The following is a 57,671-nucleotide window of genomic DNA, read 5'->3' on the forward strand; positions in this document are numbered from 1 at the left end:
TAACTGTCAACCATCAGCCGAAACACTGTCGCCCATCAACCGAAGACGAAATGTCAAGCCTCAACCGCACTAATACATTATCCCTGCGCCCCCGGCAGGACTCGAACCTGCGGCCGACCGCTTAGAAGGCGGTTGCTCTATCCGCTGAGCTACGGGGGCAGCGCACTCACCCTAACGGAAAAGCCGCAAACCGATGGACCACCTCAACCCGCCTACCTGCTGGCAAGACAGCTAGTAAAGGGCTCTCGCGTGGACCGACGGCCGACTAGCGTGGTGGCGACAGCAGTCACAGCGAGGAGGTTGCGACGGCCCATGAGCGACGTGCCGGAACTCGATGCGGCGGGACTCCCCGAGGAACTCAGCCCGCTGGACCAGATCCTGCACCGTGGTGAGGCCAACCCACGCACCCGCTCCGGGATCATGACCGTCGAGATTCTCGACTGCGCTCCGGACTGGGATACGTTCCGCGCCAAGTTCGACACCGCCTCCCGCAAGGTGCTGCGGCTGCGGCAGAAGGTCGTGATGCCGACGCTGCCGACCGTGGCGCCGAGGTGGGTCGTCGACCCCGACTTCAACCTCGACTTCCACCTGCGGCGCGTTCGCGCCCCGGCACCGGGCACCTTCCGCCAGGTGCTCGACATCGCCGAGGTCGCTGCTCAGTCGCCGCTCGACATCTCCCGGCCGCTGTGGACGGCCACGCTCGTCGAGGGGCTCTCCGGCGACCGCGCCGCGCTCGTCGTTCACCTCAGCCATGCGGTCACCGACGGTGTCGGCGGTGTCGAGATGTTCGCCAATCTCTACGACCTCGAGCGTGACCCGCCGCCACAGCCGGTCCCGCCGCTTCCCATCCCGCAGGACCTGTCGCCCAACGACCTGATGCGCCAAGGGATCAACCGGCTGCCCGGCACCATCGCAGGCCGGATGCGCGGAGCGCTGTTCGGCGCCGCGCACGTCGCGGGGGAGGTGATCCGTGATCCGATCTCGCGGTTGGGCAGCGTCGTCGAGTACGCGATGTCGGGCGCGCGAGTGGTCGGTCCCGTCGCGGATCCCTCGCCGGTGCTGCGGCGGCGCAGCCTGTCGTCGCGCAGCGAGGCGATCGACATCGAGTTCGGCATCTTGCACCGGGCCGCCAAGGCGGCGGGTGGCTCGATCAACGACGCGTATCTGGCCGGCGTGTGCGGCGCGCTGCGGCTGTACCACGAAGCCAAGGGTGTGCCGATCGAAACGCTGCCGATGGCGGTGCCGGTCAACCTTCGGTCCGACGCCGATCCGGCCGGCGGAAACCGGTTCGCGGGCATCAATCTCGCTGCGCCGATCGGTCTCAGCGATCCCGAGGTGCGCATCCGGCACATCCGCTCGCAGATGACCACCAAGCGCGAGGAACGGGCCATCGACATGGTCGGCGCCATTGCCCCGTTGGTGGGCCTGCTGCCCGACTCGGTGCTCGAGTCGATGGCCGGTTCGTTCGTCAATTCCGATGTCCAGGCCAGCAATGTCCCGGTGTATGCGGGCGACACGTTCATCGCCGGCGCGAAAGTCCTGCGGCAGTACGGGCTCGGCCCGCTGCCGGGGGTGGCGATGATGGTGGTCCTGGTGTCACGCTCCGGCTACTGCACGATCACCAGCCGCTACGACCGCGCTGCAGTCACCGATCAGGACTTGTGGGCGCGCTGCCTGCTCGCGGGGTTCGATGAGGTCCTCGCCCTCGGTGGCGACGGCCGAGCCGAACCCGCCTCGTTCACCGTCGACGCGACGTCCGCAGTTTCCTCGTCACCCAATGGGAGTGCAGCGCAATGACTTCGCCAAACGGTCAGTCCTCGCGGCGCACCATGCGGCTGCCGGGCTCGGTGGCCGAGATCCAGGCCAGCCCGCAAGGGCCCGAGGTGGGGGCGTTCTTCGATCTCGACGGGACCCTGGTCGCCGGCTTCACCGGTGTCGTGATGACGCAGGACCGATTCCGCCGCCGTCAGATGTCGATGGGCGAGTTCATCGGCATGGTGCAGGCGGGTCTCAATCACCGGCTGGGTCGCTCGGAGTTCGAGGACCTGATCGGCAAGGGTGCGCGCATGCTGCGCGGCAATTCGCTCGCCGACGTCGACGAGCTCGCCGAGCGGCTGTTCGTTCAGAAGATCGTCAGCCGTATCTATCCGGAGATGCGGGAACTGGTGCGCGCGCACATGTCTCGCGGTCACACCGTCGTGCTCAGCTCATCGGCGCTGACGGTGCAGGTCGAACCCGTCGCGCGGTTTCTGGGCATCGAGAATGTGCTGAGCAACAAGTTCGAGATCGAGGAGAACGGGTTGCTCACCGGCGAGGTGAAGCGACCGATCATCTGGGGGCCGGGAAAGGCCAGGGCGGTGCAGAAATTCGCCGCCGAGCACGGCGTCGACCTGTCCAAGAGTTACTTCTACGCCGACGGCGACGAGGATGTCGCGCTGATGTACCTCGTCGGTAACCCCCGGCCGACGAACCCGGAGGGCAAGCTCGCCGCGGTTGCGGCCAAACGAGGATGGCCGGTGCTGCGCTTCACCAGTCGCAGTGGCGCAAGCCCGATTTCGCAACTGCGCACGGCTGCGGGAATCGCGGCGATGGGCCCGATCGCGGCCGGTGCGCTCGGCCTGGGGCTGCTGACCCGTAACAAGCGCACCGGCGTCAACTTCTTCACCGCGGCCTTCGGTCGGACGCTGATGAGCACGATCGGCATCAACGTCAACGTGCTCGGCAAGGAGAACTTGACCAAGCAGCGGCCGGCGGTGTTCCTGTTCAATCACCGCAACCAGGCCGACCCGTTGATCGCGGGCCACCTGGTGGATACCAACTTCACGTCGGTGGGAAAGAAGGAACTGGAGAAGGATCCGATTGTCGGCACCCTCGGCCGGATCATGGACGCCGCATTCATCGACCGCGAGGATCCACAGAAGGCGGTCGAGGGGCTGAAGAAGGTCGAGGAGTTGGCCCGCAAGGGGCTGTCCATCCTGATCGCCCCGGAAGGCACCCGGTTGGACACCACCGAGGTCGGGCCCTTCAAGAAGGGTCCGTTCCGAATCGCGATGTCGGCCGGAATCCCGATCGTGCCCATCGTGATTCGCAACGCCGAGGTGATCGCCGCCCGCGATTCGAGCACCTTCAACCCCGGAACCGTCGACGTGGTGGTCTACCCGCCGATACCTGTCGACGACTGGACGCACGACAACCTCGCCGAACGCATCGACGAGGTCCGTCAGCTCTACCTCGACACGCTGCGAGACTGGCCGCACGACGAGTTGCCCACCCCGGAGCTGTACACCCGCGGGGTTTCGACGACGAAGAAAGCGGCCGGCAAGAAGCCCGCGCCGAAGAAAGCCGCGAAGAAGACGGCTGCCAAGTCTGCGGCGACAAAGTCTGCGGCCAAGAAGACGGCGGCCAAGTCTGCGGCCACCAAGACGGCGGCCAAGAAGCCGGCAACGAAGTCGGCAACGAAGTCTGCGGGGAAGGGCCGTCCGTGAAGCCCTCCGCCGACCAGTACGCACCGTTCACGCCCACCGGTGATGCGTTGGTGCTGGCGTCGGCTTCCTCTGCGGCCGAACGGGATCTGCTCGACGACTGGCTCGATCGGCAGCGGCGCGAGAACCCCGGCTCCAAGATCGACGTGCTGCTGTTGCCCGACGATGATCCACCGCCCGGCGTGCTCGCCCAGCTCGTGGGTGAGCTCGAAGCCGGCGATGACCGCTCCGTCGTGCCGGTGCGCGTGTTCTGGGTGCCGGGCGGACTGCCCACCCGCTCCAAGGTGGTCGCGCTGATCTCCGGCCGGGACACCTACCGCCCGCCCGAGATCCTGCAGCGCCGCATTCTGCGCCGCGACCCGTCTCGAGCCCGCGTCGTCGCCGGTGAACCCGCGAAGGTCTCCGAGCTGCGCCAGCAGTGGGCCGACACCACCGTCGCCGAAAACCCCCGCGAATTCGCGCGTTTCGTCATCCGCCGGGCCATCCTCGCCATCGAACGCGTCGAACTGCGGCTGTTGGGCCCGGAGTACAAGTCACCGCGACTCATCAAACCGGAGTTGTTGGCGTCGGCCCGTTTTCGGGAGGGCCTGGAGCGCATTCCGGGCGCAAACCTGGAGACCGCGGGGGAGATGCTCGACGAGCTGTCGACCGGGTGGAGCCGGTTCTCGGTCGACCTGATCCCATCGCTCGGGCGCGCGATATTCAGCCGGGGCTTCGATCCGAACATCGACTACGACCGCGCCGAAGTCGAGGTGATGCGGCGCAACTTGGAGAACCATCCGGCCGTGCTGTTGTTCTCGCACCGGTCCTATCTCGACGGCGTGATCGTGCCGGTCGCCATGCAGGAGAACCGGTTACCGCCGGTGCACACGTTCGCGGGGATCAACCTCTCGTTCGGCTTCATGGGTCCGCTGATGCGCCATTCCGGTGTGATCTTCTTGCGCCGCAAACTCGACGATCCGCTCTACAAGTACGTGCTGCGCCAGTTCGTCGGCTACATCGTGGAGAAGCGGTTCAACCTGAGCTGGTCGATCGAAGGCACCCGATCGCGAACGGGAAAGATGTTGCCGCCCAAGCTCGGACTGCTCGCCTACGTGGCCGACGCCTACCTCGACGGGCGAAGCGAGGACATCCTGTTGCAGCCGGTGTCGATCAGCTTCGACCAGTTGCACGAGACAGCCGAATACGCCGCCTACGCCCGCGGCGGCGAGAAAACGCCCGAAAGCCTGTCGTGGATGTACAACTTCATCAAGGCGCAGGGCGAGCGCAACTACGGCAAGATTTACGTCCGCTTCCCCGAGGCCGTGTCGATGCGCGAGTATCTCGGCGCGCCCCACGGTCCGATGACCACCGACGCCGACGCCAAACGCCTTGCGCTGCAGAAGATGGCGTTCGAGGTGTCGTGGCGGATTCTGCGCGCCACGCCGGTGAACGCCTCCGCGCTGGTCTCGGCGCTGTTGCTCACCACCCGCGGGGTCGCGCTGACGCTCGACCAGATTCACCACACGTTGCAGCCGTCGCTGGACTACCTGGAGCGCAAGCAGACCCCGATGACGAACAGCGCGTTGCGGTTACGCACACCGGAAGGTGTCCGGGCGGCGCTCGACGCGCTGTCCAACCGGCATCCCGTGACGTGTGTCGAAGGCGGTCGTGAGCCCGTCTGGCGGATCGCACCCGAGGACGAACACGAAGCGGCGTTCTACCGCAACACGCTCATCGACGCGTTTCTGGAGACCTCGCTCGTCGAGTTGGCGCTGGTACACGCTGGACGCGCGGAATCCGACCGGCTGGAGACGTTCTGGTCCCAGGTGATGCGGCTGCGTGACCTGCTGAAGTTCGACTTCTACTTCGCCGACTCGGCGGCGTTCCGTGAGCACGTCGCCGAAGAGTTGTCCTGGCATGACGGTTGGGAAGAACAGGTCTCGGCGGGCGAGCACCAGGTCGACGCGCTGCTGCGCACCAAACAACCCCTGTTGGCCGCCGCCATGCTGCGACCGTTCTTCGAGGCCTACGAGATCGTCGCCGACGTGCTGCGCGATGCGCCCGCCGAGATCGACGAGAAAGCCCTGACGAAAAAGGCACTCGGCTTGGGCAACCAGTACGTCGCGCAGAGCAGGGTGCGCAGCAACGAGTCGGTGTCGGCGCTGCTGTTCGCAACGGCCCGCCAGGTCGTCGCCGACCAGCATCTACTGGAACCCGCCGCCGATCTGGCCGAGCGGCGCACCGCGTTTCGCGATGAGCTCCGCGCGATCCTGCATGATATGGACAAGGTCGAGCAGATCGCCCGCGAGCAGTTCTACGCGCGCGAGGTCGAGCGTCGCGCCGCGCGCCGCGGGACGACCTGAGCCGCTTGAAGAAGCCTGGTCATACGCTGGTGGTATGACCACGGTGGCATCGGGTGTGCGCAGTCGCGCGGTATGGCCGGTGCTCATCGGGGTCGCGGCGTTGGCGGGCGCGGTCGCCGCGGGCATCGGCGCACTGTCGCTGGCTGACGCGTTGAGCGCGACCGGGTTGCCGGATCCCGGCCCGGTCACCACCTACGGGCTGCCGTTCGTGCGGGCCGCCGGCGAGATCGCGGCGGTGATCGCCATCGGATCGTTCCTGTTCGCCGCGTTCCTCACGCCGCCGCAGCCCAACGGTGTGCTCGACGCCGGCGGATACCGGGCGTTGCGCCTGGGCACCGGCGCGTCGGCGGTGTGGACGGTGTGCGCGGCGCTGATGGTCCCGCTGACGGTGTCCGACGTCTCCGGCCAACCGCTGCGCCAGAACCTCGACCCGCTGGCCGTCTGGTCGGCCGCGAGCCTCGTCGAAACCGCGGGCGCATGGCGGTGGAGCGCGTTCATCGCCGCGGCCGTCACCGTGGCCAGCCTCCCAGTGCTGCGTTGGTCGTGGACGCCGGTGCTGCTGGCCGGATCATTGACGACCCTCATTCCGCTCGGCCTGACCGGGCACTCCTCGACCGGCGGCGCCCACGACCTGGCGACCAACAGCCTGCTGTTGCACCTCGGCGCCGGGGCGCTGTGGGCGGGCGGACTGCTCGCCTTGCTGGCGCACGTCATGCGCGGTGGCCGGCATGCCGGTCTGGCTGCGCGCCGCTTCTCGGCCCTCGCGCTGTGGTGCTTCGTGGTGATGGCGATCAGCGGCGTGATCAACGCGCTGGTGCGCATCGAACCCGCCGACCTGCTGCGCACCGAGTACGGCTGGCTGGTCGTCGGCAAAGCGGCGGCGTTGATCCTGCTCGGCCTGTTCGGCTGGCGGCAGCGCCGCAGCGGCCTGGCCGCGCTGGCGGCCGAACCGGAATCGCGGGGCCCGTTGATCCGGCTGGCGCTGATCGAGGCGGTGCTGTTCGGGGCGACCTTCGGAATCGCCGTCGGACTGGGGCGCACGCCTCCACCGCCGCTGGCCGCACAACCGGGTCCGGTCGAGGTGGCGATCGGATACGACCTCGCCGGGCCGCCCACCTTCGAGCGGATACTCGTCGACTGGCGCTTCGATCTGATCTTCGGCACCGCCGCGATCGTCTTCGCGGTGGTATATCTGCTCGGGGTACGCCGGCTTCGCCGCCGGGGCGACGCCTGGCCGGTGGGCCGGACGCTGGCCTGGCTGTGCGGGTGCGCGGCGTTACTGTTCGCGACGTCCTCGGGGCTGGGCCGGTACATGCCCGCGATGTTCTCGATGCACATGATCGCGCACATGGTGCTGTCGATGCTGGTGCCGGTCCTGCTGGTGCTCGGCGCGCCAATGACCCTGGCGCTGCGGGCGCTGCCGGCCGCCGGCCGCGGAGATCCGCCGGGTGCCAGGGAGTGGCTGCTGGCGGCGCTGCATTCGCGGGTGTCGCGGTTCTTCACCAATCCGGCCGTGGCGACGGTGTTGTTCGTGGCGGGTTTCTACGGGCTGTACTTCGGTGGCCTGTTCGACGCCGCGGTCGACAAGCACGGCGCCCACGTGTTGATGAACCTGCACTTTCTGCTCAGCGGATACCTCTTCTATTGGGTCGTGATCGGCATCGATCCGGCGCCGCGGCAGATTCCCCAGCTGGGCAAGGTCGCGATGGTGTTCGCGTCCCTGCCGCTGCATGCGTTCTTCGGCGTGGTCCTGATGGGCATGAAGACGGTGCTGGGGGAGCCGTTCTACCGGTCGCTGCAACTGAGCTGGCACACCGATCTGCTCTCCGATCAACGCACCGGTGGTGGCATTGCGTGGGCGGCGGGCGAGATCCCCCTCGTGCTGGTGATGTTCGCGTTGCTGATCCAGTGGTCCCGCAGCGATCGACGTACCGCCCAGCGGATAGACCGGGCCGCCGACCGTGACGACGACGCGGAGCTCGCCGCCTATAACGCGATGCTCGCCGAACTCGCGCGGCGCGACGGTTCTTCGCGCTGAGCCGGCTCATCGTGCGCCGAAACCGACGCTTTGGCTGGTTTCCGGCCGTCGAATCGACCATTGCGTCGGTTTCGACAACAGTGGGAGCCCGACTCGCGGCCGACTGCGTCCAAGCAGTGTGGAGATTCCGTTCATCGGCAGTGACGCCATAGCCGCCGGCCACCTCACGAGAGCCCGCCTGTGCAGTCAGTATCGGCCGCTGTACCGCGGCATCTACGTGCCGCGACGCTACGACGTCTCGCTGCGCGAGAGGATCGTCGGCGTGGCTCTCGCCGCGCCTGACGCGGTGATCGCGGGCGTGGCCGCATCCTCGCTTCACGGGGCGAAGTGGATCGATGATGACGTTCCGATCGAAGTGGTCAAAGCGATCCGACGCCAGCGCGGGTTGATCGTCCGCGACGAGACGCTGGACGAGGGCGAGGTCACCACGGTCGCGGGCATTCGCGTGACCACCCCGGCCCGAACCGCGTTCGACCTTGCCCGCCACCTCCCGCGCGACAAGGCGGTCGAACGATTGGACGCGTTGATGAGCGCGCGTCCGTTCGCTCCGGAGGATGTGGTGCTGCTGGCGAAACGTCATCGCGGTGCGCGTGGTCTGCGGCGGCTGCGGGTGGCGTTGCCGCTCGTCGACGGCGGCGCCGAGTCGCCGAGAGAAACCTGGCTGCGGCTGCTCTTCATCGATGCCGGGCTACCCCGCCCCACAACGCAATTCGTGGTTCATGACGAATTCGGCCGCTACATCCGGCGCATTGACATGTGCTGGGAGGAGTTCAAAGTCGGCGCCGAGTACGACGGAGAACAACACCTCAACAGCCGGCGACAATATGTGTTGGACGTCCAGGTCAACCGCGCGCTGCAGCGGCTCCGCTGGCACGTCGTCCACGTCATCAAGGAGGACCGGGCGGCTGACATCGTCGAGCAGGCGCGCACCGCCTTGCTATCGCGGGGCTGGCGGCCGAGCAAATGAGTGCCGCGCTCGAAACCGACGCAATGGTCGATTCGGCGGCCGTAAACCAGCCAAAGCGTCGGTCTCGGCCCGTGACTATTGACCAGAATCGTTTTTTGGTCAACTATTGGACTCGTGAACGCGCGACGGGCACGGGCGGATCGGATCCTCGACACCGCCAAGGACTTGTTGCTGCGCTGGGGTTATCGGCGTATCCGCATTGACGAAGTCGCCAAGCGGTCCGGAGTCGGCAAGGGAACCGTCTACCTGCACTGGCGCACCCGCGAGCAGTTGTTGTCCGCGGTCGGCACGCGAGAAACCGCGGAAATGGTTGACGCCGTAGTGGCCGCGATCCGAGCCGATCCGCTTCAGGTGATGCCGCATCGACTGATGCGTCGGGTTTTCATGGAGGCGATGCACCGGCCCGTGTTGCGCGCGATCTACACCCAGGACACCGACACGATGGACGCGCTCGTCGCCGACAGCTCGCAGAAAGCGATGGGCGGTGCCAACTTCGCCGGCTGGCGCGAGTACTTGTCGATTCTCGATGAGCACGGCTTGCTTGGCGAGGGCCTGACGGCGCAGGACGTTCACTATCCCCTCACCGCCAGTGTTTTCGGCTTCTTCGCTGCCGAGCCGATGCTGCCCGACGAGTTGGGCCTGAGCCTGGACGAGAAGGCTGACCAGCTGGCGAACATGTTGCGCCGGGCTTTCGAACCGACGCGCCCGCCGGCAACCAAGCGCGTGCACGCTGCTGCCGACAAGGTCAGCGCCCTCTACGAACGACTCGCCGACGAATTCCGGACGCTCACCTATGGAGGAGATCACGATGACTCGAAGCGATGATGACAGTTGGGATCTGGCGACGAGCGTCGGCGCCACCGCGACCGTGGTCGCTGCCCAGCGCGCTGTCGCGGCGAAAACTTCGCTGATCGACGATCCGTACGCCGAGCCGCTGGTCCGGGCGGTGAACGCCGATTCCGTGACGCGTCTGCTCGACGGTGGCACCGGCGAAGTCGACGACGGGACCTTCACGGTGCAGCAGGCGGCCGAAGCGATGGCGGTACGCACGCGCTTCTACGACGACCTGTTCACGAGGGCCGCTGCGGCGGGGGTGCGACAGGCGGTCATCCTGGCCTGCGGGCTCGACACTCGCGCCTACCGTTTGCCATGGCCGGCCGGCATGGTCGTATACGAGCTCGATCAGCCGGCGGTGATCGAGTTCAAGTCCAAGACCCTGGCAGATCTCGGGGTACGCCCCACCGCTGAGCGCCGCGCCATCGGGATCGACCTCCGCGAGGACTGGCCGAATGCGCTGCTGGAAAACAGCTTTGACCGATCTGAGCCGGCGGCCTGGATCGCTGAAGGGCTGACGATTTACCTGCCTCCGGAGGCGCAGGACCAGCTGTTCGAGAACATCACCCGGCTCAGCGCGCCGGGCAGCCACCTGGCCACCGAATACGTCCCTGACGCCGCCGTGTTCGCCGACGGCCGGTCGGAACGGGTGTTGGAGGGCTTTCGGAGGTCCGGCCTGGACACCGAGTTGTCTGATCTTGTGTACTCGGGGCGCCGTAGCGACGTCCTCGAATTCCTGGCGGCGCGCGGTTGGGACGTGTCGTCGCAGACCCTCGAAGAGGCGTACGCCATCAACGGCTTCGAGCTACCCGACGAGGACATGTTCGCCGCGTTCGCCGAGGCGCGCATCGTCACGGGGACACTCACTTAGTCGGTCGATGAGCAACGCCGCGACGATCGTCGCAGCGTGCGACTTTGCGAACCATCCCCAACGCTCGATTCATCCACAGGGCCACCAAGCCGACTGAGCTTGTCGCGTCCCTGTGTCGGTGCCGTGGCGCTCAATGACGGTGTCACCGACGCGCCACCGGGCCGTCGGCAATCAAACAAGTCGAGGGAGATCATCATGTTCGAGACACCGTTCACCATCGTCGGCAACATCGTCACCGACCCGATCCATCGGCGGGTCGGCGATCAGGAGATGGTCCGGTTCCGTGTTGCGAGCAACTCGCGCCGCCGTACCGCCGAGGGAACATGGGAGCCGGGCAATTCGTTGTTCGTCACGGTGAACTGCTGGGGTCGCGTGGTCGCCGGTACCAGTGCAGCTCTGGTCAAGGGCGATCCCGTCATCGTCGTCGGACAGGTCTACACCAGCGAGTACGACGATCGTGACGGCAACCGACGCTCTTCGGTCGAAGTGCGCGCGACATCCGTCGGCCCCGACCTGGCACGTTGCACAGCACGTATCGATCGGATCAAGCAGCAGACCGACCAGCGGTCCACCGAAACAGACGACCACCCGGTGAATCCGGATGATGACGACGACGCGGAGCAGCCCGACACGGCGCTGCCCCTGACCGCGTAGCGCGGGTAGACGCCCGGCGCGGCCGCCTCGAGTAGCTCTCTCGGCTGCGCCGAGGCGGCCCCGCCTACGATGGTCCGCGAGCATCACCCGAGATTCGCGATTTTCGAAAGGCACATCACGGCATGGCCGAATTCATCTATTCGATGCGGAAGGTCCGCAAGGCGCACGGCGACAAGGTGATCTTGGACGACGTCAGCCTGAACTTTCTTCCGGGCGCGAAGATCGGCGTCGTCGGCCCCAACGGGGCGGGCAAGTCGAGTGTGTTGCGGATCATGGCCGGGCTGGACCAGCCCAACAACGGCGATGCACTACTGCAACCCGGCGCGACCGTGGGCATCCTGCAGCAGGAGCCGCCGCTCAACGAGGAGAAGACCGTTCGCGAGAACGTCGAAGAGGGCGTGGCGATCAAGGAGAAGCTCAACCGCTACAACGAGGTCGCCGAGCTGATGGCCACGGACTACTCCGATGAGCTGATGGAGGAGATGGGGCGGCTGCAGGAGGAACTCGACGCGGCCGACGCCTGGGACATCGACTCCCAGCTCGAGCAGGCGATGGACGCGCTGCGCTGTCCGCCGCCCGACGAACCGGTCACGCACCTGTCCGGTGGTGAGCGCCGCCGGGTCGCGCTGTGCAAGCTGCTGCTGTCCAAACCCGACTTGCTGCTGCTCGACGAGCCGACCAACCACCTGGACGCTGAGAGCGTGCAGTGGCTCGAACAGCACCTCGCGGAGTACAAGGGCGCGATCCTCGCGGTCACCCACGACCGGTACTTCCTGGACAACGTCGCCGAGTGGATCCTCGAACTCGACCGTGGACGCGCCTACCCGTATGAGGGCAACTACTCGACCTACCTCGAGAAGAAGGCCGAGCGCGTCGCGGTGCAGGGTCGCAAGGACGCCAAGCTGCAGAAGCGGCTCCAAGACGAGCTGGCGTGGGTGCGCTCGGGCGCCAAGGCCCGGCAGGCCAAGAGCAAGGCCCGGCTGCAGCGCTACGAGGAGATGGCCGCGGAGGCCGAGAAGAGCCGCAAGCTCGACTTCGAGGAGATCCAGATCCCGACGCCACCGCGTCTGGGCAACGTCGTCGTAGAGGTCGAGCACCTCGACAAGGGGTTCGGCGGCCGCACCCTCATCAAGGACCTGTCGTTCACGCTGCCGCGCAACGGCATCGTCGGCGTCATCGGCCCCAACGGCGTCGGCAAGACGACGCTGTTCAAGACCATCGTCGGCCTCGAGCAGCCCGACAGCGGCACGGTGAAGGTCGGCGAGACGGTCAAGCTGAGCTACGTCGACCAGAGCCGTGCGGGCATCGACCCGAAGAAGAACGTGTGGGAGGTCGTCTCCGACGGGCTGGACTACATCGAGGTGGGGCAGAACGAGATTCCGTCTCGCGCCTATGTGTCCGCGTTCGGTTTCAAGGGCCCCGATCAGCAGAAGCCCGCCGGGGTGCTCTCGGGCGGTGAACGCAACCGACTCAACCTGGCGCTGACGCTCAAAGAGGGCGGCAACCTGATCCTGCTCGACGAGCCGACCAACGACCTCGACGTGGAGACGCTGTCATCGCTGGAGAACGCACTCGAAAGCTTCCCCGGCTGCGCGGTCGTGATCTCCCACGACCGCTGGTTCCTCGATCGCACGTGCACGCACATCCTGGCGTGGGAGGGCGACGAGGACAACGAAGCCAAGTGGTTCTGGTTCGAGGGCAACTTCGGTGCCTACGAGGAGAACAAGGTGGAACGACTCGGTATCGAAGCCGCGCGTCCGCACAGGGTGACCCACCGAAAGCTCACGCGCGACTGATCCGGCGGGGTAAGAGCGAAGCGACTGGGGGAATACTAAGGTCATGTCGGTGACTCCGGGAGCCGACGGAAGTCCCGCCGGCGTGGCCGGGCCGGGACGTTCACCGGCATTGGACGACCAGACCACGGCGCGGCTCTCGCGTGCCTATCTCGAGACGTACCGCGGCCCGCACGCCGACGCGCCCTCGGCGGACGCCGCGGTGACGATGCCGATGACCGTGACGGTGCACGACATGGTTCCCCCCGGCCTCGTCAGCGCGCATCACCGGCTGGCCCGCAGCAGGCGGGCCGGCGACACCCGCGTCGAGGTCTACGCCGCCGACGACCCGGCCGGGTTCGGACCCGCGCTGCAGATCGTCACGGAATACACCGCGATGGTCCTCGACTCGGTCACGGTGCTGCTACACCGCTTCGGTGTCGCGTACACAGCGATCATGAATCCGGTCTTCCGGGTCCGCCGAGGACCGGACGGCGAGCTGATCGAGGTGGCGCCGATCGGCGAGGACGGCCGCGACACCCGCGGCGACGAGGTGTGGATCCACGTCAAGCTGGCGCCGACGGTGGACATGACGGCCGTCGCCCGCGTGGCGCAGCTACTGCCCAGCGTGCTGGCCGACGCCCGACAGGTCGCGCGCGACTCGGACGCGCTGTCGTCGACGATGCGCTGGCTTGCCCATGAACTCGACGCCGATTCGGGTAACCGGTTCGCCGGCTCGGATCGCGCCGATGTGGCGGCCCTCTTGCGCTGGCTGGCCGACGGACACTTCGTGGTGTTGGGCTACCAGCGCTGTCAGGTCCGCGACGGGCGGTCGGCGGTCGACCCGGCCAGTCGGCTGGGGGTGCTGCGGCTGCGCCACGACGCGCTACCGCAGCTGACGAGCACCGACGAGCTGCTGGTGCTGGCGCAGGCCACCATTCCGAGCTACTTGCGCTACGGCGCCTACCCGTACATCGTCGTCGTCCGCGAGAACCAGGGCGCCGCGGCGATCGAGCACCGTTTCGTCGGCTTGTTCACGGTCGCGGCGATGAACGCCAACGTCGTGGACATACCGCTGATCTCGCGTCGGGTGAACGAGGCGCTGGCACTGGCCCGGCGTGATCCGAGCCATCCGGGACAGTTGCTGCTCGACATCATGCAGACCATTCCGCGATCCGAGTTGTTCGCGCTGCCAGCCCAGAACCTGCTGGACATGGTGACGGCCGTCGTCGACCTGGGCTCGCGTCGGCGCACCCTGCTCTTCCTGCGCGCCGACTCGCTCGCCCATTTCGTGTCATGCCTGGTGTATCTGCCGCGTGACCGCTACACCACCGCGGTTCGCCTGGAGATGCAGGACATCCTGGTTCGCGAACTGGGCGGCGTCAGTATCGAATACACCGCGCGGGTCAGCGAATCGCCCTGGGCGGTAGTGCATTTCTCGGTCCGCATGCCGGACTCGACCAAGCCCCGCGACATCGACACGTCCGCCGACAACGAGACGCGGATCCAGAATCTGCTCACCGAGGCCGCCAGGACGTGGGGCGATCGGCTGATCGGCGCGGTCAAGACCGGCTCGATCGACCAGCGCAAGGCGGAGCACTATTCGACGGCGTTCGCCGAGTCGTACAAACAGTCGGTCTCACCGCTCGGAGCGATCGACGACATCGCGATCATCGAAGAGCTGCAGAACAATTCGATCAAACCGGTGCTCGTCGACACCGACGAAGAAGGCACCGCACAGCTCACCCTCTACCTCGGCGGCCACTCAGCATCGCTGTCCGATCTGCTGCCGATGCTGCAGTCGATGGGCGTGGTGGTGCTCGAAGAGCGGCCCTTCACCGTGGTGCGGCCCGACGGGTTGCCGGTGTGGATCTACCAGTTCAAGATCTCGCCGCACAAATCCATCCCCCGCATAGCGCCCGACGAGCGCGACCAGACCGCGGCGCGGTTCGCCGACGCGGTGACCGCGATCTGGCAGGGCCGCGTGGAGATCGACCGGTTCAACGAACTGGTGATGCGGGCAGGCCTGAACTGGCAGCAGGTGAGCGTGCTGCGCAGCTACGCAAAGTATCTGCGGCAGGCGGGTTTTCCCTACAGTCAGTCCCATATCGAGGCGGTCATCAACGACAACGCCAAGACCGCGAGGTCGTTGGTGGAGCTGTTCGAGGCGCTGTTCTTCCCCGCGGCCGACCCCGATGAGAGCACGCCGAAGCGCCGCGACGCCCAGGCCGCCGCGGCAGCGGTGTCGGCCGACATCGACGCGCTCGTCAGCCTGGACACCGACCGGGTGCTGCGCGCGTTCGCGTCGATGATCCAGGCCACGCTGCGCACCAACTACTTCGTCACCAACCCGCAGTCCGCGCGCGCACAGGACGTGCTCTCGTTCAAGCTCAATCCCGCATTGATCGACGAATTGCCGTTGCCGCGGCCCAAATTCGAGATCTTCGTGTACTCGCCGCGGGTGGAGGGCGTCCATCTGCGGTTCGGATACGTCGCCCGCGGCGGTCTGCGCTGGTCGGACCGACGCGAAGACTTCCGCACCGAGATCCTCGGCCTCGTCAAGGCGCAAGCCGTCAAGAACGCGGTGATCGTGCCCGTCGGCGCCAAGGGCGGCTTCGTCGTCAAACAGCCACCGACACCCACCGGCGACCCCGCCGCCGATCGCGACGCGCAGCGCAACGCGGGCGTCGCATGCTACAAGCTGTTCATCGCCGGCCTGCTCGACGTCACCGACAACGTCCACAAGGCCACCGGTGAGGTGGTGCCGCCGCCCGATGTGGTGCGCCGCGACGGTGACGACGCCTATCTCGTCGTCGCCGCCGACAAGGGCACCGCGACCTTCTCCGACATCGCCAACGAGGTCGCGAAGTCCTACGGCTTCTGGCTCGGCGACGCGTTCGCCTCCGGCGGTTCGGTGGGCTATGACCACAAGGCGATGGGCATCACCGCCAAGGGGGCGTGGGAATCGGTCAAGCGCCACTTCCGTGAGATGGGCGTGGACACCCAGTCCGAGGACTTCACCGTCGTCGGCGTCGGCGACATGAGCGGCGACGTGTTCGGCAACGGGATGTTGCTGTCCAAGCACATTCGCCTGCTGGCCGCATTCGACCACCGGCACATCTTCATCGATCCCGACCCGGACGCGGCGCGGTCGTGGGAGGAACGCAAGCGCCTGTTCGATCTGCCCCGGTCCAGTTGGGAGGACTACGACCCGTCGTTGATCAGCGAGGGCGGTGGCGTCTACAGCAGAGAGCACAAGTCCATTCGGATCAGCCCGCAGGCCCGCGACGCGCTCGGAATCGACGGTGGTGCCGAAGAGCTGACGCCGCCCAACCTGATCAAGGCGATCCTGAAGGCTCCCGCCGACCTGCTGTTCAACGGCGGCATCGGCACATACATCAAGGCCGAGACGGAGGCCGACGCCGACGTCGGTGACCGGGCCAACGATCCCGTCCGGGTGAACGGAAACCAGGTGCGCGCCAAAGTGATCGGCGAAGGCGGCAATCTCGGTGTCACGGCGCTGGGGCGCATCGAATTCGACCTCAATGGTGGGCGCATCAACACCGACGCGCTGGACAACTCCGCGGGTGTCGACTGCTCCGACCATGAGGTCAACATCAAGATCCTGATCGACTCGCTGGTCACCGCCGGCAAGGTCAGCGCCGAAGAGCGCACCGACCTGCTGCTGTCGATGACCGACGAGGTCGGCAGGCTGGTGCTCGAGGACAACGAGGACCAGAACGACCTGATGGGCACCAGCCGCGCCAACGCGGCCAGCCTGCTGCCCGTGCACTCGCGGATGATCAAGGAGTTCGTCGCCGACCGCGGGCTCAACCGTGAGCTCGAGGCGTTGCCGTCGGAAAAGGAGATCCGGCGCCGCACCGACATCGGAATCGGGCTCACCTCACCGGAACTCGCGACTCTGATGGCACATGTGAAATTGGCGCTCAAAGCCGATGTGCTGAGCAGCGAGCTGCCTGACCAGGAGGCGTTCGCGGCACGCCTGCCCTGGTACTTCCCCGCAAAACTGCGTGAGCAGTTCAGCAGCGAGATCCGCGCGCATCAACTGCGTCGGGAGATCGTCACCACCATGCTCGTCAACGATCTGGTCGACACCAGCGGCATCACGTACGCCTACCGCATCACCGAGGACGTGGGAGTGGGTCCGGTCGACGCGGTTCGCAGCTATGCCGCCGCCAACGCGATCTTCCGGATCAACGACATCTGGCGCCAGATCCGTGCCGCGAGCGCGACCGGGGTGCCCGTGGCGGTCTCGGACCGGATGACGCTGGATCTACGCCGGCTCGTCGACCGGGCCGGCCGCTGGCTGCTCAACTACCGTCCGCAGCCCTTGGCGGTGGGCGCCGAAACCAACCGGTTCGCCGCGAAGGTCGCCGCGTTGACGCCGCGGATGTCGGAATGGTTGCGCGGCGACGACGAGGCCATCGTCACCAAGGAAGCGGCCGACTTCGCCTCCCAGGGGGTGCCGGAGGATCTGGCGTACCTCATCGCGACGGGGCTCTACCAGTTCAGCCTGCTCGACATCATCGACATCGCCGACATCGCCGACCGGGAACCGGACGAGGTGGCCGACACTTACTTCGCGTTGATGGATAACCTCAACACCGATACCCTGCTCACCGCGGTTTCGCGGCTGCAGCGAGAAGACCGGTGGCATTCGTTGGCGCGGTTGGCGATTCGTGACGACATCTATGGCTCGCTGCGGGCGCTGTGCATCGATGTGCTCGCCGTCGGCGAGCCGGAGGAGACCGGTGAGGAGAAGATCGCCGAGTGGGAGGCGACGAACGGGTCACGGGTGAGCCGCGCGCGCCGCACGCTCACCGAGATCTACGAGAGCGGTGAGCACGACCTGGCGACGCTGTCGGTGGCGGCCCGCCAGATCCGTAGCATGACCCGCACCAGTGGAACGGGGACGTCTCGGTGACCAACGGTTTCGTCGCGCCGGTGCATGTCCGGTGGTCGGACATCGACATGTATCAGCACATCAACCACGCCACCATGGTGACGATCCTCGAGGAAGCCCGGATTCCGTTTCTACGTGAGCCGTTCGGCCCGGAGATCGAAACCATCGGGCTGCTCATCGCCGAGGTCAACATTTCGTACAAAGCTCAACTGCGACTGGTGGACTCACCGCTGCAGGTGACCATGTGGTCCAAACGGGTACGCGCAGTCGATTTCACCATCGGGTACGAAGTGCGCCCGGTTGGTGCAGCCGCCGATGCGAAGCCGGCGGTGATCGCCGACACTCAGTTGGCGGCCGTACACATCAAAGAGCAGCGGCTGCAGCGACTTTCCGAGCAACAACGGGAATACCTGCGGCGCTGGACCCGATGACGCGATCAGAGCGGGGTCTCTGGCTGACGGATACGCCGCACCGCGACGACCTGGCCGCTTTCGCCGAGCGCGCGATGCGCCTCGACGACGCGGCGGTGATCCGGCTGCGCCAACGGCCGGGCAGGCTTGTGGTCGCCTGGGTGGCAACGGGATTCGACGTGCTGGCCAGCCGGGTGGTCAGCGGTGAGGTCAACCCGCCAGATCTGACCGCCGGTGCCGACACGCTGGCCGCCGGGCTGCGCGCGATGGACCGCAGCGGGTATGTCGAACCGGGTTTCGCGCTGGACTCCGCGTGGCACGGCGCGCTACCGCCGGAGTCTGGCTTCGTCCACCTGGACGATGTGCCCGCCCGCGTCATGCTCGACCTCGCCGAGCGTGGTGGGGCGCTGGCCAAGCAACATTCCAGCAACCACGGACCGCCGGTGTCGCTGCTGGACCAGGAGGTGGTCGCGGTGAGTTCGGGCGCGGACAGCGTCGGAATCCCGATGCGATGTGTATTCGCGTTGACGGCAATGGGTTTCCTGCCACAAGCGGGGTCGGCGGTGTCTGCGGAGGAAATCGTGCGGGTGCGGGTACTCCCGACGTGGCTGCGCATCGACGCACGGTTCGGCTCGGTGTATCGCCGCCGCGGCGACCCCGCCGTCGTCCTGCGGTAGTTTCGCTGGCGCGAGTGTGCGAAAGAGAAGAGCTACACCAGCCAGGCGGCGGTGTCCGGCGGCAGCCCGTCGTCGACCAACGCTCCGCTGGCGAGCAAGATCTCGCCCTCCGGCAGCGGGATCGATCGGGTGCCCGCGTTGAGCACGCACACCAGCCCGCCGCCGCGGTGGAACACCAGGCTGTCGGCGGGGGAGTCGAGCCACTCGATGGTGGGCCCGTCGAATTCAGCGCGGCTACACCGCAATTGGAAGGCCCCACGAAAGAACGACAGCGTCGACTCCGGATCCTCGAGTTGGCGCGCCACGGTCAACTGCGTCCATTCCGGCGGAATCGGCAGCCAGGTCTCGGGGTACTCGGAGAACCCGAAGGGCGGAGCTTCGCCCTCCCACGGCATCGGGATCCGGCTGCCGTCGCGCCCGCGGCGGGTGTGTCCGGACCGCTCCCACACCGGATCCCGTAACGCTTCGTCGGGCAGGTCGACATTCGGCAAGCCGAGTTCCTCGCCGTTGTAGATGAACACCGCCCCGGGCAGTGCGAGCATCACCAGCGCCATCGCTCGTGCGCGCGCCAGCCCGACGTGTCCGCCGCCGTAACGGGTCGGCACGCGGTCGACGTCGTGATTGGCCAACGTCCACGTGGGCACCGCATCGGCCAATTCTGCTGCGGTGAGTGAGTTTTCGATCGCATGCCGAATGTCTGCGGCGTCGAATGCCGATCGCAGCAGACGGAAGTTGAAGCCGAGGTGCAACTCGTCGGGTCTCACATAGCGGGCGAACTGTTCGTTGTCGTAGACCCAGACTTCGCCGATCGCAACGGCTTGCGGGTAGTCGTCGAACACCCGGCGGATCCGGCGGTGGATCTCGTGCACGCCGTCATTGTTGAAGCGGGGGTCGTCGTCCATTTCGGCCAGCAGCATCTCGCCTTTGACCACCGCCATGTCCGGGAGCCCGGGCGGCTTGGCCATGCCGTGCGCGACGTCGATGCGGAAGCCGTCGATGCCGCGGTCGAGCCAGAACCGCAACGTCCGCTCGAGGTCGTCGAACACCTCGGGGTTCTCCCAGTTGAGGTCGGGCTGCGACGCGTCGAACAGGTGCAGGTACCACTGGCCGGGGTTGCCGTCCGCTTCGATCACCCGTGTCCAGGCCGGCCCGCCGAAGATCGACAACCAGTTGTTCGGCGGGTGCTCACCGTGCGGTCCGGTGCCGTCGCGGAAGATGTACCGCTCGCGCTGGTCGCTGCCGGGGCTCGCGGCGAGCGCCGCCTGAAACCACGGATGCGCCGAGCTGGTGTGGTTGGGCACCAGGTCCATCGTCACCTTCATGCCCAGGTCGTGGGCTGCGGCGGTGAGACGGTCCAGCGCCGCCATGCCGCCGAACAGCGGGTCGACGTCGCGCGGGTCGGCCACGTCGTAGCCGTTGTCGGCCATCGGCGAGACCATCACCGGGTTGAGCCAGATCGCATCGACTCCGAGCGCCTTGAGGTAGTCCAGCCGGGCGGTCACACCGTCGAGATCGCCAACGCCGTCGCCGTCGCTGTCCTGAAACGACCGCGGGTAGACCTGGTAAAACAGCGCGTGCGACCACCAGGGCGTCATCAGAACGGCGAGTTGACCATCGAATCGGCGGCCATCTCCAAGTAGGCCAACAGCTCTTTGCGATGCTCGTCGTCGAGCGTCTGAGAATCGATCTCGGCGATCGCACTGTGCATGCAGCGCAGCCACGCGTCGCGTTCGAGGTAGCCGATGCGGAACGGGGCGTGGCGCATCCGCAGCCGCGGATGCCCGCGCTGGTCGGAATATGTGCGCGGCCCGCCCCAGTACTGCTCCAGGAACATCCGCAGCCGCACCTCGGCGCCTTCCAAGTCCTCCTCGGGATACAGCGGACGCAGAATCTCGTCCTCGCGGACAAGCTCGTAGAACCGCCCCACGATCGCGCGGAACGTCTCGTGGCCACCGACTTCGTCGTAGAACGACTGCAGGGGCTGTGTCACGCCACCATTGTTCCCTGTTGCTGGATTGACCAGGTCAGCCGGTCGGGTCACTCGATGTTCACCGGACTGACCTGCGAACACGCAAAGAATTGTCGTGCGATTGTCCGCGATCCGTGGTGAACTGTCGGACGGAGGACGTATGGCGCATCGCAAGAAAGGCCCGTCCAGAAGGGCCGGCCAGCGGAGTCACGGTGCCGCGACCGCCCTAGCCGGGTCGGTGGTACCGGGCGCGCAAGCGCGCGTCCTACGCAGCGTCGACATCCATCCGCCAAGTACCACCGAGGCCTCGATCTGGGGCCGCCGCCGTGTCCTCCTGCTGAACTCCACCTACGAACCGTTGACCGCTCTGCCCATGCGGCGGGCGGTCATCATGCTGATGTGCGGCAAAGCCGACGTGGTTCACGACGACCCCAGCGGCCCGGTGATCCATTCGGCGACCCGCTCGATTGTGGTGCCGTCGGTGATCCGCCTGCGGTCGTACGTGCGGGTGCCGTACCGCGCGCGCATCCCGATGACCCGCGCGGCGCTGATGCACCGTGACCGGTTTCGCTGCGCATATTGCAGCGGCAAGGCCGACACCGTCGACCATGTGGTGCCGCGCAGCCGCGGCGGAGCCCACTCCTGGGAGAACTGCGTGGCCGCCTGTTCGACGTGCAACCACCGCAAAGCCGACCGGCTACTCGGCGAGCTGGGATGGACGCTGCGCACGGTTCCGATCCCGCCGAAGGGACAGCACTGGCGGCTGCTGTCGAGCCTGAAGGAACTCGACCCGGCGTGGGTGCGATATCTAGGCGAAGGCGCGGCGTAATCGCGGCTGGTATACGGTTTGCGACGTGAGCACCGCACTGACACATGCGCTATTGATATTGGTGCCGCTCGGGCTGACGGCCGTGCTTGCCGCGCTGATCTGGCGCCACAAGGGCCCGCACCCGGCGACCTACAAGATGTCCGAGCCCTGGAAGCACGCCCCGATCCTGTGGGCGTCCGACGAGCCGGCCGATCACGGGCACGGCCACGACACGCATGCGGCGACGATTGGAGGCGGCGCAAGTGGCAAGTGGTGATGTTGCGGTAACCGGCCATCGGGGCGCGGTCGAGCGCTCGGATCTCCCCCTGGGATGGGTGGTCACCTCCAGCGGCCGGATCTCCGGCGTCACCCAGCCGGGGGCGCTGTCGGTCGACTACCCGTTCCCGGTCAAAGACCTGGTGGTTCTCGACGACGCGCTCAAGTACGGCTCCCGTGCGGCCAAGGCGCGCTTCGCCGTCTACATCGGTGACCTCGGAGTCGACACCGCGGCGACTGCACGCGCGATCCTGGCTCAGGTGCCCACCCCCGACAACGCTGTGCTGCTGGCGGTCTCGCCGGACCAGCACGCGATCGAGGTGGTCTACGGCGCCGCCGTCAAGGGACGCGGCATCGAGGAGTCCGCTCCGTTGGGAGTCTCCGCTGCGGCGGCGTCCTTCAAGGACGGCAACCTGATGGACGGGCTGATCAGCGCGGTGCGGGTTATGAGCGCCGGCGTCACCCCGGCGTAATCAGGGTGCGCTGACTGTCAACGCGGCGCGAATCTGGACGTAGCGCTCGAGGAACCGGCGTTCGTCGAGGCGCTTGCGACGCAGCCAGCCGGTCACCTCGTCATTGCACTTGCTGGTGTTGCAGGAGGCGCAGGCGGGCACGACGTTGTCGATCGTGTAGCGGCCACCTCTGCTGATCGCCATCACGCAGTCGCGCTGCAGCGGCCGGTCGGTCACACCGCAATACGCGCAACCACTCCACGCGGCTTTGATGGCCTCCCACTGGGCTGCCGTGAGGTCATGGTCGACGGCGTCGAGCCGGCGCTTCCGTTTGCGGGCAGCCCTCGCGCGACGACTTCTGTTGACAGGCACCTGAAAAGCATGCCCCGCGAGCGACCACCAACTGCACACGAAATGCGGCGTGTCGCTGTACAGACTCGGTCGCTCGCGCGGTAGTGCGGTAGTTAGGACACGTCGAACGCGCGGGCGCGTAGCGCGCGCTCAACACCAGCGCGGCCCTCGATGACCAGCCGATGCAGCGGCGGCGGCACGTCGGGGTCTGCGAGGAACTTGTCGGCGGCGGCCAAGCCGGCCTCGCTGACATCCCACGACGGATACAACCCGATGACAACGGTCTGGGCGACCTCGCTGGACCGTCGTTGCCACACGCCGGAGATCGCCCCGAAGTACTTGGCACTGAACGGCTTCAGCATTTCCTGCTGGCCCGGCCGTACGAAGCCGCCGATGATCGACCGCGCGGTGATGTTCGGCAGCGCGTCGTCCTCGATCACCTGCTGCCAGGCCGCTTCTTTCACCGGTGCCTGAGGCCGGGCCGCCGATGCCGCCGCGGCGTGCCGCTGACCCGCGGCCGTCGGATCCCGTTTCGCCTCGGCGTCGATGAACGGCGTCTCCGGACTCTCGGCGTCGACAGCGCCGGCCGCCGCCAGCGCGGTGACGATGCGCCACCGCAGATCGGTGTCGACGACCAGCCCGGGCAGCCCCTTGGCCGCGGGATCCACCTCCAGCAGTTCCGTCAGCACTTCGATATGACGCCCGCTGAGCACCGAACTGCACAACGCGTTGACATAGGCCAGTTGATGATCCGAGCCCGGCTCTGCCTCGCGCCCCAATTCCAGGAGCCGGTCGGCGAATTCGGGCCAGCCCTGCTCCTGGGCCCACTGCGGATCGGCGTACGCGCTCAGCGCGGTCTGCGCCTGCAGCAGCAACCGTTGCAGCACCCCGACTTCGGTTTCGGCTTGTACGCCGCCGCACACCAGCGACACGAAGTCGCGGGCCTTCAACTCCGCCTCGCGCGTCATCTCCCAGGCCGCCGACCACGCCAACGTGCGCGGCAGCGGGTCAGCGATGTCGGCGATTCGCGTCAGCACCGTCTGCAGCGAGTCCTGGTCCAGCCGCAGCGAGCAGTACGTCAGATCGTCGTCGTTGACCAGGATCAGCTTGCCGCGCGGAACGCCGTGCAGCGCAGGAACATCGGTGCTCGAACCTTCGACATCGAGTTCCTCGCGGTGTACGCGCGTCAGCTTGCCGGAACCATCGTCGTCGTACACTCCGACCGCCAACCGGTGCACCCTGGTCTCCCCGGCGCCGGGGGCGGCGCCGCTCTGGGTGATCGCGAACCGGGTGAACCGCCCGTCGGCATCGAGATCGAAGTCGGGCCGCAGCGTGTTCAGGCCGGTCGTCTTGAGCCACTGCCTGCCCCAGCCCGACAGGTCGCGTCCAGACGCCTTCTCCAGCGCGCCGAGCAGATCACCGAACGTGGCATTGGCGAAGGCGTGGTCGCGGAAGTAGTCGCGCAGCCCCGACAGGAACTCCTCGAGCCCGACATACGCGACCAGTTGCTTGAGCACCGAAGCGCCCTTGGCGTAGGTGATTCCGTCGAAGTTCACCTCGACGGCCGCGAGGTCCGGGATGTCGGCGGCCACCGGGTGTGTCGAGGGTAGTTGGTCCTGCCGATACGCCCACGACTTCTCCACATTGGCGAACGTCGTCCACGCTTGGGTGTACTCGGTGGCCTCGGCCTGGCACAGCACCGAGGCGAACGTCGCGAAAGACTCGTTGAGCCACAGGTCATCCCACCACTGCATGGTGACCAGGTCGCCGAACCACATGTGCGCCATCTCGTGCAGCACGGTCTCGGCGCGGCGCTCGTAGGAGGCACGCGTGACCTTGCTGCGAAAGACGTAGTCCTCGAGGAACGTCACCGCGCCGGCGTTCTCCATCGCCCCGGCGTTGAACTCCGGAACGAACAGCTGGTCGTACTTGCCGAACGCGTAGGGGACACCGAAGTTGTTGTGGTAGAAGCCGAATCCCTGCTTCGTCTCGGCGAACAGCCGGTCGGCGTCCATGTGCTCGGCCAGCGACCTACGGCAGAACAGGCCCAACGGGATGTCGCCGTGCTCGTCGCTGTAGACGTCGTCCCAGCGCGCGTATGGGCCCGCGATCAGCGCCACCAGGTAGGTGCTCATCCTCGGGGTAGCGGCGAACGCGTGCCGGCGGGCCGGCCCGTCGTCGGTGACGTCGATCGTGGCGCCGTTGGACACCACCTCCCAATGCGACGGCGCGATCACCGTGACGTCGAAGGCCGCCTTGAGGTCGGGTTGGTCAAAGCACGCGAACATCCGCTTGGCGTCAGCGGTTTCGAACTGGGAGTACAGGTACACCTCGCCGTCGACCGGGTCGACGAACCGGTGCAGGCCCTCACCGGTGTTGGAGTAGCGGCAGTCGGCCTCGACGACCACGACGTTGTGCCCGGCCAGCCCGGTCAGCGGGACGCCGATGGATTCGTCATAGCCCGACACGTCGATGTCGCGCCCGTTGAGGGTGGCGCTGTGAATGGTGTCGGCCGCGATGTCGATATAGGTGTCGGCGCCGGCGAGCGCGTCGAACTCGACGGTCGTCGTCGACCGGAACGTGCGCTCGCCGGGCTTGCCGCCGCCTTCGGTGACGTCGAGAACAATGCGGTAAGAGTCGACGGTGACGAGGGCGGCGCGTTCAACGGCTTGGTCGCGGGTCAGGTTGGGAAGTGCCACGCGACCAACTTATCGCCCGCCGGGATTAGAAGCCCGGTATGGCCCGCGCAGCCGGGAGCCAGTCCAGCACCGTCCCGTTGCCGATCGACGAGATCGCCTGCGGGCAGTACATCGAGATCGCGATGCCGGTGAAGAAGGCGGCTATCTCGGGCGGGACGCCGTTGTCGGCCACCTGCGAGTACACTCGCGCGACGTTCTTGCCGGGTTCGACGAGCATCGGGCACACGGACCTGCCGAGGGCCACGGTGTCCGTCGGGTTGTCGAAGGCGACCCCCGCGTCGCTCAGCGCGGCGAGGAAGGAGTCGTCGATCGGTTCGGCCTGGGCCGGCGCGGCGACCGTCGTTGCGACCGCCGCCAAACCCACCACAAACGTCATAGCGCGGGCGTAGAGATCAAAGTGTTTGTTCACTTCGGTAACGATTCTTCACATTGGTCACAGGGGCAACACGGTTCGGTCACCGTTCGCACACTTAGGCGTTTCTTATTCGCGTCCGCCGCCGTGCATCGCTAACGGGACACACCATGAAGGGCGGCCGCCTTGAGCGGGGCCGCCATTCATGCCTTCCCTATGGCTTGCGGATCGGATCGCCGGTGCCGACCGTGAGGAGGTTCGGCAGGCTCCGGTTGATGTAGAAGTCCCAGCCTCGCGAGCAGGCCTCGTAGCACTCGACGGTTGGCCGAAGGCCCTCGTGAGTGAACCGCAGACTTGTTCCGCCGGGCGTGGGGTTGATGTCGAAGATCACCTGCGTGCCGGTCCATTCGGTGTGGTCCTCGACGAAGTCGAGCCGGCTGTCGATGACCTGCCACACGATCCGCTTCGGAGGGGTGACTTGGGTCAGGCGAAAACGGCACCAGAGGTCGTTGAAGTCGGTGAAGGTGAATTCTCCGCCGCCGGCGGCGGTTTCGCCGTCGATGCCCTCGCTCCACCACTTGTCGACGTTCGTGACGGCCTCGAAGACCTCCTCGGGGGTGTTCGGCACGACGATCTCGATCGTCAAACTGTTGTCACTCATGTTCCTACTTCCTTTCTTCGGGTTGGGTGGTGCATGACGGTGGGGTGAGTCGGTTGGTGGCCCACGCGACGGGAATCGCGACGAGCGCGATCACGAATCCGGTGACGACGGCCGCGGAGGTGGTGAACGCCGCGAGCGCTACACCGCCGGCGAAGGAGCCGAACGCGATCCCGAGGTTGATCGCCGAGGCGGGCAGCGATTGCGCCAACTGTTCCCCGGGACCAGCCAGCGCGACGACGCGGTACTGCAGCGACGGGCCCAGGCCCATCGAGAAGACGCCCAGCGCCAGTAGGAGTACCGCCACGAGGAACGGGTTGGCGCCGAACAGGTGGAGCGCCGCCAGAGATCCCGCGGCACCGACGGATCCGAAGATCAGGGTGCGCCCGGCGTTCCAGTCGGCGAACCGCCCGCCACCGAACGAACCGACCGCGGTGGCGGCACCGTAGGCCAAGAGGAAGACGCTGACCCAGCCGTCTGAGATCCCGGTGACCTCGTGCAGGAACGGCACGATGTAGGTCAGCGCCGCAAACGTCGAACCGAACACCAGGGCGCACAGGACCAGCACCGCGAGTACCCGCGGGGCGAAGGCGTACCTCGCCTGGTCGCCGACGCCGCCACCGGTGCTGGGCACGGACGGAACAAGCGCCACCGTGGCGACGAGCGTGACCGCGAGCAGCACGACGATGGCGGTGTAAGAGCCCCGCCAGCCGAGCGCTTGGCCGAGCAAGGTGCCTAGCGGCACGCCAACCGCGGCGGAGACCGCGACGCCGGAGATCACCACCGCCAGTGCCCGCCCGGCCCGCGCGGGTGGGACCACGGCGAGGCCGACCGCGAACGCGGTGGCGTCGAACAGACCCGCGAATGCGCCTGTGAGACAACGTGCCACCAGGGTGAGGTCATAGCTGGTGCTGACCGCGACGACGAGGTTGCACGCGATCGACAACGCGAGCGCGCCGCACAGTACCCTGCGCTTGTTCAGCCTGATCGTCAGCGCGGTGAGGATCGGACCGCCGATGGCCAGCACCAGCGCATACGCGGTCACCAGGGTTCCCGCCGTCGAGACGGAGACGCTCAAGTCGTCGGCGACGAGGTCGAGCACCCCGACGACGAGCAGCTCAGAGGTGCCCATGACGAACGCGCCCACGAAAAGCATGGCCAGGGCGCGGGTGGCGCTGGCAGGCACCACAGCCGCTTGCTGAGTACTCACGAGACTTCCCCTTCTGTTCGGTGGGCTTTGCCCTACCGACGAAGGAGGACGGCCGAAATGGACATCGGCCGGACGGGAAATTCGTCAGAGTTGGCGAAGGCGTTCGGCCAGGTAGCGGCGCTCGGCCTCGGTCGGCGCGAGCTTGCGGGCCTCCTCGTAGGCCGCCCTGGCCTCGTCGGTGCGTCCGACTCGGCGCAGCAGGTCCGCCCGGGTGGCGGGCAGCAGGTGGTATCCGTCGAGGCGGCCGGACGCCGCGATCTCGTCGACGAGCGCCAGTCCGGCCGAGATGCCGTCGGCCATCGCGACCGCGACGGCCCGGTTGAGGTCCACGATCGGCGATGGCGCGAGCCGGGCCAGCTCGGTGTACAGGGCGGCGATCTGCCGCCAGTCCGTGCTCGCCACGTCGGGCGCGGTCGCGTGGCAGGCGGCGATCGCGGCCTGCAGCTGGTACGGCCCGGCCCGGCGCATGGCCAACGCCTGATCGAGCGTCTCGGTGCCCTCGGAGATCAGCGACCGATCCCAGCGGGACCGGTCTTGGTGCTCCAGGGTGACCAGCACCCCGTCATCCGTGCGCGTCGCCCGGCGGGCCTCGTGCAACAACATCAGCGCGAGCAGCCCGCGCGGCTCGGGCTCCTGCGGCATCAGCTCGACCAGCACCCGCGTCAGCCGGATGGCCTCGGCGCTCAGCGCCCGGCCCACACCCTGCTCGTCGTAACCCGCGTTGAAGATCAGGTACAGCACGGCGAGCACGGCGGCGAGTCGCTGCGGCAGCAGTTCGGCGGGCGGCACCCGGTACGGGATTCCGGCCTCTTTGATCTTGCGCTTCGCGCGGGTCAGGCGTTTGGCCATCGCCGGCTCAGCGGTCAGGAAAGCGCGGGCGATCTCGGCGGTGCTCAGGCCGGCCAGCGTGCGCAGCGTGAGTGCCACCCGGGCTTCGAACGGCAGCGCCGGGTGGCAGCAGGTGAAGATCAGCCGCAGGCGCTCGTCCGGGATCTCGTCGGGCGGCGGCGCTTCTGGTTCCTGCGTCGCGACCGACTGACGCAGCTTGGCGGCACCGGCGGCATCGCGGCGCAACCGATCGGTCGCCCGATTGCGCGCCGTCGTCGTGAGCCAGGCGCCCGGCCGGTGCGGGACGCCGTCGCGGGGCCAGGTCGTCAGCGCGGCGGCGAACGCGTCCTGGGCGCAGTCCTCGGCCAGGTCCCAATCACCGGTCAGCCCGATCAGCGTCGCGACCACCTGGCCCCACTCGTCGCGGTACGCGGCGTCGACGGCCGTGCGGATGTCGTCGGGTGCGGTCACTCCCATTCCCAGACCGGGCGGATCTCGATGCAGCCCCGGCGCGCGTAGACGTGGCCGGCGGCGATCTGGATCGCCTCGTCCAGGTTCGCGCACTCCAAAATCACGACGCCGCCGACGAAGTCCTTGGTCTCGGCGAACGGTCCGTCCGAAACCAGGGTCTCGCCGTCGCGCACCCGGACGGTGGTCGCGGTCTCCGACGGCCGCAGTCGCTCACCGGCCAGTTCGGCGCCCCGCCGCTGCAGGTCCGCCTCCCAAGCCTGATGCGCCGGGTCCGCGGCCAACTCCTCGTTGGTCGGGGCGTTGACCTCGTCATCGCAGATCAGCAGCACGTACTTCATGCGCCGATTCTGCCCCGACTGTAGGGAGCGGACGGCCGGAAGCCGCCCATCGCGGCAGCGTCGTTACGGTCGGCCCGCAGGTGGGAACATCGACCGGGTGGCCGCAGTTGTCACAACTGACGTCTGAACCCCTGCGCTCGAGAGGACTCCCATGCCCGAGAAGTCAGTCGCCGATTTCTGGTTCGACCCGCTGTGCCCGTGGTGCTGGGTCACGTCGCGCTGGATCCTCGAGGTGGAGAAGGTCCGCGACATCGAGGTCAACTTCCGGGTGATGAGCCTCGCGGTGCTCAACGAGGGTCGTGAGCTTCCCGAGCAGTACCAGGAGGCGATGAAGAAGGCGTGGGGCCCAGTGCGCGTGGCCATCGCGGCCGAACAGGCCAAGGGCCGAGAGATCCTCGGACCGCTGTACGCCGCGATGGGTACCCGTATTCACAATCGGGGATATGGAGAATCGGACCCCGATTTCACGCGGGTGATCGAGGAATCGCTGGCAGAGGTGGGATTGCCCGCCGAGTTGGCCGAAGCCGCCGCCAGCGACAAGTACGACGAGGCGCTGCGCAAGAGCCACCACGAGGGCATGGACGCGGTCGGCGATGATGTGGGCACGCCGACGATCCACGTCAACGGCGTGGCGTTCTTCGGACCGGTGCTGTCGAAGATTCCGCGCGGCGAGGAGGCCGGCAAGTTGTGGGACGCGTCGGTGACGTTCGCGTCGTACCCGCACTTCTGGGAACTCAAGCGCACCCGCACCGAGCCACCGCAGTTCGACTGATCGCACGCGGCGGCACCGCGGATCGCGTCTGCCACAATGGCCGCCATGCGCGTCTACCTGGGAGCCGACCACGCCGGCTTCGACCTCAAGCAGGCCATCATCGAGCACCTGCGCGGCACCGGGCATGAACCCGTGGACTGCGGAGCGTTCGTCAATGACCCCGACGACGACTATCCGGCGTTCTGCATCGCCGCCGCCGAGAAGACGGTGGCCGACCCGGGCAGCCTCGGCATCGTGCTCGGCGGTTCGGGGAACGGAGAACAGATCGCGGCCAACAAGGTGCTCGGTGCCCGGTGCGCATTGGCGTGGAGCGTCGAAACCGCGAAACTGGCGCGCGAACACAACAACGCGCAGCTGATCGGCATCGGCGGGCGGATGCACACCGTCGATGAGGCGTTGGCCATCGTCGACGCCTTTCTGAGCACCGCGTGGTCGGAAGCCCAACGGCACCAACGCCGTATCGACATCCTCGCCGAGTACGAGCGGACCCGCGTAGCGCCTCCCGTGCCCGGCGCTTAGGGATGCCCGAGGGCCACACGCTGCACCGGCTCGCCCGGTTGCACCAGCGCCGCTTCGGTCGCGCGCCGGTGATGGTGTCCAGTCCGCAGGGCAGGTTCGTCGACGGCGCCGCAGCGGTCAACGGGCGAGTGCTCAAGAGGGCCACGGCGTGGGGTAAGCACCTGTTCCACCACTACGAAGGCGGCCGGGTCGTGCATGTCCACCTCGGTCTGTATGGCACGTTCACCGAGGTGCCTCTCCCGATGCCGTTGCCGGTCGGCCAGGTGCGGATGCGGATGATCGGCGCGGAATACGGCACGGATCTGCGCGGGCCGACGGTGTGCGAGGTGCTGGCCGAACCGGAGATCGCCGACGTGATCGCTCGGCTCGGCCCCGATCCGCTGCGTCGCGATGCCGACCCGTCACCGGCGTGGGCGCGAATCCGTAAGTCCCGCAGGCCGATCGGGGCGCTCCTGATGGACCAGTCGGTGATCGCGGGAGTGGGCAACGTGTACCGCAACGAGCTGCTCTACCGGCACGGCATCGACCCGCACCGACCAGGCGCGCACGTCGACGAAGAAGAGTTCGACGCACTGTGGACCGACCTCGTCGCGCTGATGCGAATTGGACTGCGGCGCGGCAAGATTCATACCATCCGCCGCGAGGATGACCACGGGCTGCCGTCGTACGCTCCCGGCCGACCCCGCACCTATGTCTACCGGCGCGCAGGCGAGCCCTGCCGGGTCTGCGGAACCGAGATTCGCACCGAGGTGATGGAGGGCCGCAACGTGTTCTGGTGCCCGAAGGATCAGAGTTAGGGCGTGGCTCTTCGCCGAAACTGAACTTATGTCTGAAAGTCGGGCGGCTGAATCACGTGCACAACTTCAGTTTCAGCGGAGGGTGAGTCAGAAGCCGCCGAAATCGCCGAAGCCGCCGCCCCAGTCGCCGCCGCCGTCACCGCCGCCGCCCCAGTCGCCGCCGTGATCACCGCCGGGGTCCTGTCCCTGATCGAACCCCTGGTCGTAGCCCTGGGCGAAACCTTGCTCGTAGCCGGTTCCGTGCATGCCCGAGAACAGCGCGTCGAACAGCAGCACCGAACCCAGACCCCAGGCGCCGGCGACGAGCGCGGGCTTCCACCACGGCTCGGAGTACCACCCCGCCGGAACGGGACGGCCGGCGACGCGGCCGCCGGGGTAGTAGTTGGGCGTGCGTTCGGACGGCGACGGCGACGCCTCGATCTCGCGACCCTCGAAGTCGACTCTGCGATCCTCGGTCACCGCGCCCGCGGCGCGTTGACCGGCCAGCGTCTCCAGCTCCGGTCCCGGATCCATGCCCATCGCGATGCGCGCGGCGCGCACGTAGTAGAGGCCCTCGAGCGCGCTCTCCTTGGCGAGCAGCGCCTGCTTCGCGGTGTTGGCCTGCTCGATCTGCGAGCCGGCGGCGGTGTAACGCTCGGACGCGTCGGCCAAGGCCTGTTTGGACGCGTCGTCGGTGCCCGTCAGGTTGATGACCTGGCCGCCGAGGCGTTCGATCACGCGACGGGCGTCGGCCTTGGCGTCGTCCAGCGAGGCGGCCTTGCGCCGGTCCGAAGCCTTCATCGCCGCGTAGACAACCACGCCCAGTGCGACGATGACCAGGACAACGAGCACGAGCAGAACGCCGTTCATGACGCCAGCGTACCGAGCAAACCGGCCGAAAAACCGGTGCCGACCTCGACCGGAATTACGCCGACAGCTGAGTGCACGGGGGACACGGATGGTCGGCGAGAACGACGTGAGCGTGATCGCGGCGAAATCGAATCCACATCGCTCGTTTGGAAACCGTAGCCGCGGTTACTGTCGAGTAGGGCCATCTGTGAGGAGGTCTGCGATGACTGTTACGGAAGAAGTCAGCGAGCGACAGGCCAGGGAGTTCGCCGAACAAGCGCGGGAGGCGCAGTGGCGCCAGCCCAGCTTCGGTAAGGAACTGTTCCTCGGCAGATTGCGGTTGGACCTCGTCCATCCCCACCCCAGCGGCTCGGCGGAATCCAGAAAACAGGGTGAGGCCTTCCTGGCCAAGCTCCGGGAGTTCTGCGAGTCGCAGATCGACGCCGCGGTGATTGAGCGCGACGCGCAGATCCCGGACAAAGTGGTCGCCGGCCTCAAGGAGCTCGGGGCGTTCGGCATGAAGATCAGCACCGAGTACGGCGGCCTCGGGCTGTCCCAGGTGTACTACAACAAGGCCCTCATGCTGGTGGGTTCTGTGCACCCCTCGCTGGCCGCGTTGCTCTCGGCGCATCAGTCGATCGGAGTGCCGCAGCCGATCTCGATGTTCGGGACTGACGAGCAGAAGCGAATCTGGCTGCCCCGGTGCGCGCAGGAGATCAGCGCATTTCTGCTCACCGAACCGGACGTCGGCAGCGACCCGGCCCGGCTGCACGCCACCGCGACCCCGGACGGTGACGACTACGTCCTGAACGGAACCAAGCTGTGGACCACCAACGGCGTGGTCGCCGACCTGCTCGTTGTGATGGCTCAAGTACCCAAGAGTGAGGGACACCGCGGTGGGATCACCGCGTTCGTCATGGAGGCGGACACACCGGGCATCGTCGTGGAGAACCGCAACGCTTTCATGGGGTTGCGCGGTATCGAGAACGGCCTCACCCGGCTGACCGACGTGCGGATACCGGCGGCCAACCGGATCGGCCGCGAAGGCGACGGGCTGAAGATCGCGCTATCGACGCTCAACGTGGGACGGCTCTCGTTGCCGGCCATCTGCGCCGGCTCGGCGAAGTGGTGCCTGAAGATCGCGAGGCAGTGGTCCCGCGAGCGGGTGCAGTGGGGCCGGCCGGTCGGTGAGCACGAAGCGGTGGCCGGCAAGGTCGCGTTCATCGCGGCCAGCGCCTACGGCCTGGAAGCTGTGGTCGAACTGGCCAGTGAATTGGCCGATGCCAAGCAGAACGACATTCGGATCGAGGCGGCGCTGGCCAAGCTCTACGGCTCAGAGATGGCTTGGCTGATCGCCGACGAACTGGTGCAGATTCGCGGCGGGCGCGGCTTCGAGACGGCCGATTCGTTGGCCGCCCGTGGCGAGCGCGGAGTGCCCGCCGAGCAGATGCTGCGGGACATGCGCATCAACCGGATCTTCGAAGGCTCCACCGAGATCATGCACCTGCTGATCGCCCGCGAGGCGGTGGATGCGCACTTGTCGGTGGCCGGCGACGTCATCGACCCCGAGGCCGATCTGTCGCGCAAAGCGAAAGCGGCGGCCAATGCCGGCAAGTTCTATGCCCGGTGGTTGCCCACCTTGGTCACCGGCAAGGGCCAGCTGCCCGCGTCGTTCCGGGAATTCGGGCCGCTGGCCACCCATCTGCGCTATGTCGAGCGGGCCAGCCGCCGACTGGCCCGCAGCACCTTCTACGCGATGTCGCGGTGGCAGGGCAAGCTGGAGCAAAAGCAGCGGTTCCTGGGACGGATCGTGGATATCGGCGCGGAGCTGTTCGCGATGACCGCCGTTTGTGTGCGGGCACAACGTGATCGGGAGGACGACAGCGCCGTCGAACTCGCCGCGGCATTCTGCGAGCAGGCCCGAATCCGGACGGAGCAACTGTTCGACCAGCTGTGGCGCAACTGCGACGACTCCGACCGGGCACTTGCTCGCGGCGTGCTCGAGGACCGATTCACATGGCTCGAAGAAGGGATTCTGGACCCGTCGATCGACGGGCCGTGGATCGCCCAGGAAGGCGGCGACGAGAAGCCCGACGTCCACCGCGTCATACGGTGATCACGCCGAGGACTCCCAGCTTGGAGCGGGCGACGGGAATCGAACCCGCGTAGCTAGTTTGGAAGACTAGGGCTCTACCATTGAGCTACGCCCGCGTGTACAGCAAGAGCAGATCGTACCGGCGGCACCCGAATCAAATCCAATTGAAGGCTTCGCGTGTCCAGCCCGTAGTATCTCGCGTGGTCGTTTCGTGTTTTGCGGGCAACCACACGGGCACGGGGTGTAGCGCAGCTTGGTAGCGCATCCGCTTTGGGAGCGGAAGGCCGCAGGTTCAAATCCTGTCACCCCGACTGCGACACCGAACCAGCGCCAGAACCAACGCCAGACCAACAAGGAGCAGATCGTGAAGAGCACCGTCGAGAAGTTGAGCCCGACCCGGGTTCGCATCAACGTGGAGGTGCCCTTCACCGAGCTCGAACCCGACTTCGACCGCGCGTTCGCACAGTTGGCCAAACAGGTCCGGCTGCCCGGCTTCCGTCCGGGCAAGGCGCCCCGCAAGCTGCTCGAGGCCCGCGTCGGCCGCGAGGCGATGCTCGATCAGGTCGTCAGCGACGCCCTGCCCGGCCGCTACAGCGAAGCGGTCACCACCTCCGAGGTGCAGCCGCTCGGCCAACCCGAGATCGAGATCACCAAGAAGGAGTACGGCGAGGACCTGACCTTCACCGCCGAGGTCGACATCCGGCCGGAGATCGAGATCCCCGACCTGTCCGAGCTGAAGGTCACCGTCGACCCCATCGAGGTGACGGACGACGAGGTCGATGCCGAACTGCAGACGCTGCGCGCCCGCTTCGGCACGCTCAAGGGAGTGGACCGTGCCGCCGAGACTGGCGACTTCGTCTCCATCGACCTGTCCGCCACGGTCGACGGCCAGGAGCTACCCGACGCCACCACCGAGGGCCTGTCCCATGAGGTCGGCTCGGGCCAGTTGGTGGAGGGCCTCGACGAAGCGATAATCGGGCTCAAGGAGGGCGAGACCCGCGTCTTCACCACCAAGCTGGCCGCGGGTGAGCACGCCGGCGAGGACGCGCAGGTGACCGTCACCGTCAAGTCGGTCAAGGAGCGTGAGCTGCCCGAGCCCGACGACGAGTTCGCGCAACTGGCAAGCGAATTCGACACCATGGAGGAGCTGAAGAACTCGCTCACCGAGCAGGTGCGTGGGACCAAGCGTGCCCAGCAGGCCGAGCAGATCCGCGACAGAGCCCTCGAGACATTGCTCGATCAGGTCGACGTGCCGCTGCCGGAGAAGGTGGTGCAGGCGCAGATCGACGACACGCTGCACAACGCGATCCACAGCCTCGATCACGACGAGGCCCGCTTCGCCGAGCTTTTGGAGTCTCAGGGCAGCAGCCGCGAGGAGTTCGACGCCGACACCCGCAGCAACGCGGAGAAGGCCGTCAAGACCCAGCTGCTGGTCGACGCGATCGCCGACAAGCTCGACGTCCAGGTCACCCAGAACGACATCACCGAGCGCCTGATGCTGATGTCGCAGCAGTACGGCCTGCAGCCCCAGCAGCTGGTGCAGGCACTGCAGCAGAACAACCAGATGACGGCGCTGTTCGCCGACGTGCGCCGTGGGCTGACGCTCGCCGCCATCGTCGAGGCCGCGACCGTCACCGACTCCGACGGCACCGTGATCGACACCTCGGAGTTCTTCGGGCGCGCGCAGACCGAGAGCGAGGCCGAACAGGCTTCGGGGACCGCCGAAGAGACGACCGAAGCCGCAGCCGACGAGGAATCGGCCGACGCGAAGTGACGCTGTGAGCGAACGCAGCCCGTCTCGGGAGTGCGTGCGCTCGCGGGTTGGTTAGTGTCGGTGAGTATCAAGCTCTTGAAGAAAGCAGGTATCCAGTCGTGACCCACATGCGTGGCGCCTCGCAAGGCCTAAACCTTGTCGACTCGGTCTATGAGCGGTTGCTGGCGGAGCGGATCATCTTCCTGGGCTCACAGGTCGATGACGACATCGCGAACAAGCTGTGCGCGCAGATTCTGCTGCTGTCCGCCGAGGACCCCACCAAGGACATTCACCTCTACATCAACTCGCCCGGCGGCTCCATCAGCGCCGGCATGGCCGTGTACGACACCATGGTGTTGGCGCCGTGCGACGTCGCCACCTATGCGATGGGCATGGCCGCTTCGATGGGTGAGTTCCTGCTCGCCGCGGGCACGAAGGGTAAGCGGTACGCGTTGCCGCACGCGCGGATCCTGATGCACCAGCCGCTGGGCGGCATCACCGGCGGTGCGGCGGACATCGCGATCCAGGCCGAGCAGTTCGCTGTGATCAAAAAGGAGATGTTCCGGTTGAACGCCGAGTTCACCGGGCAACCCATCGAGCGGATCGAGGCGGACTCCGACCGCGACCGCTGGTTCACCGCGCAGGAAGCCCTCGAGTACGGCTTCGTCGACCACATCATCACCAGCGCGAGCATCAACGGCTCGGGACCAGGAGCAGGACTAGACAAATGACCGACCACACTGATCCGCGTCTGGCGCCGCAGGCGCGCTACATCCTGCCGTCGTTCATCGAGCACTCGAGCTTCGGCGTCAAGGAGTCCAACCCGTACAACAAGCTGTTCGAGGAACGCATCATCTTCCTCGGCGTGCAGGTCGACGACGCGTCGGCGAACGACATCATGGCGCAGCTGCTGGTGTTGGAGTCGTTGGATCCGGACCGTGACATCACGATGTACATCAACTCGCCCGGCGGTTCGTTCACCTCGCTGATGGCGATCTACGACACCATGCAGTACGTGCGGGCCGACATTCAGACCGTGTGTCTGGGCCAGGCCGCCTCGGCGGCCGCGGTGCTGCTCGCGGCCGGCACCCCCGGTAAGCGCATGGCGCTGCCCAACGCCCGCGTCCTGATCCATCAGCCCGCGCTGGCCGGTGTCATCCAGGGCCAGTTCTCCGACCTGGAGATCCAGGCGGCCGAGATCGAGCGGATGCGCACGCTGATGGAGGTGACGCTGGCCAACCACACCGGCAAGTCCCCCGAGCAGATCCGCAAGGACACCGACCGCGACAAGATCCTCACCGCCGAAGAGGCCAAGGAATACGGCGTCATCGACACGGTTCTGGAGTACCGCAAGCTGTCGGCGCAGTCCGCCTGACCTTCGGTTGACCCTCATTTTCACCTCCGGCGTCGCGCCCGGCGTCGAGGACAGCGTGCTCTCGGTCGAGTAACGTCGGCGACACGCCAAGGACACGGTCGCGGTTTGGAAGGCCCTACGGCGGATTCAAACGATATGTTCTGCGAACACAGTTAAATACCACCGACGCGATTCGGGTTTATCGGTCGCCCCCCAGGTAACCGAACGGGTAGCGTCGAAGCAGACGTTCGACACGGACCGAGACGGATGACGAACAGGAAGTAGGGACCCCACCACCATGGCGCGCATTGGAGACGGCGGTGACCTGCTGAAGTGCTCGTTCTGCGGAAAGAGTCAGAAGCAGGTCAAGAAACTCATCGCCGGCCCCGGCGTATACATCTGTGACGAGTGCATCGACCTCTGCAACGAGATCATCGAAGAGGAACTGGCAGACGCCGACGACGTCAAACTCGACGAACTTCCCAAGCCGGCCGAGATCCGCGACTTCCTCGAGGGCTATGTCATCGGACAGGACACTGCGAAGCGCACGCTGGCGGTCGCGGTCTACAACCACTACAAGCGAATCCAGGCGGGGGAGAAGACCCGCGATTCGCGGTCCGAACCCGTCGAACTCACCAAGTCCAACATCTTGATGCTGGGCCCGACCGGCTGCGGCAAGACCTATCTCGCGCAAACGCTGGCCAAGATGCTCAACGTTCCGTTCGCGATCGCCGACGCCACCGCGCTGACCGAAGCCGGCTACGTCGGCGAGGACGTGGAGAACATTCTGCTCAAGCTGATCCAGGCCGCCGACTATGACGTCAAGCGCGCCGAGACCGGGATCATCTACATCGACGAGGTCGACAAGATCGCCCGCAAGAGCGAGAATCCGTCGATCACCCGCGACGTGTCCGGCGAGGGCGTCCAGCAGGCGCTGCTGAAGATCCTCGAAGGCACCCAGGCGTCGGTGCCGCCGCAGGGCGGTCGCAAGCATCCGCACCAGGAGTTCATCCAGATCGACACCACCAACGTGTTGTTCATCGTCGCAGGCGCTTTCGCGGGTTTGGAGAAGATCGTCTCCGACCGCGTCGGCAAGCGCGGGCTGGGCTTCGGCGCCGAGGTGCACTCCAAGGCGGAGATCGACACCCAGGACCATTTCGCCGAGGTCATGCCCGAAGACCTGATCAAGTTCGGGCTGATTCCGGAGTTCATCGGCCGGCTGCCGATCGTCGCGTCGGTGACGAACCTCGACAAGGACTCGCTCGTGCAGATCCTGTCCACGCCGAAGAACGCGTTGGTGAAGCAGTACACCCGACTGTTCGAGATGGACGGCGTCGAGCTGGAGTTCACCGATGAGGCCCTGGAAGCGATCGCCGATCAGGCCATCCACCGCGGCACCGGTGCCCGCGGCCTGCGCGCCATCATGGAAGAAGTCCTGCTGCCGGTGATGTATGACATCCCCAGCCGCGACGACGTGGCCAAGGTGGTCGTCACCAAAGAGACGGTCCAGGACAACGTGCTGCCGACCATCGTGCCGCGCAAGCCGTCTCGACCGGAACGCCGCGACAAGTCCGCCTGACGACGATCAAGCGGCGAGGCACGAGCCGCGTTTGAGAAGTCAGGCAATAAGCAGCGCGTAGTTCTCGGGAGGTTTCCCGGAAGTATTGCCGTCGAGATCGACGGTATGGCTGCATTGCGAGCCGGATTGCGACCATTACGTCGGTTTCGCGGCTGGACTGGGAGTCAGCGGGTGATGCGGTCGGGCCGGGTGTAGACGTTCATCGACTCGCCGCGCAGAAATGCGACCAGCGTCAGCCCGGACTGGCTGGCCAAGTCCACCGCCAGCGAGGACGGCGCCGACACCGCCGCCAGCACCGGGACGCCCGCCATCACTGCCTTCTGGGTCAATTCGAACGACGCTCGTCCGCTGACCAGCAGCACCGTGCCGGCCAGTGGAACGCGGCCGTGTTCCACCGCCCATCCGATGACCTTGTCGACGGCGTTGTGCCTGCCGATGTCTTCGCGTACAGCGAGCATGGTGCCGTCGGCCGCGAACACGGCGGCGCCGTGCAGGCCGCCGGTACTGGCGAACACCTTCTGCGCCTTGCGCAATCGGGCCGGCAGTGCCGAGAGCGTGTCGGCGGTGACCGTGGTCGGATCGTCACCAGGACCGTGGCGGCTGCTCAACCGCACCGCCTCCAGCGACGCCTTGCCGCAGACCCCGCAGGACGAGGTGGTGTAGAAGTTGCGCGTCACATCGACGTCGGGTGCCGGAACATGCGCCGCCAGCCGCACATCGAGCACGTTGTACGTGTTCAGATTGTCGGGGCCGGCGCCCTTGCAGTAGCGCGCCGCGAGCACGTCGTCGCGGCCACCGATGACCCCTTCGGTGAGCAGAAAGCCCTGCGCGAGTTCGACATCCGAACCCGGGGTGCGCATCGTCACGGTGATCGGCACACCGTTGACGCGGATCTCCATCGGCTCCTCGACCACCAGGGTTTCGGGCCGCGCGACCGCGGTGTCAGCGGTCATGTGCTGTGCCCGTCGCCTGGCTGTGACCCGACCCATAGGCCCACCCTATGACCTGCGGGTGCGGGCGAGCGTTCCATTGCCGTTCACCCCTCAGGCACGCGCGCCGGGCGGCGGTATCGCCGAAGAGACGGCACAATGTCAGGCGTGCACAACGATCTCGAACCGAAGCGCCATTCGCCGGCCTGGCGTGATCCGCTGTCGGCTGGATTCCGCGCGCACCAACATCTGCTGTTGTTGAAGCTGCGCTGGCACGAGCGCCGAGCGGAATCCCCAGCCGGCCCCGCCGACAGCTGACGCGTCGACCCTGCTAGCTGTCAGCTACTGATCGGTAACCATTTCCTTAGAAAACGTTGTCTCGTGAACGTGACGAACAACACAGTTCTGTCTCATCGGTACCGTCAACACACCGCATGAGCTGTGTGTTCACCTCCACGGAAGCGACGCGCCGTCCGCGAGTCCGGTGAAGGGCTGCCTAAGAGAAGTGCAATAATCGGTACTGGCAGTGACATAAAAACTTTGGTGGCGTTTTCCGGCGGCGCGTCGGCCCGACTGCGACTCGGAGGGCATCGCCAAGACAGCGTGGGAGGCAGGCTTCGTGGCAGCGAAAGACAACGCCGTCAGCCCCGGGACTGCGGGACCCCGGCAGAAGCTCGAGAAGGTCGTCATCCGCTTCGCCGGCGACTCGGGCGACGGCATGCAGCTCACCGGTGACCGGTTCACGTCCGAGGCCGCGTTGTTCGGTAACGACCTGGCCACACAGCCCAACTACCCCGCCGAGATCCGCGCACCGCAGGGCACGCTGCCCGGGGTGTCGTCGTTCCAGATCCAGATCGCCGACTACGACATCCTCACCGCCGGGGACCGGCCCGACGTGCTCGTTGCGATGAATCCCGCCGCGCTGAAGGCCAACGTCTCGGATCTGCCCCGAGGCGGCCTGATCATCGCCAACTCCGACGAGTTCACCAAGCGCAACCTCGCCAAGGTCGGCTACGAGGGCAACCCGCTGGAGAGCGACGAGCTGTCCGACTACGTCGTACAGGCCGTCCCGATGACCACGTTGACGCTGGGCGCGGTCGAGTCGATCGGCGCCTCGAAGAAGGACGGTCAGCGCGCGAAGAACATGTTCGCGCTCGGTCTACTGTCGTGGATGTACGGCCGCGAACTGCGGCATAGCGAGGCGTTCATCCGGGAGAAGTTCGCCCGCAAACCCGACGTCGCCGAGGCCAACGTGCTGGCACTCAAGGCCGGCTGGAACTACGGCGAAACCACCGAGGCGTTCGCCAGCACCTACGAGGTCGCGCCCGCCAAACTGAAAACCGGTGAGTACCGCCAGATTTCCGGCAACACCGCGCTGGCCTACGGCATCGTCACCGCCGGGCAGCTGGCTGATCTGCAGGTCGTGCTCGGGACCTACCCGATCACCCCCGCGTCGGACATCCTGCACGAGCTGTCCAAGCACAAGAACTTCAACGTGCTGACCTTCCAGGCCGAGGACGAGATCGCCGGCATCGGCGCGGCCATCGGCGCCTCCTACGGCGGGGCACTGGGCGTCACCAGCACCTCTGGCCCCGGTATCTCGCTGAAGTCGGAGGCGATCGGGCTGGCCGTGATGACCGAGCTGCCGCTGATCATCATCGACGTCCAGCGCGGCGGCCCGTCGACGGGCCTGCCCACCAAGACCGAGCAGGCCGACCTGCTTCAAGTGATGTACGGCCGCAACGGCGAGTCGCCGGTTGCGGTGGTCGCGCCCCGGTCGCCTTCGGACTGCTTCGACGTGGCTGTCGAGGCTGCCCGCATTGCGGTGAACTACCACACGCCGGTGGTCATCCTGTCCGACGGCGCGATCGCCAACGGCTCTGAGCCATGGCGCATTCCGGACGTCAGCGGCTACGAGCCCATCGAGCACACCTTCGCCAGGCCCGACGAGCCCTTCCAGCCCTACGCCCGCGACCCAGAGACCCTGGCCCGGCAGTTCGCCATCCCCGGCACGCCCGGCCTGGAGCACCGGATCGGCGGACTCGAAGCGGCCAACGGTTCGGGCAACATCTCCTACGAGCCGAAGAACCACGATCTGATGGTCCGGTTGCGGCAGGCCAAGATCGACGGCGTCGCGGTTCCCGACCTCGAGGTCGACGACCCGACCGGTGACGCGGAGTTGCTGATGATCGGCTGGGGCAGCAGCTTCGGGCCGATCGGCGAGGCATGCCGGCGCGCGCGGCGCAAGGGCATCAAGGTCGCCCAGGCGCATCTGCGCAACCTCAACCCGTTCCCGGCGAACCTCGGCGAGGTGCTGCGGCGCTATCCGAACGTCGTGTGTCCGGAGATGAACCTCGGCCAGCTCGCGCTGCTGCTGCGCGGCCGGTACCTGGTCGACGTGCAGTCAGTGACCAAAGTGGAAGGTATGGCGTTCCTGGCCGACGAGGTCGAAGGCATCATCGACGCCGCGTTGGACGGGACGTTGGGTGAGAAGGAAAGTGACAAGGCCAAGTTCGCACGGTTGGCGGCGGCGACCGTCGAGATCGGTGCGACTGGTGTGGGAGCAAGCGCATGACTGACCTGATCGGTAGTGATCTCGGGTTGACGGCAGGCACCAGCCGGGTGCCGACCACCGACCAGCCGCAGAAGTCCAAGGACTTCACCAGCGACCAGGAGGTCCGGTGGTGCCCGGGCTGCGGCGACTACGTCATCCTCAACACCATCCGTAACTTCTTGCCCGAACTGGGGCTGCGGCGCGAGAACATCGCGTTCGTCAGCGGCATCGGGTGCTCGAGCCGTTTCCCCTACTACCTGGAGACCTACGGGTTTCACTCCATCCACGGTCGGGCCCCGACGATCGCCACCGGTCTGGCGCTGGCGCGTGAGGACCTGTCGGTGTGGGTCGTCACCGGTGACGGCGACGCGCTCTCGATCGGCGGCAACCACCTGATCCACGCGCTGCGCCGCAACATCAACATCACGATCCTGCTGTTCAACAACCGGATCTACGGGCTGACCAAAGGTCAGTACTCACCGACCTCGGAGGTCGGCAAGGTCACCAAGTCGACCCCGATGGGCTCACTCGACTACCCGTTCAACCCGGTGTCGCTGGCGCTCGGCGCCGACGCAACGTTCGTCGGCCGGGCGCTGGACTCCGACCGCAAGGGCCTGTCCGAGGTGTTGCGCGCGGCGGCCGCGCACCGCGGCGCCGCGCTCGTCGAGATCCTGCAGGACTGCCCGATCTTCAACGACGGCTCCTTCGACGCGCTGCGCAAGGAAGGCGCCGAGGAGCGGCTGATCAGCCTCACGCATGGCGAGCCGATCACCTTCGGCGCCGACGGCGAGTACTGCGTGGTGAAGTCCGGCTACGGCCTGGAAATCGCCAAGACCGCCGATGTGTCGGCCGAGGAGATCGTGGTCCACGACGCCAATCTCGAGGACCCGGCGTACGCGTTCGCGCTGTCGCGGTTGAGCGAGCAGAACCTCGAGCACATGGTGATGGGCATCTTCCGGCAGGTGAGCAAGCCGACCTACGACGACGCCGCGCGCCAGCAGGTCGTCGCAGCGCGTAACGAGAAGGCGCACGACACGACCGCGCTTCAGTCACTGCTTCGCGGCAAAGACACCTGGACTGTCGACTAACGTCACGGTCATGACGACCGACGTTCCGTTGGCCGCGGTGATCCTGGCGGGCGGGGCTTCCCGCCGCATGGGCCGCGACAAGGCCACGCTGCCGTACGAAGGAAGCACGCTCGTCGAGCGGATGGTCGACATTCTCAAGCCGCGCTGTGCGCCGGTCTTCGTCATCGCGGCGCCCGGGCAGGCGCTGCCCGCGCTCGACGCCGAGGTTTTGCGCGACGAGGTGCGTGGGGTGGGGCCGCTGTTGGCCACCGGGCGAGGGTTGCGGGCGGCCGCCGAGGCAGGGTCGGCCCTGGCGTTCGTCGCCGCGGTCGACATGCCGCTGCTGACCGTCGAACTGATCGACGAACTTGCCGGACCGGCTGAGCGTCTCGGCGCGGACGTGGTGCTTCCGTGGGACGGTCGCGACCATTACCTGGCCGGCGTCTACCGAACTGCACTGGCCGGCCGTGTCGCGGAGTTGGTGGCCGCAGGTGAGCGCAGCATGCGTGCACTGGTCGAGACAGTCGACACGCAGCGGATCGTGCTGCCCGAACAAGCGGCCCTGACCAACGTCAACACGGCCGCCGACCTCGCCGCGATGCGCGGCGAGAAAATCGCCTAGCAAATTCGAATTATAAATTGCGCATAATTCTGAAATTCCCATGCGGAATTCCCGGCAGTGAATTAGTCGGCCTGCAGCCGTGATATACCGCGCGTTTTGCGCATGGATACCGAGCGAATGAACTCAGCCGATGCCGACCGACGCCCTTCCGAATGCCTATGCCCGGCAAGGACTCTCAGGTAGGGCTTGAGCATCGCCGGGCCTAATTCAAGCGACCTGGGGCACGTTTTTCCGCGCTGACGGCCCCAAAAGGGATTCCGACGTCCCGCCTGCAGGCATCGGCGACCGTTCCGAACCTGGCGCCGCGGCGACGGGTGCGCTGTGCCGGCGGCTGAACCTCGGACATGTCCAGGTGAAACACACTGGCGGCCAGTGCAATTGCGGCTGACCGCGATTGACGCACAACGCTCTACGAACATGTTATTGCAAACGAGCGACATCGAGAGCACCTGAGGTGCATGACATTTCGATGATGTCGGTGGTGGGCAGGCCAGCGAACCGGTCTGCCAACACCGCCATTCAACAGCATGTCATTACGATTTGTGCGTTCGCACTGAACGTTTCGACCCATGTCAGCGGTGTCGTGAACGTGGTCCAGCTCACAAACAGCCCGTGAGATGGCTCACGCGCAGCCGCGGTAAGCGGTGCTCGGCAGCTTCGGCAAAGCCCGCTATGACCTGCGATAACGAAAAGGCGGCCGCGTCGTGATCAGTCCGTGATCTCCCCGCGACACGCTCGTCGCGAATATGACTTTCGCCGGATCGGTTTGTACGGTCCCAAACGGCTCTACCCGGAGCAAATAATTTCAAAACCACGAACCTGCGTGTGAGTGGGGCTGTCGGAGGCGTCGCGACCTCCATCGGCCACCGGCGCTGATGCCCGGTGAGGCTCTTCTGGCCTCCCGCTGTCGCACCTGACCGAGACGGTGCGGCCCAACTCCCTGCCTGGATGCCAGGCATGTCCACCCGTGCGCTTTGCGCGGGTGTGTTGGTGCGCGCGTGGCGAAAGGATTGACGTTGAAGAACATCCGCAAGACATTTGGCCTGGCGACCTTTGCCGGTGCGCTCGCGTTGGCGCCGATGGCACTGGCCACGGGCACTGCCAATGCGGACAGCGGTGTGGACTGGGACGCCATCGCGGCGTGCGAGTCGGGTGGCAACTGGTCCATCAACACCGGTAATGGCTACTACGGCGGCCTGCAGTTCACCATGGGGACCTGGCGGGCCAACGGCGGCAGCGGCTCTCCTCACAACGCGAGCCGTGAGGAGCAGATTCGCGTCGCCGAGAACGTGCTGCAGTCGCAGGGGATCGGCGCTTGGCCGTCCTGTGGCGGCAACGGCTGACCAGCCGATCGTCGACAAGAACAGGCGGTGCCGGGACCTCCCGGCACCGCCTCTTCTTTCTCAGAGGGCTCTTACACCAGATAAGTAACGATTAAAACTTTCGACCCTTCCGTAACACGTGACGTTCATCACCCGACAGACCGGATGACCGCAGCGGAGATCGAGGGGTTCTCAGATGCGGGCCTTGTGTCAAACGGTCGGGGAAGGACCGCAGTGATGAACATTCGTACCGCAGTAATCAAGGGCCTGTGGGCCACCGCGATCTCGGGAGCTCTCGCGGTCGTGCCGATGGCGCTGTCAGAGGCTTCGCTGGCCACCGCCAGCGCCGACTCGGTGAACTGGGACGCGATCGCCGAGTGCGAATCCGGCGGGAACTGGGGAATCAACACCGGCAACGGTCACTACGGTGGCCTGCAGTTCAAGCAGGCGACGTGGACTGCCAACGGTGGCGTCGGCAACCCGGCGACGGCGTCGCGCGCCGAGCAGATCCGCGTCGCAGAGAACGTCCTGCGGACCCAGGGGCTCAAGGCGTGGCCCAAGTGTGGCCCTCGCGGCGCGACACCCGCCGTGTGGACCAATCCGTCGGCGCCGACCGCACGGACCACGGCGGCCGCGTCGACCGGCTGCGCGGCGATGCCGTCCAGCGGCCTGTTCGGGTTCGTCAACCCGCGTCAGATGTGTTCGGCCCTGCTCAACCCGATCGGGACGCTCGCCCGCTGAACCGCGGGGTCAAGCCCCAGCCAGACCGCAGTCGGTCGGCAGGGTGAACGCCGACCGCGCCGCCACGGCGGCCAGGTGCCGGGCCACGAGCGTCTCGGGTCCCAGCACGGTCGCGCGGGCGGCCAGCTCGCTGAGCAACGGCGGCAGGTTCATCACACGGCCGATCAATCGCGACTCGCGCACCAGCGACCGGACCCGCGGACGGCGGAACGCCACGAACCGTGCGAATGCCGACGCGGTGTCCTCGTCGCCGTCGAGGAACCTCGCGAGGATCGCGGCGTCTTCCAGGCCTTGGCAGCCGCCCTGTCCGAGATGCGGCCGCATGGGATGCGCGGCGTCGCCGACCGCCACGACCGGACCCCGCGCCCACTGTCGCGCCTCGTCGCGGTCATACAGGTCATTGCGCAATACGGCGGTGGGCTCCGTGGTGGCCAGGATCTCGGGGATCGGCTGCGCCCAGGAGGCGAACCGCTCCCGGAGATAAGCCAACTCACCCTGCGGCGCGGTGTGTCCTTCGGGCAGACGTTCGGTGGCGAACCAATACGTGTTGTGCGCGCCGAGGGGCACGTGGCCGAACTCGACCGCGGGGCCGAGCGTCTCGCCGGCGAGATCGGGGTCGATTCGGCACTGCGCCACGCCGCGCCACGCCGTGTAGCCGACGTACCTGTTGCGCAGCGGCCCGTTGAGGTGGCGCGCCACCATCGAATGGGTCCCGTCCGCCCCGACGACCGCGTCGGCCTCCAGCACCGTGTTGTCCGCCAGCGTGACCCGCACCCCGTCGGCGGTCACCGCCAGCGCGTCCGCGGCCAGTCCGGCGCGCAGCGTGCCCTCGGGGAGCGCGGCCGCGAGTATCGAGGTCAACGCCGAACGCCGGATGACGACCAGCGGCTCGCCGAGCGCTGTGACGATGCGCGCCGGTGCGGGCCGTCGCAGCCAGGTGCCGTCCCGCCAGCGCGCTGCGCCCGCGGTCACGCTGCCACCGGCCTCGCGCACCGGGTCGCCGAGGCCGAGGTCGTCGAGTGCCGCCAACGCGTTCGGCCAGATGCTGATCCCGGCGCCCGACGACGCGTCGGTGCGCTCCTCGATCAACGTGACGTCGTGCCCGCGTTGTTGCAGCGCGACGGCGGTCGCCAGTCCGGCGATACCCGCGCCGATCACCACGATTCGCTTTGGCATTCGTCGAACGTAGCCTGTGCCGCGGTCGTGGCCGCTGCCACGGCTCGACCCGGTCGGTGTGCTACGAACGGGGGATGACCGCGACGACCCCTGGCGCCACGGCCTCCCCGTTCTCCACGCCCTTCGACGACCTCGACGAGTACGTCGCCCTGCCACGGGTGTCGGGGCTGGCGCTCTCACCCGACGGGTCTCGGCTCGTGACCACCGTCGCGGAACTCGACGACAAGAGAACCGAATACGTCAGCGCCGTATGGGAACTCGACCCGGCGGGTGTGCAACCGGCGCGCCGGTTGACGCGCGGGGCCAAGGGCGAGTCGGCGCCGGCCTTCGCCGCCGACGGCGATCTGCTGTTCGTCGCCGTGCGGCCGACGGCCGACGACGACAAGCCGCCTGCCGCGCTGTGGCGGCTACCGGCAGCAGGCGGCGAGGCGGTGGAGGCGCTCTCGCTGCCCGGTGGTGTCGAGGCGGTGCGCCCCGCCCGCGAGGCCGACGTCGCCGTGGTGCGGTCACCGCTGATGCCCTCCGCGCGCACCGTCGAAGACGACCGCCGGTTGCGGGATCTGCGCAAGGACAACAAGATCACCGCGATCCTGCACGCCGGCTATCCCATCCGGCACTGGGACTCCGATCTCGGGCCGGCAGAACCGCACCTGCTCGGCGTCGAGCTGGCCGGCGACCCCAACGGTGATCACGTGCGCGACCTGACCGCCGGCCCGGGAGGCGCGCTGCGCGACTCGGAGTTCGACGTCAGTTCTGACGGGCGCTTCCTTGTGACGACGTGGCAGCGGCCGGCGCCGGGAGCGTCTCGGCACTCGGTGCTCGTGCGTATCGACCTGGACAGTGGTGAGCGCACCGTGCTGGTGGACGAACTGGACGCGGACGTGTGGCGCCCTGCGGTGTCACCGGACGGTTCGACGGTCGTCTATCTTCGCGAGACGTTTTCCACACCCGAGACGGCGCCGCGAATCACGTTGGGCTGCCTGCGCTTCGGCGGTGAACCCGCCGTACTCGCGGCCGACTGGGATCGGTGGCCCGCATCGGCGACATGGTCGCGTGACGGCTCGACGGTGATCGTGACCGCCGATCAGAACGGTCGCTCGCCGGTGTTTCGCGTCGACGTCGCCGATGGCGCGGTGACGCAGGTGACGTTCGACGACTATTGCTACTCCGACGTCGTGACCGCACCGGATGGGGTGATGTTCGCGTTGCGAAGCTCATACGCCGCGCCGCCGCACCCCGTGCGCATCGATCCCGACGGCGCGGTCACCGAATTGCCCTGCGTGACGTTGCCGTCGCTGCCGGGCACGCTGAGCGAGCTCGAGGCGACGGCCGACGACGGCACCCGGCTGCGCTCGTGGCTGGTGCTACCCCCCGGCGACGGCGAGGCGCCGTTGCTGCTGTGGATTCACGGCGGCCCGCTGAGCAGCTGGAACGCCTGGTCATGGCGATGGAACCCGTGGCTGCTCGCCGCGCGGGGATACGCGGTGCTGCTGCCGGATCCCGGGCTGTCCACCGGGTACGGCCAGCGGTTCATCCAACGCGGCTGGGGAGCATGGGGCGGCGCCCCGTTCGACGACCTGATGGCGGCGACCGACGCGGCGTGCGCGCATCCCCGCATCGACGCCGACCGCACGGCGGCGATGGGCGGATCCTTCGGCGGCTACATGGCCAACTGGGTTGCCGGTCACACCGATAGGTTCGACGCGATCGTCACCCACGCCAGCCTCTGGGCGCTGGATCAGTTCGGCGCCACCACCGACTCGTCGTACTACTGGCTGCGTGAGATGACCCGGGAGATGGCACAGAACAACTCGCCGCACCACCATGTCGAGGAAATCCGCACGCCGATGCTGGTGATCCACGGCGACAAGGACTATCGCGTGCCGATCGGCGAAGCACTACGGCTGTGGTACGAGTTGCTGACCCACTCTGCGCTGCCCGCCGACGACGACGGCGACAGCCCGCACCGGTTCCTGTACTTCCCGTCGGAGAATCACTGGGTGCTCACCCCGCAACACGCCAAGATCTGGTATCAGGTGGTGACCGGGTTTTTGGCCCGCCACGTGCTGGGCGAGGACGTCGAGGTGCCCGAGACCCTCGGGTAGGCCGTCTTCGAGTTTCGTTTTTTGTCCAGCCCGAAGATAGTGGTTGGCAACGAGTTGCGGCTGTCCGCGCGTCAATATTCTGCCTGCGCAACGGATTCGACCTGCAAAGATGACACATCGGGCCGATGTGTGCACTGTGAGCGGTACGCCATCGTTCCACTACGTCGCAACTGAGCAGCGCCGCAAACGTAGGCCCCACAACGGAATTGGTTGCCGTTACGGTCGGGCGCCATGACGAAACACAACCCCAACAACTATGACCAGAGCCCGTACGAATCGATCACTCGCCCGGCGCCGTATGGCCGGTATGCCGGCCGACTCGGGGCGTTCGCAATCGCGATGGGCGTCGGGGCCGCCGTCGCCGCGACGCCATGGGTGGCATCCGCGGAACCCTCGGACACCGGTTCCGCCAAGGGGCCCGATGTCAGCGTCTCGACCAATGGCGAAACACGAGTGCAGAAAGGCACTGCGACTGCCACATCCGACGGGACAGGATCGGTAGCGATCGCGCACGGCGACGACAGCTCCGCCACCGCGGTCGGCGGTAACCGCAACAGGGCAATCGTCAACGGCGACAACAGCTCCGCAAGCACATCCAGGGATGGCGTCAGCTACGGCGACGGCAACACCGCACGCGTCGTCGGTGAGGACAGTAGTGCTCTGGCCGGTTTGGGTGATGGCAACACCGCGACGGTGAATGGCGATAGGGGAGTGGCCCAGGCTGGCTTGGGTGACGGCAACACCGCGACCGTGGTCGGCGACGACGGATTGGCCGTGGCCGGTGAAGGCGACGGAAACACCACCACCGTGATCGGCGATGGCAGCGCCGCCGGCGCCGGCGAAGGCGACAACAACACCGCCACCGTCAAGGGTGATGGAAGCAGTGCCGGCGTCGGCGATGGTGACAACAACACCGTCGCCGTCCACGGTGATGGAAGCACGGCCGGGGCCGGCGACGGCGACAACAACACCGCCATCACTCGCGGTGACGGCAGTGCGTCTGGGGCAGGTGAGGGCGACAACAACACCTCGACGGTGAATGGTGACGGCAGCGTTGCCAGCTCCGGCGACGGCGACAATAACACCGCCACCGTCAACGGCGATGGCCTCACCGCCGTTGCGACCGAGGGGGATGGCATCACCGTCGAAGCTCCGTGAGGTGCCTTGACCGAGGAACCTGTATCGGCCGGCGGCCCCGCTGATGTCGGGGCCGCCAGCCGCACCCATTCCCGCGTGTCGGTAGCGTCGCGCACATGAGCACATCGGAGCGGGAATTCGACATCGTCCTCTACGGCGCCACCGGATACGTCGGAAAGCTGACCGCTCAGTATCTGGCGAAGGCGGGTGCGAACGCGCGGGTCGCGCTGGCCGGCCGGTCACCCGACAAGCTGCTCGCGGTGCGCGAGACACTGGGCGAATCCGCACAATCCTGGGAGCTGATCGCGGCCGACGCGTCGCAGCCCTCGACATTGAGCGCAATGGCGGCACGGACGCAGGTGGTGGTGACGACCGTCGGCCCCTACGCGAAGTATGGGCTGCCGCTGGTGGGCGCGTGCGGGGCCGCGGGCACCGACTACGCCGACCTCACCGGTGAAGCGAACTTCGTTCGCGACAGCATCCGCCTGTACCACGAACAGGCGATCGACACGGGCGCCCGGATCGTGCACTCGTGTGGATTCGACTCCGTCCCTTCGGATCTCAGCGTGTTCGCGTTGTATCGGCAGGCGGAGAAGGACAATGCCGGCGAGCTGACCGACACCAACTTCGTCGTGCGGGAGTTCGTCGGCGGCGTCTCGGGCGGCACCCTGGCGTCGATAATGGAAGTGATGCGCGTTGCCTCGACCGACCCCGAGGTGAGGCGAGCGTTGGACGATCCGTACACCCTGTCACCCAATCGCAGTGCCGAACCTGAACTCGGCGCACAGCCCGACGTGCGGTGGCGGCGCGGCCGCGAGGTCGCGCCCGAGCTCGACGGGTACTGGCTCGGACCGTTCATCATGGCGCCGGTGAACACTAGGATCGTCCGACGCAGCAACGCTTTACTGGACTACGCGTACGGACGCCGGCTGGAGTACGGCGAGCAGCAGAGCGTGGGTCGCTCGGTGCTCGCGCCGGTGGCCGCGGCGCTGGCCGCCGGTGGCAACGCCGCAACGTTGGCGCTGGGCAACCGGTTCTTCGACAAGGTGCCGGACAAACTCGTCGAACGCATCATGCCGAAGCCGGGCACGGGGCCCAGCGAACAATCCCGCGAACAGGGCCACTACACCGTCGAGACGTACACCACCACGACCGCCGGCGCACGCTACCGGGCCACCATGGCGCAACAGGGCGACCCGGCATACAAGTCGACTTCGGTCATGCTGGGCGAGAGCGGGCTGGCCCTCGCGCTCGACAGGGATCGCCTCTCGGATCTGCGCGGTGTACTGACCCCGGCGTCGGCGATGGGCGACGCATTGTTGGCTCGATTCCCCGGGGCCGGAGTGATATTCGAGACCACCCGGCTCAACTGATCGGGACTACCCGAACCGCTGTCAATCACGATCCATTGCATTAGTGTCGTCACCGCGGTTGTGCAATTCCCGGCGACATCCCAGCAACGAAGGTGGACATGCAATGGCTGGACTCGACGAACTGTTCGCTCAAATTCCGGTGCAGGACATCGCGAAGAAGGTCGGCGCCGATGAAGGCGAAGTGAACAACGCGATTCGCACGCTGGTACCGGCGCTCGTCGGTGGTGTGGCGGAGAACGTCCAAGCCAACGAGATCGACTCCGGCGACCTCGAGTCAGCTGTTGCTCAGGAGGGCAGCAGCGACCTGCTTGACGGCGGGGTCAACGTCGACGCGGTCGACGCCAACCGAGGCGACCAGTACGTCGCGAAGATCTTCGGCGGCAACGACAGCAATGCGGTCGCGTCGGCGCTGGCCGGCGGCGGCGCAAGCAACAGCGACCTGATCCAGAAGCTGCTGCCGATCCTGGCCCCGATCGTGCTCGCATACATCGGCAAGCAACTGTCCGGCGGGACCACCCCGGCCCAGCCCCAGGCGCAGGAGCCCGCGGCGCAATCCGGCGGCGGCCTGGGCGACGTGCTGGGCAGCATCCTCGGTGGCGCCGGCGGCGCGGGCGGCGGGAACAATCCGCTCGGCAGCATTCTGGGCAGTGTGCTCGGCGGTGGCGGCGGCAAGGGTGGCGGACTCGGCGACATCCTCGGCGGGTTGCTCGGCGGCAAGAGGTAGGCAGTTCACACCGCGTGAGCTCGACCTCGCGCCGTCTCCCTAGAATTGCGGGGTGACCGCCAGCGCTCGTTCCGATTCCGGCACCTCGCCGGTGACCGCTCTGCCCAAGTCCTGGAACCCGGGCGAGGTGGAGAGCGACATCTACGAGGGCTGGGTCAGGGCCGGCTACTTCACCGCCGACGCGGCCAGCAGCAAGCCCGCCTACTCCATCGTGCTGCCCCCGCCGAACGTGACCGGCAATCTGCACATGGGGCACGCGCTGGACCACACGCTGATGGACGCGCTGTGCCGGCGCAAGCGGATGCAGGGCTACGAGGTGCTGTGGCTGCCGGGCATGGACCACGCCGGCATCGCCACCCAGACGGTCGTGGAGAAGCAACTCGCCGTCGACGGCAAGACCAAGGAGGATTTCGGCCGCGAGCTGTTCGTCGACAAGGTCTGGGACTGGAAGCGGGAATCCGGCGGCACGATCGGCGCACAGATGCGTCGCCTCGGCGACGGCGTGGACTGGAGCCGTGACCGGTTCACCATGGACGACGGCCTGTCGCGCGCGGTGCGCACCATCTTCAAGCGCCTCTACGACGCCGGCCTCATCTACCAGGCTGAGCGACTGGTCAACTGGTCGCCGGTGCTCGAGACCGCGATCTCCGACCTCGAGGTCAAATACGACGACATCGAGGGCGAGCTGGTGTCGTTCCGCTACGGCTCACTCAACGATGACGAACCGCACATCGTGGTCGCCACCACCCGCGTCGAGACAATGCTGGGCGACACCGCGATCGCCGTGCACCCCGACGACGAGCGCTACCGCGACCTGGTCGGCAAGACGCTGCCACACCCGTTCATCGACCGCGAGATCGTGATCGTCGCCGACGAGCACGTCGACCCCGAATTCGGCACCGGCGCGGTCAAAGTCACCCCCGCGCACGACCCGAACGACTTCGAGATCGGCCTGCGGCATGCGCTGCCGATGCCGTCGATCATGGACACCAAGGGCCGAATCACCGGCACCGAAACGGAATTCGACGGCCAGGACCGCTTCGAGGCGCGCGTCAAGGTGCGCGAAGCGCTGGCGCGTGAGGGCCGTATCGTCGCCGAGAAGAGGCCGTACGTGCACAGCGTCGGGCACTCCGAGCGCAGTGGTGAGCCGATCGAGCCCCGGCTGTCGTTGCAGTGGTGGGTCAAGGTCGACGCGCTGGCCAAGGCGGCCGGCGACGCGGTTCGCAACGGCGACACCGTGATCCACCCGTCCAGCCTCGAACCGCGCTGGTTCGCGTGGGTTGACAACATGCACGACTGGTGCATCTCCCGGCAGTTGTGGTGGGGCCACCGCATCCCGATCTGGCACGGACCCAACGGCGAGACGGTGTGCGTCGGCCCGGACGAGACACCGCCGCAGGGCTGGGAGCAGGACCCCGACGTGCTCGACACCTGGTTCAGCTCGGCGCTGTGGCCGTTCTCCACGATGGGGTGGCCCGAGCACACCGCCGACCTCGCCAAGTTCTATCCGACCACCGTCCTGGTGACCGGCTACGACATCCTGTTCTTCTGGGTGGCGCGGATGATGATGTTCGGAACATTCGTGTCCGACGATCGGGCGATCACGCTGAACGGTCAGCGTGGCCCGCAGGTCCCGTTCCAGAACGTCTTCCTGCACGGCCTGATCCGCGACGAGCACGGCCGCAAGATGAGCAAGTCGCGCGGCAACGGCATCGACCCTCTGGACTGGGTGGAGCTCTTCGGCGCCGACGCGTTGCGGTTCACGTTGGCGCGGGGCGCCAGCCCCGGCGGCGACCTCTCCATCGGTGAGGACCACGCCCGCGCGTCGCGCAACTTCGCCACCAAGCTGTTCAACGCGACCCGCTTCGCTCTGATGAACGGCGCCGCGCCCGCACCGCTGCCGGACGTCGGCGAACTGACCGACGCCGACCGGTGGATCCTCGGCCGAATGGAACAGGTTCGCGCCGAGGTGGATTCGGCGTTCGAGGCGTACGAGTTCAACCGCGCATGTGAGTCGCTCTACCACTTCGCCTGGGACGAGTTCTGCGACTGGTACGTGGAGCTGGCCAAGGTGCAGCTAGCGTCCCAGCAAGAAAGCAGTGTCGGCCACACGACCGCGGTGTTGGCGGCCGTGCTCGACACCCTGCTCAAGCTGCTGCATCCGGTGATGCCGTTCGTCACCGAGGTGCTGTGGAAGACCCTGACCGGGGGTGAGTCGCTGGTGATCGCCGACTGGCCGACGCCTTCCGGTTTCGAGCTGGATTCGGTTGCCGGGCAGCGGATCGACGATATGCAGAAGCTGATCACCGAGGTGCGTCGCTTCCGCAGCGACCAGGGCCTGGGCGACCGGCAGAAGGTGCCGGCGCGGTTGTCCGACATCGCCGGCGCGGACCTGCGGGCACAGGTGCCCGCGGTCCGGTCGCTTGCCTGGCTGACCGCCGACGGCGATGGATTCCACCCGACCGCAGCAATCGAGGTGCGGCTGTCCCGCGGCACCGTGACCGTCGAAGTGGACACGTCGGGCACGGTGGACCTGGCCGCCGAGCGGCGTCGGCTCGAGAAGGATCTGGCGGGCGCGCAAAAGGAATTGGCCAGCACCACAGGCAAACTCGGAAACGAGGCGTTCCTCGCCAAGGCGCCCGCCGACGTCGTCGAGAAGATCCGCGACCGTCAGCAGCTGGCGCGGGAAGAGGTCGACCGCATCACGGCTCGGCTGGCCGGCCTCCCATGACTGAGCCGGTTCCGACGCCGGACGAAATCGCAGCGCTTCTCCAGGTCGAGCACCTGCTCGACCAGCGCTGGCCCGAAACCAAACTCGAGCCGAGCACGACCCGCATCTCGGCGCTGCTGGAACTGCTCGGCTCGCCGCAGCGTGGCTACCCATCCATCCACATCGCGGGCACCAACGGCAAGACCTCGGTGGCACGGATGGTCGACGCCCTGCTGACCGCGCTGCACCGTCGCACCGGGCGGACCACCAGCCCGCACCTGCAGTCCGCCGTCGAGCGGATCTCGATCGACGGCAAGCCGATCAGCCCGGCGCTGTATGTGCAGACCTACCGCGAGATCGAACCGTTCGTGCAACTGGTCGATCAGCAGTCCGAAGCGGGGCTCCTCGGGGGGGAGGGCCCGCCATTGAGCAAGTTCGAAGTGGTGACCGCGATGGCGTTCGCCGCGTTCGCCGACGCGCCGATCGACGTCGCCGTCGTCGAGGTGGGCCTCGGTGGGCGCTGGGACGCGACGAACGTCGTCAACGCGCCCGTCGCGGTCATCACCCCGATCGGGGTGGACCATGCCGAATACCTCGGCGACACCATCGCCGAGATCGCCGCGGAGAAGGCCGGAATCATCACCAAGCAGGACGACGACCTCGTTCCGACCGACACTGTTGCGGTGATCGGCCGTCAGGCGCCCGAAGCGATGGAGGTGCTGTTGGCCCAGGTGGTGCGCGCGGATGCGGCCGTCGCACGTGAGGACTCCGAGTTCGCGGTGCTGGGCAGGCAGGTCGCGGTCGGCGGGCAGCTGCTCGAATTGCAGGGACTCGGCGGCCGCTACTCCGACATCTTCCTGCCGCTGCACGGCGAACACCAGGCGCACAACGCAGTGCTGGCGCTGGCGGCCGTCGAGGCGTTCTTCGGCGCCGGCGCAGAACGCCAACTCGACGTGGACGCGGTCCGGGCGGGCTTCGCCGCGGTGACCAGTCCGGGGCGACTGGAGCGGATGCGCAGCGCACCAACGGTTTTCATTGATGCCGCCCATAATCCGGCGGGTGCTGCGGCGCTGGCGCAGGCGCTGCAGGAGGAGTTCGACTTCCGCTTCCTCGTCGGCGTCGTTTCGGTGATGGGCGACAAGGACGTCGACGGCATCCTGGCAGCGCTGGAGCCGGCGTTCGACCAGATCGTCATCACCCACAACGGATCCCCCCGCGCGCTCGACGTCGAGGCGCTGGCGGTGCGGGCCGAGGAGAGGTTCGGCCCCGAACGGGTGGTCACCGCCGCCACGCTGCCCGACGCGATCGAGACCGCCACCGCGATCGTCGAGGATGCCAGTGACGAGGGCGAACTGTTCGGCGGCGCCGGGATGGTGATCACCGGCTCGGTGGTCACCGCCGGAGCGGCGCGCACGCTGTTCGGAAAGGACCCGCAGTGACCGACCCTGCGCCCCAGCCGCAACCCGATCCCGATGCCGCCGGCTCCGCGGCTCCGGACCCGTGGCGGAGCTTCCGTGGCGTGATGGCGGGCACGCTGATACTGGAAGCCATCGTGGTGCTGCTGGCACTGCCGGTGGTCGGACGGGTCGGCGGCGGCCTGACCGTGGTCAGCGGCGGCTACCTCGTCGGGCTGGCGGTGGTGTTGGTGCTGCTGGCCGGTGTGCAGGGCAGACCATGGGCCATCTGGGTGAACCTGTTCATGCAGGTGGTGCTGATCGCCGGCGTCGTCGTGCACGGCGCGATCGGCTTCATCGGTGTCGTGTTCCTGGTGGTCTGGCTCGTGATCGCCTATCTGCGCGCCGAGGTGCTGCGCAGGCAGAAGCGTGGCCTTCTGCCGGGACAGCAGCAGCGTCCTCCCGAGTAGTGTTCGGCAGTTATTCTGTCGGCCGTGACTGAGCCGACTGAGCGGACCCTCGTGTTGATCAAGCCCGACGGCGTCAGACGACGCCTCGTCGGCGAGATTCTCGGCCGAATCGAACGCAAGGGCCTGTCCATCGCCGCGCTGCAACTCGTGACCGTCGGCGACGACCTGGCGCGCCGGCACTACGCCGAGCACGAAGGCAAGCCGTTCTTCGGGTCGCTGCTCGACTTCATCACGTCCGGCCCGGTCGTGGCGGCGATCGTCGAG

47 protein-coding genes, 3 tRNA genes and 2 pseudogenes (1 of these 52 running past the window's edge) are annotated in these 57,671 nt (G+C 67.1%); 38 read left to right on the forward strand and 14 right to left on the reverse strand.

The genetic code is table 11. The annotated features are described in order from the left end of the window. Window positions 1-86: 86 nt before the first annotated feature. A tRNA-Arg gene (locus AU187_RS03115) sits at window positions 87-159 on the reverse strand. 153 nt (window positions 160-312) lie between these two features. On the opposite strand from AU187_RS03115, the gene AU187_RS03120 reads away from it, so the two are divergent. The 12 genes from AU187_RS03120 to AU187_RS03175 all read left to right on the forward strand — a co-directional run bounded on the left by AU187_RS03120 (window position 313) and on the right by AU187_RS03175 (window position 18,974). Next, complete coding sequence (locus AU187_RS03120; RefSeq protein ID WP_059166228.1) at window positions 313-1,797, forward strand: wax ester/triacylglycerol synthase family O-acyltransferase; 1,485 nt, start codon at window positions 313-315, stop codon at window positions 1,795-1,797. Beyond that, window positions 1,794-3,485 (forward strand): HAD-IB family hydrolase/lysophospholipid acyltransferase family protein, encoded by a 1,692-nt coding sequence (locus AU187_RS03125; protein WP_059166229.1) that lies wholly within the window; start codon window positions 1,794-1,796, stop codon window positions 3,483-3,485. Before AU187_RS03120 ends, AU187_RS03125 begins: the two co-directional genes overlap by 4 nt. After that, entirely contained in the window at window positions 3,482-5,827 is a 2,346-nt protein-coding gene (locus AU187_RS03130) for a glycerol-3-phosphate 1-O-acyltransferase (RefSeq protein WP_059166230.1), read from the forward strand. Before AU187_RS03125 ends, AU187_RS03130 begins: the two co-directional genes overlap by 4 nt. A gap of 34 nt (window positions 5,828-5,861) precedes the next feature. Continuing rightward, the gene (locus tag AU187_RS03135) at window positions 5,862-7,865 is read left to right on the forward strand and encodes a bifunctional copper resistance protein CopD/cytochrome c oxidase assembly protein (RefSeq protein WP_059166231.1); all 2,004 of its coding nucleotides are present in this window, start codon (window positions 5,862-5,864) and stop codon (window positions 7,863-7,865) included. Between the two features lie 118 nt (window positions 7,866-7,983). Beyond that, window positions 7,984-8,832: a type IV toxin-antitoxin system AbiEi family antitoxin gene (locus AU187_RS03140; RefSeq protein ID WP_059166232.1), complete on the forward strand. Its 849-nt coding sequence runs from the start codon at window positions 7,984-7,986 to the stop codon at window positions 8,830-8,832. Window positions 8,833-8,946: 114 nt separating this feature from the next. Beyond that, window positions 8,947-9,657 carry a TetR/AcrR family transcriptional regulator gene (locus AU187_RS03145; protein ID WP_286131855.1) on the forward strand — a complete coding sequence of 237 codons (711 nt, stop codon included), beginning with the start codon at window positions 8,947-8,949 and terminating at the stop codon, window positions 9,655-9,657. After that, a complete protein-coding gene (locus AU187_RS03150) occupies window positions 9,641-10,537 on the forward strand; it encodes an SAM-dependent methyltransferase (protein WP_059166249.1) in 897 nt (298 codons plus the stop codon). Before AU187_RS03145 ends, AU187_RS03150 begins: the two co-directional genes overlap by 17 nt. A 195-nt stretch (window positions 10,538-10,732) precedes the next feature. After that, a complete protein-coding gene (gene ssb / locus AU187_RS03155; RefSeq protein ID WP_059166250.1) occupies window positions 10,733-11,191 on the forward strand; it encodes a single-stranded DNA-binding protein in 459 nt (152 codons plus the stop codon). A gap of 122 nt (window positions 11,192-11,313) precedes the next feature. After that, window positions 11,314-12,987, forward strand: a complete 1,674-nt coding sequence (gene ettA, locus AU187_RS03160) for an energy-dependent translational throttle protein EttA (protein WP_059102350.1) — start codon at window positions 11,314-11,316, stop codon at window positions 12,985-12,987. Between the two features lie 43 nt (window positions 12,988-13,030). Then, on the forward strand, window positions 13,031-17,908 hold the full coding sequence (locus AU187_RS03165; protein WP_059166233.1) for an NAD-glutamate dehydrogenase: 4,878 nt from the start codon (window positions 13,031-13,033) through the stop codon (window positions 17,906-17,908). Then, on the forward strand, window positions 17,905-18,318 hold the full coding sequence (locus AU187_RS03170; RefSeq protein ID WP_059102352.1) for an acyl-CoA thioesterase: 414 nt from the start codon (window positions 17,905-17,907) through the stop codon (window positions 18,316-18,318). The genes AU187_RS03165 and AU187_RS03170 overlap by 4 nt, the downstream gene beginning before the upstream one ends. Then, window positions 18,315-18,974, forward strand: a complete 660-nt coding sequence (locus AU187_RS03175) for a DUF8010 domain-containing protein (protein ID WP_082683761.1) — start codon at window positions 18,315-18,317, stop codon at window positions 18,972-18,974. The genes AU187_RS03170 and AU187_RS03175 overlap by 4 nt, the downstream gene beginning before the upstream one ends. 32 nt (window positions 18,975-19,006) lie before the next feature. Here AU187_RS03175 and AU187_RS03180 read toward each other — a convergent pair whose 3' ends face one another. Then, window positions 19,007-20,569, reverse strand: coding sequence for a glycoside hydrolase family 13 protein (locus AU187_RS03180; protein WP_059166234.1), 1,563 nt, complete (start codon window positions 20,567-20,569; stop codon window positions 19,007-19,009). Beyond that, window positions 20,569-20,964, reverse strand: coding sequence for a globin (locus AU187_RS03185; RefSeq protein WP_059102354.1), 396 nt, complete (start codon window positions 20,962-20,964; stop codon window positions 20,569-20,571). The genes AU187_RS03180 and AU187_RS03185 overlap by 1 nt, the downstream gene beginning before the upstream one ends. 139 nt (window positions 20,965-21,103) lie before the next feature. Here AU187_RS03185 and AU187_RS03190 point away from each other — a divergent pair, with 139 nt between their 5' ends. The 3 genes from AU187_RS03190 to AU187_RS03200 are packed head-to-tail and all read left to right on the forward strand — an operon-like array spanning window position 21,104 to window position 22,500. Further along, entirely contained in the window at window positions 21,104-21,772 is a 669-nt protein-coding gene (locus tag AU187_RS03190) for an HNH endonuclease (protein ID WP_059102355.1), read from the forward strand. 25 nt (window positions 21,773-21,797) lie between these two features. Continuing rightward, the gene (ctaJ, locus tag AU187_RS03195; protein WP_082683762.1) at window positions 21,798-22,028 is read left to right on the forward strand and encodes an aa3-type cytochrome oxidase subunit CtaJ; all 231 of its coding nucleotides are present in this window, start codon (window positions 21,798-21,800) and stop codon (window positions 22,026-22,028) included. Then, entirely contained in the window at window positions 22,015-22,500 is a 486-nt protein-coding gene (locus AU187_RS03200; RefSeq protein ID WP_059102356.1) for a DUF5130 domain-containing protein, read from the forward strand. Before ctaJ ends, AU187_RS03200 begins: the two co-directional genes overlap by 14 nt. On the opposite strand, the gene AU187_RS03205 is transcribed toward AU187_RS03200, so the two are convergent. The 7 genes from AU187_RS03205 to AU187_RS03235 all read right to left on the reverse strand — a co-directional run bounded on the left by AU187_RS03205 (window position 22,501) and on the right by AU187_RS03235 (window position 29,386). Beyond that, window positions 22,501-22,851, reverse strand: a complete 351-nt coding sequence (locus tag AU187_RS03205) for an HNH endonuclease (protein ID WP_156425419.1) — start codon at window positions 22,849-22,851, stop codon at window positions 22,501-22,503. It abuts the gene before it with no gap. Between the two features lie 92 nt (window positions 22,852-22,943). Continuing rightward, window positions 22,944-25,529, reverse strand: a complete 2,586-nt coding sequence (gene pepN / locus AU187_RS03210) for an aminopeptidase N (protein ID WP_059102358.1) — start codon at window positions 25,527-25,529, stop codon at window positions 22,944-22,946. Between the two features lie 25 nt (window positions 25,530-25,554). After that, window positions 25,555-25,905 carry a DUF732 domain-containing protein gene (locus tag AU187_RS03215; protein WP_059102359.1) on the reverse strand — a complete coding sequence of 117 codons (351 nt, stop codon included), beginning with the start codon at window positions 25,903-25,905 and terminating at the stop codon, window positions 25,555-25,557. Between the two features lie 190 nt (window positions 25,906-26,095). Next, window positions 26,096-26,542 carry an SRPBCC family protein gene (locus AU187_RS03220; RefSeq protein WP_059102360.1) on the reverse strand — a complete coding sequence of 149 codons (447 nt, stop codon included), beginning with the start codon at window positions 26,540-26,542 and terminating at the stop codon, window positions 26,096-26,098. Window positions 26,543-26,546: 4 nt separating this feature from the next. Then, complete coding sequence (locus AU187_RS03225; protein ID WP_059102361.1) at window positions 26,547-27,749, reverse strand: MFS transporter; 1,203 nt, start codon at window positions 27,747-27,749, stop codon at window positions 26,547-26,549. Window positions 27,750-27,833: 84 nt separating this feature from the next. Then, window positions 27,834-29,054, reverse strand: coding sequence for an RNA polymerase sigma factor (locus AU187_RS03230; RefSeq protein WP_197413466.1), 1,221 nt, complete (start codon window positions 29,052-29,054; stop codon window positions 27,834-27,836). After that, window positions 29,045-29,386 carry a YciI family protein gene (locus tag AU187_RS03235; protein WP_059102363.1) on the reverse strand — a complete coding sequence of 114 codons (342 nt, stop codon included), beginning with the start codon at window positions 29,384-29,386 and terminating at the stop codon, window positions 29,045-29,047. The genes AU187_RS03230 and AU187_RS03235 overlap by 10 nt, the downstream gene beginning before the upstream one ends. Before the next feature lie 151 nt (window positions 29,387-29,537). On the opposite strand from AU187_RS03235, the gene AU187_RS03240 reads away from it, so the two are divergent. Genes AU187_RS03240 through AU187_RS03250 form a run of 3 tightly spaced genes read left to right on the forward strand, consistent with a single transcriptional unit; the run spans window position 29,538 to window position 31,474 of the window. Continuing rightward, entirely contained in the window at window positions 29,538-30,158 is a 621-nt protein-coding gene (locus AU187_RS03240) for a mycothiol-dependent nitroreductase Rv2466c family protein (protein WP_059102364.1), read from the forward strand. Window positions 30,159-30,203: 45 nt separating this feature from the next. Beyond that, window positions 30,204-30,677, forward strand: a complete 474-nt coding sequence (locus tag AU187_RS03245) for a ribose-5-phosphate isomerase (RefSeq protein WP_059102486.1) — start codon at window positions 30,204-30,206, stop codon at window positions 30,675-30,677. 2 nt (window positions 30,678-30,679) lie between these two features. Continuing rightward, on the forward strand, window positions 30,680-31,474 hold the full coding sequence (locus AU187_RS03250; RefSeq protein ID WP_059102365.1) for an Fpg/Nei family DNA glycosylase: 795 nt from the start codon (window positions 30,680-30,682) through the stop codon (window positions 31,472-31,474). Between the two features lie 87 nt (window positions 31,475-31,561). Here the strand turns inward: AU187_RS03250 and AU187_RS03255 are convergent, their stop codons facing one another. Next, complete coding sequence (locus tag AU187_RS03255; RefSeq protein WP_059102366.1) at window positions 31,562-32,323, reverse strand: hypothetical protein; 762 nt, start codon at window positions 32,321-32,323, stop codon at window positions 31,562-31,564. 202 nt (window positions 32,324-32,525) lie between these two features. Here AU187_RS03255 and AU187_RS03260 point away from each other — a divergent pair, with 202 nt between their 5' ends. After that, window positions 32,526-34,418 carry an acyl-CoA dehydrogenase family protein gene (locus AU187_RS03260; protein ID WP_059102367.1) on the forward strand — a complete coding sequence of 631 codons (1,893 nt, stop codon included), beginning with the start codon at window positions 32,526-32,528 and terminating at the stop codon, window positions 34,416-34,418. Between the two features lie 21 nt (window positions 34,419-34,439). Here AU187_RS03260 and AU187_RS03265 read toward each other — a convergent pair. Beyond that, window positions 34,440-34,513, reverse strand: a tRNA-Gly gene (locus AU187_RS03265). Between the two features lie 121 nt (window positions 34,514-34,634). Between AU187_RS03265 and AU187_RS03270 the strand changes: the two genes are divergently transcribed. The 5 genes from AU187_RS03270 (at window position 34,635) to clpX (ending at window position 39,083) form a co-directional block, all read left to right on the forward strand. Further along, window positions 34,635-34,708, forward strand: a tRNA-Pro gene (locus tag AU187_RS03270). A gap of 53 nt (window positions 34,709-34,761) precedes the next feature. Continuing rightward, on the forward strand, window positions 34,762-36,171 hold the full coding sequence (tig, locus tag AU187_RS03275; RefSeq protein ID WP_059102487.1) for a trigger factor: 1,410 nt from the start codon (window positions 34,762-34,764) through the stop codon (window positions 36,169-36,171). A gap of 47 nt (window positions 36,172-36,218) precedes the next feature. After that, window positions 36,219-36,881 (forward strand): ATP-dependent Clp protease proteolytic subunit, encoded by a 663-nt coding sequence (locus AU187_RS03280; RefSeq protein WP_082683763.1) that lies wholly within the window; start codon window positions 36,219-36,221, stop codon window positions 36,879-36,881. Beyond that, window positions 36,878-37,525, forward strand: coding sequence for an ATP-dependent Clp protease proteolytic subunit (locus tag AU187_RS03285; RefSeq protein ID WP_059102369.1), 648 nt, complete (start codon window positions 36,878-36,880; stop codon window positions 37,523-37,525). The genes AU187_RS03280 and AU187_RS03285 overlap by 4 nt, the downstream gene beginning before the upstream one ends. Window positions 37,526-37,802: 277 nt before the next feature. After that, window positions 37,803-39,083 carry an ATP-dependent Clp protease ATP-binding subunit ClpX gene (gene clpX, locus AU187_RS03290; protein WP_059102370.1) on the forward strand — a complete coding sequence of 427 codons (1,281 nt, stop codon included), beginning with the start codon at window positions 37,803-37,805 and terminating at the stop codon, window positions 39,081-39,083. A 164-nt stretch (window positions 39,084-39,247) separates the two neighbouring features. On the opposite strand, the gene fdhD is transcribed toward clpX, so the two are convergent. After that, window positions 39,248-40,072 carry a formate dehydrogenase accessory sulfurtransferase FdhD gene (gene fdhD, locus AU187_RS03295; protein ID WP_059102371.1) on the reverse strand — a complete coding sequence of 275 codons (825 nt, stop codon included), beginning with the start codon at window positions 40,070-40,072 and terminating at the stop codon, window positions 39,248-39,250. Between the two features lie 108 nt (window positions 40,073-40,180). Between fdhD and AU187_RS25360 the strand changes: the two genes are divergently transcribed. From AU187_RS25360 to AU187_RS25855, 6 genes and pseudogenes are all read left to right on the forward strand, one after another. After that, window positions 40,181-40,330, forward strand: a complete 150-nt coding sequence (locus AU187_RS25360; RefSeq protein WP_156442316.1) for a hypothetical protein — start codon at window positions 40,181-40,183, stop codon at window positions 40,328-40,330. Window positions 40,331-40,601: 271 nt separating this feature from the next. Beyond that, entirely contained in the window at window positions 40,602-42,587 is a 1,986-nt protein-coding gene (locus tag AU187_RS03300) for a 2-oxoacid:acceptor oxidoreductase subunit alpha (protein WP_502687728.1), read from the forward strand. Continuing rightward, window positions 42,584-43,654 carry a 2-oxoacid:ferredoxin oxidoreductase subunit beta gene (locus tag AU187_RS03305; RefSeq protein WP_059102373.1) on the forward strand — a complete coding sequence of 357 codons (1,071 nt, stop codon included), beginning with the start codon at window positions 42,584-42,586 and terminating at the stop codon, window positions 43,652-43,654. Before AU187_RS03300 ends, AU187_RS03305 begins: the two co-directional genes overlap by 4 nt. Window positions 43,655-43,664: 10 nt before the next feature. Beyond that, window positions 43,665-44,255, forward strand: coding sequence for a molybdenum cofactor guanylyltransferase (gene mobA / locus AU187_RS03310; protein WP_082683764.1), 591 nt, complete (start codon window positions 43,665-43,667; stop codon window positions 44,253-44,255). Between the two features lie 1,118 nt (window positions 44,256-45,373). Then, window positions 45,374-45,598: pseudogene (locus AU187_RS03315) on the forward strand (transglycosylase family protein); the annotation flags it as partial. 324 nt (window positions 45,599-45,922) lie between these two features. Continuing rightward, window positions 45,923-46,153: pseudogene (locus AU187_RS25855) on the forward strand (transglycosylase family protein); the annotation flags it as partial. Window positions 46,154-46,327: 174 nt separating this feature from the next. Here the strand turns inward: AU187_RS25855 and AU187_RS03325 are convergent. Next, window positions 46,328-47,494, reverse strand: coding sequence for an FAD-dependent oxidoreductase (locus AU187_RS03325; protein WP_059102375.1), 1,167 nt, complete (start codon window positions 47,492-47,494; stop codon window positions 46,328-46,330). A gap of 74 nt (window positions 47,495-47,568) precedes the next feature. Here AU187_RS03325 and AU187_RS03330 point away from each other — a divergent pair, with 74 nt between their 5' ends. From AU187_RS03330 to ndk, 8 genes are all read left to right on the forward strand, one after another. Continuing rightward, window positions 47,569-49,599, forward strand: a complete 2,031-nt coding sequence (locus AU187_RS03330) for a S9 family peptidase (RefSeq protein ID WP_059102376.1) — start codon at window positions 47,569-47,571, stop codon at window positions 49,597-49,599. A gap of 339 nt (window positions 49,600-49,938) precedes the next feature. Then, entirely contained in the window at window positions 49,939-50,757 is an 819-nt protein-coding gene (locus AU187_RS03335) for a hypothetical protein (protein WP_156425421.1), read from the forward strand. 95 nt (window positions 50,758-50,852) lie between these two features. Continuing rightward, on the forward strand, window positions 50,853-52,109 hold the full coding sequence (locus tag AU187_RS03340) for a saccharopine dehydrogenase family protein (RefSeq protein ID WP_059102378.1): 1,257 nt from the start codon (window positions 50,853-50,855) through the stop codon (window positions 52,107-52,109). Window positions 52,110-52,212: 103 nt separating this feature from the next. Further along, a complete protein-coding gene (locus tag AU187_RS03345; protein WP_059102379.1) occupies window positions 52,213-52,833 on the forward strand; it encodes a DUF937 domain-containing protein in 621 nt (206 codons plus the stop codon). A 52-nt stretch (window positions 52,834-52,885) separates the two neighbouring features. Beyond that, window positions 52,886-55,564, forward strand: a complete 2,679-nt coding sequence (locus AU187_RS03350) for a valine--tRNA ligase (RefSeq protein ID WP_197413468.1) — start codon at window positions 52,886-52,888, stop codon at window positions 55,562-55,564. Next, entirely contained in the window at window positions 55,561-56,982 is a 1,422-nt protein-coding gene (gene folC, locus AU187_RS03355) for a bifunctional tetrahydrofolate synthase/dihydrofolate synthase (protein ID WP_059102380.1), read from the forward strand. The genes AU187_RS03350 and folC overlap by 4 nt, the downstream gene beginning before the upstream one ends. 83 nt (window positions 56,983-57,065) lie before the next feature. Continuing rightward, window positions 57,066-57,407 carry a DUF4233 domain-containing protein gene (locus AU187_RS03360; RefSeq protein ID WP_082683772.1) on the forward strand — a complete coding sequence of 114 codons (342 nt, stop codon included), beginning with the start codon at window positions 57,066-57,068 and terminating at the stop codon, window positions 57,405-57,407. A 24-nt stretch (window positions 57,408-57,431) separates the two neighbouring features. Beyond that, window positions 57,432-57,671: the 5' portion of a nucleoside-diphosphate kinase gene (gene ndk, locus AU187_RS03365; protein WP_156442317.1), read on the forward strand. Its footprint extends 180 nt past the window's final position; the window shows 240 of its 420 coding nt (coding positions 1-240); it begins with the start codon at window positions 57,432-57,434; its stop codon lies beyond the right edge, outside the window.

This window comes from Mycobacterium sp. IS-1556 (assembly GCF_001499985.1).
Classification (GTDB): Bacteria; Actinomycetota; Actinomycetes; order Mycobacteriales; family Mycobacteriaceae; genus Mycobacterium.

What these genes read in the sequence shown, in the direction of transcription:
- AU187_RS03120 (WP_059166228.1), top strand. Translation starts at nt 313, where the DNA reads ATGAGCGACGTGCCGGAACTCGATGCGGCGGGACTCCCCGAGGAACTC.
- AU187_RS03125 (WP_059166229.1), top strand. Translation starts at nt 1,794, where the DNA reads ATGACTTCGCCAAACGGTCAGTCCTCGCGGCGCACCATGCGGCTGCCG.
- AU187_RS03135 (WP_059166231.1), top strand. Translation starts at nt 5,862, where the DNA reads ATGACCACGGTGGCATCGGGTGTGCGCAGTCGCGCGGTATGGCCGGTG.
- AU187_RS03150 (WP_059166249.1), top strand. Translation starts at nt 9,641, where the DNA reads ATGACTCGAAGCGATGATGACAGTTGGGATCTGGCGACGAGCGTCGGC.
- ssb (WP_059166250.1), top strand. Translation starts at nt 10,733, where the DNA reads ATGTTCGAGACACCGTTCACCATCGTCGGCAACATCGTCACCGACCCG.
- ettA (WP_059102350.1), top strand. Translation starts at nt 11,314, where the DNA reads ATGGCCGAATTCATCTATTCGATGCGGAAGGTCCGCAAGGCGCACGGC.
- AU187_RS03165 (WP_059166233.1), top strand. Translation starts at nt 13,031, where the DNA reads ATGTCGGTGACTCCGGGAGCCGACGGAAGTCCCGCCGGCGTGGCCGGG.
- AU187_RS03175 (WP_082683761.1), top strand. Translation starts at nt 18,315, where the DNA reads ATGACGCGATCAGAGCGGGGTCTCTGGCTGACGGATACGCCGCACCGC.
- AU187_RS03180 (WP_059166234.1), bottom strand. Translation starts at nt 20,569, where the DNA reads ATGACGCCCTGGTGGTCGCACGCGCTGTTTTACCAGGTCTACCCGCGG.
- AU187_RS03190 (WP_059102355.1), top strand. Translation starts at nt 21,104, where the DNA reads ATGGCGCATCGCAAGAAAGGCCCGTCCAGAAGGGCCGGCCAGCGGAGT.
- AU187_RS03215 (WP_059102359.1), bottom strand. Translation starts at nt 25,905, where the DNA reads ATGACGTTTGTGGTGGGTTTGGCGGCGGTCGCAACGACGGTCGCCGCG.
- AU187_RS03220 (WP_059102360.1), bottom strand. Translation starts at nt 26,542, where the DNA reads ATGAGTGACAACAGTTTGACGATCGAGATCGTCGTGCCGAACACCCCC.
- AU187_RS03230 (WP_197413466.1), bottom strand. Translation starts at nt 29,054, where the DNA reads ATGGGAGTGACCGCACCCGACGACATCCGCACGGCCGTCGACGCCGCG.
- AU187_RS03235 (WP_059102363.1), bottom strand. Translation starts at nt 29,386, where the DNA reads ATGAAGTACGTGCTGCTGATCTGCGATGACGAGGTCAACGCCCCGACC.
- AU187_RS03240 (WP_059102364.1), top strand. Translation starts at nt 29,538, where the DNA reads ATGCCCGAGAAGTCAGTCGCCGATTTCTGGTTCGACCCGCTGTGCCCG.
- AU187_RS03245 (WP_059102486.1), top strand. Translation starts at nt 30,204, where the DNA reads ATGCGCGTCTACCTGGGAGCCGACCACGCCGGCTTCGACCTCAAGCAG.
- AU187_RS03250 (WP_059102365.1), top strand. Translation starts at nt 30,680, where the DNA reads ATGCCCGAGGGCCACACGCTGCACCGGCTCGCCCGGTTGCACCAGCGC.
- AU187_RS03255 (WP_059102366.1), bottom strand. Translation starts at nt 32,323, where the DNA reads ATGAACGGCGTTCTGCTCGTGCTCGTTGTCCTGGTCATCGTCGCACTG.
- AU187_RS03260 (WP_059102367.1), top strand. Translation starts at nt 32,526, where the DNA reads ATGACTGTTACGGAAGAAGTCAGCGAGCGACAGGCCAGGGAGTTCGCC.
- AU187_RS03285 (WP_059102369.1), top strand. Translation starts at nt 36,878, where the DNA reads ATGACCGACCACACTGATCCGCGTCTGGCGCCGCAGGCGCGCTACATC.
- clpX (WP_059102370.1), top strand. Translation starts at nt 37,803, where the DNA reads ATGGCGCGCATTGGAGACGGCGGTGACCTGCTGAAGTGCTCGTTCTGC.
- fdhD (WP_059102371.1), bottom strand. Translation starts at nt 40,072, where the DNA reads ATGGGTCGGGTCACAGCCAGGCGACGGGCACAGCACATGACCGCTGAC.
- AU187_RS03305 (WP_059102373.1), top strand. Translation starts at nt 42,584, where the DNA reads ATGACTGACCTGATCGGTAGTGATCTCGGGTTGACGGCAGGCACCAGC.
- mobA (WP_082683764.1), top strand. Translation starts at nt 43,665, where the DNA reads ATGACGACCGACGTTCCGTTGGCCGCGGTGATCCTGGCGGGCGGGGCT.
- AU187_RS03325 (WP_059102375.1), bottom strand. Translation starts at nt 47,494, where the DNA reads ATGCCAAAGCGAATCGTGGTGATCGGCGCGGGTATCGCCGGACTGGCG.
- AU187_RS03330 (WP_059102376.1), top strand. Translation starts at nt 47,569, where the DNA reads ATGACCGCGACGACCCCTGGCGCCACGGCCTCCCCGTTCTCCACGCCC.
- AU187_RS03335 (WP_156425421.1), top strand. Translation starts at nt 49,939, where the DNA reads ATGGGCGTCGGGGCCGCCGTCGCCGCGACGCCATGGGTGGCATCCGCG.
- AU187_RS03340 (WP_059102378.1), top strand. Translation starts at nt 50,853, where the DNA reads ATGAGCACATCGGAGCGGGAATTCGACATCGTCCTCTACGGCGCCACC.
- AU187_RS03345 (WP_059102379.1), top strand. Translation starts at nt 52,213, where the DNA reads ATGGCTGGACTCGACGAACTGTTCGCTCAAATTCCGGTGCAGGACATC.
- folC (WP_059102380.1), top strand. Translation starts at nt 55,561, where the DNA reads ATGACTGAGCCGGTTCCGACGCCGGACGAAATCGCAGCGCTTCTCCAG.
- AU187_RS03360 (WP_082683772.1), top strand. Translation starts at nt 57,066, where the DNA reads ATGGCGGGCACGCTGATACTGGAAGCCATCGTGGTGCTGCTGGCACTG.